Annotated in this window: 65 protein-coding genes and 1 tRNA gene (1 of these 66 running past the window's edge); 24 read left to right on the forward strand and 42 right to left on the reverse strand. The window is 43.7% G+C overall.

Annotated elements, in window-relative coordinates; genetic code table 11:
• Positions 1-229: 229 nt before the first annotated feature.
• From SFC25_RS07105 to SFC25_RS07135, 7 genes are all read right to left on the reverse strand, one after another.
• Positions 230-1,102 (reverse strand): nucleotidyltransferase-like protein, encoded by an 873-nt coding sequence (locus SFC25_RS07105; protein ID WP_411214599.1) that lies wholly within the window; start codon positions 1,100-1,102, stop codon positions 230-232.
• 142 nt (positions 1,103-1,244) lie between these two features.
• Positions 1,245-1,688, reverse strand: a complete 444-nt coding sequence (perR, locus tag SFC25_RS07110) for a peroxide-responsive transcriptional repressor PerR (protein ID WP_095223594.1) — start codon at positions 1,686-1,688, stop codon at positions 1,245-1,247.
• A gap of 120 nt (positions 1,689-1,808) precedes the next feature.
• Positions 1,809-2,354 (reverse strand): cob(I)yrinic acid a,c-diamide adenosyltransferase, encoded by a 546-nt coding sequence (locus SFC25_RS07115; RefSeq protein WP_411214600.1) that lies wholly within the window; start codon positions 2,352-2,354, stop codon positions 1,809-1,811.
• A complete protein-coding gene (locus SFC25_RS07120; RefSeq protein WP_411214601.1) occupies positions 2,354-3,310 on the reverse strand; it encodes a D-2-hydroxyacid dehydrogenase in 957 nt (318 codons plus the stop codon). Before SFC25_RS07120 ends, SFC25_RS07115 begins: the two co-directional genes overlap by 1 nt.
• A gap of 180 nt (positions 3,311-3,490) precedes the next feature.
• Positions 3,491-4,588 (reverse strand): aminopeptidase, encoded by a 1,098-nt coding sequence (locus tag SFC25_RS07125; RefSeq protein WP_411214602.1) that lies wholly within the window; start codon positions 4,586-4,588, stop codon positions 3,491-3,493.
• 71 nt (positions 4,589-4,659) lie between these two features.
• Positions 4,660-5,127, reverse strand: coding sequence for a thioredoxin-dependent thiol peroxidase (gene bcp / locus SFC25_RS07130; protein WP_411214603.1), 468 nt, complete (start codon positions 5,125-5,127; stop codon positions 4,660-4,662).
• Positions 5,128-5,189: 62 nt separating this feature from the next.
• A complete protein-coding gene (locus SFC25_RS07135) occupies positions 5,190-5,615 on the reverse strand; it encodes an ion channel (protein ID WP_411214604.1) in 426 nt (141 codons plus the stop codon).
• Between the two features lie 249 nt (positions 5,616-5,864).
• On the opposite strand from SFC25_RS07135, the gene SFC25_RS07140 reads away from it, so the two are divergent.
• Both SFC25_RS07140 and SFC25_RS07145 read left to right on the forward strand, forming a co-directional pair.
• A complete protein-coding gene (locus tag SFC25_RS07140) occupies positions 5,865-7,154 on the forward strand; it encodes a glutamate-1-semialdehyde 2,1-aminomutase (RefSeq protein ID WP_411214605.1) in 1,290 nt (429 codons plus the stop codon).
• A gap of 144 nt (positions 7,155-7,298) precedes the next feature.
• A complete protein-coding gene (locus SFC25_RS07145; RefSeq protein ID WP_411214606.1) occupies positions 7,299-8,366 on the forward strand; it encodes an FUSC family protein in 1,068 nt (355 codons plus the stop codon).
• Between the two features lie 164 nt (positions 8,367-8,530).
• On the opposite strand, the gene SFC25_RS07150 is transcribed toward SFC25_RS07145, so the two are convergent.
• The 5 genes from SFC25_RS07150 to mutY form a co-directional block, all read right to left on the reverse strand.
• Positions 8,531-9,046: a GrpB family protein gene (locus tag SFC25_RS07150; protein ID WP_411214607.1), complete on the reverse strand. Its 516-nt coding sequence runs from the start codon at positions 9,044-9,046 to the stop codon at positions 8,531-8,533.
• A gap of 89 nt (positions 9,047-9,135) precedes the next feature.
• A complete protein-coding gene (locus tag SFC25_RS07155) occupies positions 9,136-10,914 on the reverse strand; it encodes an ABC transporter ATP-binding protein (RefSeq protein ID WP_411214608.1) in 1,779 nt (592 codons plus the stop codon).
• Positions 10,915-10,987: 73 nt separating this feature from the next.
• Positions 10,988-11,515 carry a nucleoside tri-diphosphate phosphatase gene (gene ntdP / locus SFC25_RS07160; protein ID WP_038558812.1) on the reverse strand — a complete coding sequence of 176 codons (528 nt, stop codon included), beginning with the start codon at positions 11,513-11,515 and terminating at the stop codon, positions 10,988-10,990.
• Between the two features lie 183 nt (positions 11,516-11,698).
• Entirely contained in the window at positions 11,699-11,962 is a 264-nt protein-coding gene (locus SFC25_RS07165; protein ID WP_411214975.1) for a gamma-type small acid-soluble spore protein, read from the reverse strand.
• Between the two features lie 56 nt (positions 11,963-12,018).
• A complete protein-coding gene (mutY, locus tag SFC25_RS07170; protein ID WP_411214609.1) occupies positions 12,019-13,104 on the reverse strand; it encodes an A/G-specific adenine glycosylase in 1,086 nt (361 codons plus the stop codon).
• Positions 13,105-13,176: 72 nt separating this feature from the next.
• Here mutY and SFC25_RS07175 point away from each other — a divergent pair, with 72 nt between their 5' ends.
• Complete coding sequence (locus SFC25_RS07175; protein WP_411214610.1) at positions 13,177-14,172, forward strand: metal-dependent hydrolase; 996 nt, start codon at positions 13,177-13,179, stop codon at positions 14,170-14,172.
• 28 nt (positions 14,173-14,200) lie between these two features.
• Here SFC25_RS07175 and SFC25_RS07180 read toward each other — a convergent pair whose 3' ends face one another.
• Positions 14,201-14,464 carry a YfhJ family protein gene (locus tag SFC25_RS07180; protein WP_411214611.1) on the reverse strand — a complete coding sequence of 88 codons (264 nt, stop codon included), beginning with the start codon at positions 14,462-14,464 and terminating at the stop codon, positions 14,201-14,203.
• A gap of 104 nt (positions 14,465-14,568) precedes the next feature.
• On the opposite strand from SFC25_RS07180, the gene SFC25_RS07185 reads away from it, so the two are divergent.
• Positions 14,569-14,733, forward strand: a complete 165-nt coding sequence (locus tag SFC25_RS07185) for a YpzG family protein (RefSeq protein WP_411214612.1) — start codon at positions 14,569-14,571, stop codon at positions 14,731-14,733.
• Between the two features lie 29 nt (positions 14,734-14,762).
• Here SFC25_RS07185 and SFC25_RS07190 read toward each other — a convergent pair whose 3' ends face one another.
• Together SFC25_RS07190 and recX are read right to left on the reverse strand one after the other, a co-directional pair.
• Complete coding sequence (locus SFC25_RS07190; protein WP_411214613.1) at positions 14,763-15,092, reverse strand: YfhH family protein; 330 nt, start codon at positions 15,090-15,092, stop codon at positions 14,763-14,765.
• An 18-nt stretch (positions 15,093-15,110) separates the two neighbouring features.
• Positions 15,111-15,938, reverse strand: a complete 828-nt coding sequence (gene recX / locus SFC25_RS07195; protein WP_411214614.1) for a recombination regulator RecX — start codon at positions 15,936-15,938, stop codon at positions 15,111-15,113.
• An 86-nt stretch (positions 15,939-16,024) separates the two neighbouring features.
• Here recX and SFC25_RS07200 point away from each other — a divergent pair, with 86 nt between their 5' ends.
• Complete coding sequence (locus tag SFC25_RS07200; RefSeq protein WP_411214615.1) at positions 16,025-16,921, forward strand: TIGR01777 family oxidoreductase; 897 nt, start codon at positions 16,025-16,027, stop codon at positions 16,919-16,921.
• 314 nt (positions 16,922-17,235) lie between these two features.
• Positions 17,236-18,387 carry an AI-2E family transporter gene (locus SFC25_RS07205; protein ID WP_411214616.1) on the forward strand — a complete coding sequence of 384 codons (1,152 nt, stop codon included), beginning with the start codon at positions 17,236-17,238 and terminating at the stop codon, positions 18,385-18,387.
• A 32-nt stretch (positions 18,388-18,419) separates the two neighbouring features.
• On the opposite strand, the gene SFC25_RS07210 is transcribed toward SFC25_RS07205, so the two are convergent.
• The gene (locus SFC25_RS07210) at positions 18,420-19,559 is read right to left on the reverse strand and encodes an alcohol dehydrogenase catalytic domain-containing protein (protein WP_411214617.1); all 1,140 of its coding nucleotides are present in this window, start codon (positions 19,557-19,559) and stop codon (positions 18,420-18,422) included.
• Between the two features lie 427 nt (positions 19,560-19,986).
• Between SFC25_RS07210 and SFC25_RS07215 the strand changes: the two genes are divergently transcribed.
• The 4 genes from SFC25_RS07215 (at position 19,987) to SFC25_RS07230 (ending at position 23,924) form a co-directional block, all read left to right on the forward strand.
• Positions 19,987-20,160 carry a hypothetical protein gene (locus SFC25_RS07215; protein WP_411214618.1) on the forward strand — a complete coding sequence of 58 codons (174 nt, stop codon included), beginning with the start codon at positions 19,987-19,989 and terminating at the stop codon, positions 20,158-20,160.
• 71 nt (positions 20,161-20,231) lie between these two features.
• Positions 20,232-20,654, forward strand: a complete 423-nt coding sequence (locus tag SFC25_RS07220) for a YkvA family protein (RefSeq protein ID WP_411214619.1) — start codon at positions 20,232-20,234, stop codon at positions 20,652-20,654.
• A 199-nt stretch (positions 20,655-20,853) separates the two neighbouring features.
• A complete protein-coding gene (gene ltaS / locus SFC25_RS07225) occupies positions 20,854-22,785 on the forward strand; it encodes a lipoteichoic acid synthase (RefSeq protein ID WP_411214620.1) in 1,932 nt (643 codons plus the stop codon).
• A 71-nt stretch (positions 22,786-22,856) separates the two neighbouring features.
• Positions 22,857-23,924: an AEC family transporter gene (locus SFC25_RS07230; protein ID WP_411214621.1), complete on the forward strand. Its 1,068-nt coding sequence runs from the start codon at positions 22,857-22,859 to the stop codon at positions 23,922-23,924.
• A gap of 38 nt (positions 23,925-23,962) precedes the next feature.
• Here SFC25_RS07230 and SFC25_RS07235 read toward each other — a convergent pair whose 3' ends face one another.
• The 3 genes from SFC25_RS07235 to SFC25_RS07245 all read right to left on the reverse strand — a co-directional run bounded on the left by SFC25_RS07235 (position 23,963) and on the right by SFC25_RS07245 (position 26,949).
• Complete coding sequence (locus SFC25_RS07235; protein WP_411214622.1) at positions 23,963-24,112, reverse strand: hypothetical protein; 150 nt, start codon at positions 24,110-24,112, stop codon at positions 23,963-23,965.
• A 43-nt stretch (positions 24,113-24,155) separates the two neighbouring features.
• Positions 24,156-25,913 carry an ABC transporter ATP-binding protein gene (locus SFC25_RS07240; RefSeq protein ID WP_411214623.1) on the reverse strand — a complete coding sequence of 586 codons (1,758 nt, stop codon included), beginning with the start codon at positions 25,911-25,913 and terminating at the stop codon, positions 24,156-24,158.
• A 148-nt stretch (positions 25,914-26,061) separates the two neighbouring features.
• Positions 26,062-26,949 carry an exonuclease domain-containing protein gene (locus SFC25_RS07245; protein ID WP_411214624.1) on the reverse strand — a complete coding sequence of 296 codons (888 nt, stop codon included), beginning with the start codon at positions 26,947-26,949 and terminating at the stop codon, positions 26,062-26,064.
• A 137-nt stretch (positions 26,950-27,086) separates the two neighbouring features.
• Between SFC25_RS07245 and SFC25_RS07250 the strand changes: the two genes are divergently transcribed.
• Positions 27,087-27,159, forward strand: a tRNA-Ala gene (locus SFC25_RS07250).
• Positions 27,160-27,253: 94 nt separating this feature from the next.
• Here the strand turns inward: SFC25_RS07250 and nadD are convergent.
• The 5 genes from nadD to SFC25_RS07275 all read right to left on the reverse strand — a co-directional run bounded on the left by nadD (position 27,254) and on the right by SFC25_RS07275 (position 31,036).
• On the reverse strand, positions 27,254-27,868 hold the full coding sequence (nadD, locus tag SFC25_RS07255) for a nicotinate (nicotinamide) nucleotide adenylyltransferase (RefSeq protein ID WP_411214625.1): 615 nt from the start codon (positions 27,866-27,868) through the stop codon (positions 27,254-27,256).
• Position 27,869: 1 nt separating this feature from the next.
• Complete coding sequence (locus tag SFC25_RS07260; protein WP_411214626.1) at positions 27,870-29,330, reverse strand: nicotinate phosphoribosyltransferase; 1,461 nt, start codon at positions 29,328-29,330, stop codon at positions 27,870-27,872.
• Entirely contained in the window at positions 29,327-29,890 is a 564-nt protein-coding gene (locus SFC25_RS07265; protein WP_411214627.1) for a cysteine hydrolase family protein, read from the reverse strand. Before SFC25_RS07265 ends, SFC25_RS07260 begins: the two co-directional genes overlap by 4 nt.
• Positions 29,891-29,908: 18 nt before the next feature.
• Positions 29,909-30,685 (reverse strand): NUDIX domain-containing protein, encoded by a 777-nt coding sequence (locus SFC25_RS07270; RefSeq protein WP_411214628.1) that lies wholly within the window; start codon positions 30,683-30,685, stop codon positions 29,909-29,911.
• A gap of 114 nt (positions 30,686-30,799) precedes the next feature.
• Positions 30,800-31,036, reverse strand: coding sequence for a hypothetical protein (locus SFC25_RS07275; RefSeq protein WP_411214629.1), 237 nt, complete (start codon positions 31,034-31,036; stop codon positions 30,800-30,802).
• 86 nt (positions 31,037-31,122) lie between these two features.
• Between SFC25_RS07275 and SFC25_RS07280 the strand changes: the two genes are divergently transcribed.
• Positions 31,123-31,383 carry a hypothetical protein gene (locus SFC25_RS07280; protein WP_411214630.1) on the forward strand — a complete coding sequence of 87 codons (261 nt, stop codon included), beginning with the start codon at positions 31,123-31,125 and terminating at the stop codon, positions 31,381-31,383.
• Here the strand turns inward: SFC25_RS07280 and SFC25_RS07285 are convergent.
• From SFC25_RS07285 to SFC25_RS07295, 3 genes are all read right to left on the reverse strand, one after another.
• The gene (locus SFC25_RS07285) at positions 31,376-31,960 is read right to left on the reverse strand and encodes an NAD(P)H-dependent oxidoreductase (RefSeq protein WP_411214631.1); all 585 of its coding nucleotides are present in this window, start codon (positions 31,958-31,960) and stop codon (positions 31,376-31,378) included. The two genes, SFC25_RS07280 and SFC25_RS07285, sit on opposite strands and share 8 nt — an antisense overlap.
• Positions 31,961-32,064: 104 nt before the next feature.
• Positions 32,065-32,295, reverse strand: a complete 231-nt coding sequence (locus SFC25_RS07290; protein WP_411214632.1) for a DUF4190 domain-containing protein — start codon at positions 32,293-32,295, stop codon at positions 32,065-32,067.
• Positions 32,296-32,406: 111 nt separating this feature from the next.
• Positions 32,407-33,834 carry an alanine/glycine:cation symporter family protein gene (locus tag SFC25_RS07295; protein WP_411214633.1) on the reverse strand — a complete coding sequence of 476 codons (1,428 nt, stop codon included), beginning with the start codon at positions 33,832-33,834 and terminating at the stop codon, positions 32,407-32,409.
• 135 nt (positions 33,835-33,969) lie between these two features.
• Between SFC25_RS07295 and SFC25_RS07300 the strand changes: the two genes are divergently transcribed.
• The 3 genes from SFC25_RS07300 (at position 33,970) to SFC25_RS07310 (ending at position 34,949) form a co-directional block, all read left to right on the forward strand.
• A complete protein-coding gene (locus SFC25_RS07300; protein ID WP_411214634.1) occupies positions 33,970-34,149 on the forward strand; it encodes a hypothetical protein in 180 nt (59 codons plus the stop codon).
• On the forward strand, positions 34,149-34,538 hold the full coding sequence (locus SFC25_RS07305) for a GNAT family N-acetyltransferase (RefSeq protein ID WP_411214635.1): 390 nt from the start codon (positions 34,149-34,151) through the stop codon (positions 34,536-34,538). The genes SFC25_RS07300 and SFC25_RS07305 overlap by 1 nt, the downstream gene beginning before the upstream one ends.
• 102 nt (positions 34,539-34,640) lie before the next feature.
• A complete protein-coding gene (locus SFC25_RS07310; RefSeq protein WP_411214636.1) occupies positions 34,641-34,949 on the forward strand; it encodes a DUF3243 domain-containing protein in 309 nt (102 codons plus the stop codon).
• Positions 34,950-34,985: 36 nt separating this feature from the next.
• On the opposite strand, the gene SFC25_RS07315 is transcribed toward SFC25_RS07310, so the two are convergent.
• The gene (locus SFC25_RS07315) at positions 34,986-35,882 is read right to left on the reverse strand and encodes a ComEC/Rec2 family competence protein (RefSeq protein ID WP_411214637.1); all 897 of its coding nucleotides are present in this window, start codon (positions 35,880-35,882) and stop codon (positions 34,986-34,988) included.
• Positions 35,883-36,008: 126 nt separating this feature from the next.
• Between SFC25_RS07315 and SFC25_RS07320 the strand changes: the two genes are divergently transcribed.
• From SFC25_RS07320 to SFC25_RS07345, 6 genes are all read left to right on the forward strand, one after another.
• The gene (locus tag SFC25_RS07320) at positions 36,009-36,590 is read left to right on the forward strand and encodes a GNAT family N-acetyltransferase (RefSeq protein WP_411214638.1); all 582 of its coding nucleotides are present in this window, start codon (positions 36,009-36,011) and stop codon (positions 36,588-36,590) included.
• 91 nt (positions 36,591-36,681) lie between these two features.
• Complete coding sequence (locus SFC25_RS07325) at positions 36,682-37,527, forward strand: glycosyltransferase family 8 protein (RefSeq protein WP_411214639.1); 846 nt, start codon at positions 36,682-36,684, stop codon at positions 37,525-37,527.
• 84 nt (positions 37,528-37,611) lie between these two features.
• The gene (lepB, locus tag SFC25_RS07330; RefSeq protein ID WP_411214640.1) at positions 37,612-38,163 is read left to right on the forward strand and encodes a signal peptidase I; all 552 of its coding nucleotides are present in this window, start codon (positions 37,612-37,614) and stop codon (positions 38,161-38,163) included.
• A 144-nt stretch (positions 38,164-38,307) separates the two neighbouring features.
• Positions 38,308-38,661: a GntR family transcriptional regulator gene (locus SFC25_RS07335; RefSeq protein WP_411214641.1), complete on the forward strand. Its 354-nt coding sequence runs from the start codon at positions 38,308-38,310 to the stop codon at positions 38,659-38,661.
• Between the two features lie 2 nt (positions 38,662-38,663).
• Entirely contained in the window at positions 38,664-39,524 is an 861-nt protein-coding gene (locus SFC25_RS07340) for an ABC transporter ATP-binding protein (protein WP_411214642.1), read from the forward strand.
• A complete protein-coding gene (locus SFC25_RS07345; protein WP_411214643.1) occupies positions 39,521-40,219 on the forward strand; it encodes a hypothetical protein in 699 nt (232 codons plus the stop codon). The genes SFC25_RS07340 and SFC25_RS07345 overlap by 4 nt, the downstream gene beginning before the upstream one ends.
• Here the strand turns inward: SFC25_RS07345 and SFC25_RS07350 are convergent.
• From SFC25_RS07350 to SFC25_RS07365, 4 genes are all read right to left on the reverse strand, one after another.
• Positions 40,185-42,401, reverse strand: coding sequence for an ATP-dependent Clp protease ATP-binding subunit (locus SFC25_RS07350; RefSeq protein ID WP_411214644.1), 2,217 nt, complete (start codon positions 42,399-42,401; stop codon positions 40,185-40,187). The genes SFC25_RS07345 and SFC25_RS07350 overlap by 35 nt on opposite strands.
• 219 nt (positions 42,402-42,620) lie before the next feature.
• Positions 42,621-44,201 carry an acyl-CoA synthetase MbcS gene (gene mbcS, locus SFC25_RS07355; RefSeq protein WP_411214645.1) on the reverse strand — a complete coding sequence of 527 codons (1,581 nt, stop codon included), beginning with the start codon at positions 44,199-44,201 and terminating at the stop codon, positions 42,621-42,623.
• A gap of 111 nt (positions 44,202-44,312) precedes the next feature.
• Positions 44,313-45,185, reverse strand: coding sequence for a DNA-3-methyladenine glycosylase family protein (locus SFC25_RS07360; RefSeq protein ID WP_411214646.1), 873 nt, complete (start codon positions 45,183-45,185; stop codon positions 44,313-44,315).
• A gap of 12 nt (positions 45,186-45,197) precedes the next feature.
• Positions 45,198-46,085 carry a LysR family transcriptional regulator gene (locus tag SFC25_RS07365; protein WP_411214647.1) on the reverse strand — a complete coding sequence of 296 codons (888 nt, stop codon included), beginning with the start codon at positions 46,083-46,085 and terminating at the stop codon, positions 45,198-45,200.
• Between the two features lie 111 nt (positions 46,086-46,196).
• Here SFC25_RS07365 and SFC25_RS07370 point away from each other — a divergent pair, with 111 nt between their 5' ends.
• The gene (locus SFC25_RS07370; protein ID WP_411214648.1) at positions 46,197-46,748 is read left to right on the forward strand and encodes a flavodoxin family protein; all 552 of its coding nucleotides are present in this window, start codon (positions 46,197-46,199) and stop codon (positions 46,746-46,748) included.
• 82 nt (positions 46,749-46,830) lie between these two features.
• Here SFC25_RS07370 and pdaA read toward each other — a convergent pair whose 3' ends face one another.
• From pdaA to SFC25_RS07390, 4 genes are all read right to left on the reverse strand, one after another.
• The gene (gene pdaA, locus SFC25_RS07375; RefSeq protein WP_411214649.1) at positions 46,831-47,622 is read right to left on the reverse strand and encodes a delta-lactam-biosynthetic de-N-acetylase; all 792 of its coding nucleotides are present in this window, start codon (positions 47,620-47,622) and stop codon (positions 46,831-46,833) included.
• A gap of 89 nt (positions 47,623-47,711) precedes the next feature.
• Entirely contained in the window at positions 47,712-47,858 is a 147-nt protein-coding gene (locus tag SFC25_RS07380) for an SE1561 family protein (RefSeq protein ID WP_164072015.1), read from the reverse strand.
• A gap of 53 nt (positions 47,859-47,911) precedes the next feature.
• Positions 47,912-48,706 (reverse strand): YfkD famly protein, encoded by a 795-nt coding sequence (locus SFC25_RS07385; protein WP_411214650.1) that lies wholly within the window; start codon positions 48,704-48,706, stop codon positions 47,912-47,914.
• A 63-nt stretch (positions 48,707-48,769) separates the two neighbouring features.
• Positions 48,770-49,165 (reverse strand): OsmC family protein, encoded by a 396-nt coding sequence (locus SFC25_RS07390; protein ID WP_411214651.1) that lies wholly within the window; start codon positions 49,163-49,165, stop codon positions 48,770-48,772.
• Between the two features lie 142 nt (positions 49,166-49,307).
• On the opposite strand from SFC25_RS07390, the gene SFC25_RS07395 reads away from it, so the two are divergent.
• Complete coding sequence (locus tag SFC25_RS07395) at positions 49,308-50,483, forward strand: MFS transporter (RefSeq protein ID WP_411214652.1); 1,176 nt, start codon at positions 49,308-49,310, stop codon at positions 50,481-50,483.
• A gap of 30 nt (positions 50,484-50,513) precedes the next feature.
• Here the strand turns inward: SFC25_RS07395 and SFC25_RS07400 are convergent, their stop codons facing one another.
• Genes SFC25_RS07400 through SFC25_RS07410 form a run of 3 tightly spaced genes read right to left on the reverse strand, consistent with a single transcriptional unit; the run spans position 50,514 to position 52,989 of the window.
• Positions 50,514-51,203, reverse strand: coding sequence for an amino acid ABC transporter permease (locus SFC25_RS07400; protein ID WP_411214653.1), 690 nt, complete (start codon positions 51,201-51,203; stop codon positions 50,514-50,516).
• The gene (locus SFC25_RS07405) at positions 51,200-52,084 is read right to left on the reverse strand and encodes a transporter substrate-binding domain-containing protein (RefSeq protein WP_411214976.1); all 885 of its coding nucleotides are present in this window, start codon (positions 52,082-52,084) and stop codon (positions 51,200-51,202) included. Before SFC25_RS07405 ends, SFC25_RS07400 begins: the two co-directional genes overlap by 4 nt.
• A gap of 23 nt (positions 52,085-52,107) precedes the next feature.
• Positions 52,108-52,989, reverse strand: a complete 882-nt coding sequence (locus SFC25_RS07410) for a transporter substrate-binding domain-containing protein (protein WP_411214654.1) — start codon at positions 52,987-52,989, stop codon at positions 52,108-52,110.
• A gap of 241 nt (positions 52,990-53,230) precedes the next feature.
• Here SFC25_RS07410 and SFC25_RS07415 point away from each other — a divergent pair, with 241 nt between their 5' ends.
• Positions 53,231-55,066, forward strand: a complete 1,836-nt coding sequence (locus SFC25_RS07415) for a heavy metal translocating P-type ATPase (protein ID WP_411214655.1) — start codon at positions 53,231-53,233, stop codon at positions 55,064-55,066.
• 18 nt (positions 55,067-55,084) lie between these two features.
• Here the strand turns inward: SFC25_RS07415 and SFC25_RS07420 are convergent, their stop codons facing one another.
• The 3 genes in view from SFC25_RS07420 to SFC25_RS07430 are tightly spaced (at most 37 nt apart) and all read right to left on the reverse strand, a layout consistent with a single transcriptional unit that may run on beyond the window.
• Positions 55,085-55,906 carry a YihY/virulence factor BrkB family protein gene (locus tag SFC25_RS07420; protein WP_411214656.1) on the reverse strand — a complete coding sequence of 274 codons (822 nt, stop codon included), beginning with the start codon at positions 55,904-55,906 and terminating at the stop codon, positions 55,085-55,087.
• A 37-nt stretch (positions 55,907-55,943) separates the two neighbouring features.
• Positions 55,944-56,291 (reverse strand): hypothetical protein, encoded by a 348-nt coding sequence (locus SFC25_RS07425; RefSeq protein ID WP_411214657.1) that lies wholly within the window; start codon positions 56,289-56,291, stop codon positions 55,944-55,946.
• Positions 56,291-56,666, reverse strand: partial view of a low molecular weight protein-tyrosine-phosphatase gene (locus SFC25_RS07430; protein WP_411214658.1) — the 3' portion only. 104 nt of this gene lie beyond the right edge of the window; only the last 376 of its 480 coding nucleotides appear in the window; its start codon lies off the right edge, out of view; the stop codon is at positions 56,291-56,293. The genes SFC25_RS07425 and SFC25_RS07430 overlap by 1 nt, the downstream gene beginning before the upstream one ends.

The following is a 56,666-nucleotide window of genomic DNA, read 5'->3' on the forward strand; positions in this document are numbered from 1 at the left end:
TTGTTTTCTTGTTTGTCAGCCGTTGTTGCTCCCTGGCGACGCATATAAATATAACACGCATCTCAATACATGGTCAATAGTTTTTTAATAAAAATATCAAATTCATTCCCAATATGCTAAACACAGCCAAAACAGCTTACCATAGCAGCCATCCTAATACCACAACAACATCGGTTTTTTCGAGAGGACAGAATGTATTATATCAACTACTGCCCTCTCCCTTCTTTTATCATAATTCTTTGATTTGATACTCTCGATGATACAGAGCCTTGCCTTTTGTTTCTGTCAGCACAGCTTCTATTATCTCTTTCTCCTCCAAATAATTGAGAAGTGCACTTAAATCAGCTGAATATGCTTCCACTTCCGGTCTGTTCTTTAATTCCCCAAAGGTCCAAGCACTATCTTTCATTCGCATGACACGAAGAAGATGCTCAGCAGCAGAATGCGATCTGGCATTGATGGCAACATTGACAGCAAGAAGCATCAGCTGCACACGCTGGTCTGTTTCTTCCTTACTCTGAATGAATTCTTCACAAAGCTTATATACTTCCGAATCTATTCTACGCACCTGATTCCAGACGGTGACTTCCGGATGATGTCCTTTTTCAATAATAGATAATCGAGCCAAATAATGCAGACACCGTACCATTCGTGCATAAGCATCAAGATATTGCCCGCTGTCATGGAGATCCTTCGTCTCTGCATAAGAACGAATAAGCTTGGCAAATTCGATTGTCATTTTCAGCTTGCGCTTTTCATAAGGAAAACTGGCCAGTTCGTTTTTTAGATTATCAATATACTCATTCCGATCAAAGACGACTTTCCCCTCGAAGATCCATTCGACTGCCCGCCGATATGTACTAGTATCAATCCAATATTGAAGAAGTGTCTCTTCGACAATATGCATGGCTGCGATTTTTCCTTCATAACTGTAATGCTTTGTAAACCATGGTTCTTCTGAATGTTTGACAATCACCAGCAGAATCATATCGAAGTTATCTGTTGTCGGACTCACCGGCCTTGTCTTTTCTACTAAGATGATACCCAATGTATTCGGCATGCTTGCACGTTCCTGATAAATCGGACGAAGAATGTTCTCCAAGACGATCCCTCCGCAATGTAATTCTATATATTTTAGTAGTAATTCAACATATTTCTTCAAAATCCTTTTTTACCTGACAAAAGAAAAACCTTCATCACAACGTGATAAAGGCTTTTCTATCTATAGAAGAATTCCGCTGAGGTTAATGCTTGGTTGTTTGCTGACAATCCGGGCACGTCCCGTATAATTCCAAACGATGATGGGTTACATCGAAGTTTGTCACCTGAGCAGCGAGTTTCTCTACTTCATAAAGGCTTGGATAATGGAAATCGACAATCTTGCCACATGAATCGCATATCAGGTGGTAGTGTTCATCTGTATCACAATCGAATCGGCTGGAGGAATCTCCATATGTCAACTCCCGCACTAAACCGTTCTCACGGAATACACGAAGGTTGTTATAGACCGTTGCTACGCTCATATTCGGAAACTTATCCTCTAGCGCTCGATATATATCATCAGCGGTAGGATGGATCTTGGAATTCAGCAAGAACTCAAGCACCGCATGACGCTGTGGTGTAATTCTGACTCCGGATTCTTTTAATCGCTCCACTGCTGCTTGTAATCTCTGTTCAGACACCGTCATGCACCTCGCTTTCACTTGTAAATAAAACTTTTGTCTAAACGATGACTATTATTACATTATACTTCTTCTAAATTGTAAAGGGGTCTCCCTTATCTTGTCAATAAAAAACCATCGTTTCCTTCAAATATCAGGTACGAGCAGTACTTCTTCTGTTTCATGAAGAAGATTTGCGTATCTGGCTGCAACAAATAGATAGTCTGATAAACGATTGATGAAGCGTAATACCTCATCATTCCGAGTCTCTTCTGTCATGGAGACAATCATTCTTTCAGACCGACGTACGATTGTGCGCGCCTGATGCAGGACAGCCGCACTTGGGCAGCCTCCCGGCAGTATGAATTGCTTCAGCGGCGGAAGCTCTGCTGTCCATTGGTCGATTTCAGCCTCGATATCATTTGTGTGCTCGGGCCTCAATTTCCAATGCACTTCCTTTTCAGCTGGTGTCGCAAGTTCAGCTCCTGCATGGAAAAGCAGCGTCTGGACACGTTGTAATGATTTCCTGAAGTTATCGTTATCAGCAGTTAAAAGACTGACTGCAGTTCCAATCGCTGCATTTGCTTCATCCAGGGTGCCATAAGCTTCGACACGGGGATGATCTTTCGGGACTCGCATTCCATAGATAAGCGAAGTTTCTCCCTTATCTCCGGTTTTCGTGTAGATCTTCATTAGTATCCTCTGTCTAAATCGATTTTATTTATATATTGTCCTTCAGTTTCTTCATCTGTATATACCGCTAAATTCTTTTCAAACACATCCATTGCTCGTTCTGTATAATATGGTGTTTTACCGGCCATATGCGGAGTTAGAATAACTCGCTCATGATCCCAAAATGGGTGATCCTCCGGCAGGGGCTCTTCTTCAAAAACGTCTAGCACTGCTGCTTTTATTTTCTCTTTATTCAGTGCCTCCAGTAATACATCCGTCGCTACGGCATCTCCGCGCCCCATATTTAGGAACACTGCGTGCTTCGGCATAAGATCAAAGTGGTGCTCTTTATAGAAATGCTTCGTTTCTTTCGTACTTGGTAGGATGGAAATCAAATAATCTGCATGAGGCAGAACTGTCTCGATATCTGTCTGTTTATACACTTCATCAAAATGCTCTTTCGGTGATCCACTGCGACTCACGCCGATTGTATGCATGCGGAACGCTTTCCCCAAGCGCGCCACTTCTTGGCCAATCGCTCCTGCTCCTACGACAACTAGTTTTTTCGCAGTGATTTCATCAATCATTATATCCTTATCCCATACATGCTCTTCCTGCTTTTTCAGAAAAGCGCGTTCATTGCGGGCAACAGCAAGGATGGACGAAATTGCATATTCCGCCATTTGGATACGATGGATACCATTCGTGTTTGTCAGCATGATGCCTTTCTCAGCAATAATATCCAGTGGGAGGTAATCGACACCCGCTGATACCACCATGATCCACTTCAACTTATCCGCTGTACGAAGTGATGCTTCATCTGCTCCATTTCCGCCAGTAACCAAAACCTCTGCATTCTTCACCTGCTTCTCTGTTTCTTCCTTTGAGGAACTGAAGTGGAATGTCACATCTGGATAAGAGCTTTCAAAATGCTGTTTCAATTTCTGATCTAATTTCACCGCTACGAGAATTTGCATATGTATCTCCTCCAAGAAAGTTTGTTTACCTTCTTCTACTATAACCCTTTTCCATTCCGCACGAAAAGCGACACCCTCCATAAAAAAAGCTCAGACGGTAAACGCCTGAGCCAATTTTCATGTAGGGGAGGTTTCATACTGTACTATATGCACATACGCAGCACCCAGTATAAGCACTTGTCATGGATTGAGCCCTTTCAATTCTTCCAGCACGAATAATCCGTCCTTTCGAATAAGCACATCATCGAAATAAATCTCTCCGCCGCCGTATTCCGGACGCTGAATAAGTACCATATCCCAATGAACAGATGAGCTGTTGCCATTCTCGGTCTCATCATAAGAATCCCCCGGCGTGAAATGCAAACTTCCAGATATCTTTTCATCGAAGAGGATATTTCCCATCGGCTCTTTGATTAGGGGATTCACACCTAGCGCAAACTCACCTATGTAACGCGCCCCTTCGTCCGTATCCAGCACTTCATTCAGTTTATTCGTGTGATCGGAAACAGCCTCGACAATTTTCCCGTTTTTGAATGTCAGAGCTACATTTTGGTGGACAACACCCTGGTAAGGGCTTGGTGTATTATATGTAATCGTACCATTCACACTATCTTTTACAGGTGCTGTGTATACTTCTCCATCCGGCACATTATGCGTACCTGCACAAATAACCGCAGGAATATCCTTTATGGAAAATGAAATATCCGTTCCAGGACCAACGATCCGAACCTGATCTGTCCGCTCCATCAAATCCTTCAATGGCTGCTGTGCTTGTCGCATTGCATCATAATCTACCGTGCTTACATCGAGTACATAATCGTAATATTGATCAAAATTCATTTTGGCCTTCTGCGCTGCTGCTGGTGTCGGATAATCAAACAGCACCCATTGAAGGTTTTCATACAGATAATCATCAGAAGGCTTCAACAGTTTACCGCGCTTGACGAACTGTTCACTTGGGACACTGCTTAACTCTGCATCATTATCTTCTCCGCGAATTACCAGCAAAGCATCCGTATCCTTGAACTGCTCCAAAAACCATTTATCATGTAACCGGAACTGTTCTTCCGGAGCATGCTCCAACATTATCCTGTCGGTTTCCTCATCTTGCCAGAGTATAAATGGAATCACGCCCAGTGCATATGCTTCCTTCTGAATTTCCTTTACAAGAGGTTTACTGGATGGAACAGCACTGATGATTACCTTCTCTTTCTCACCAAGCTTTAAACTATGGGACAAAAACAGCTTGGCCAGTTTATTCAGACGTGGATCTTTCATCGTATCATCTCCCTTTATTTTCCATAGTAACAAAAAACGGCCCAATGTATGTACATTGGGTCGCAGATAAGTTATAGATTTTCCCGGATGAACTCCAGTGCTTCTTCTGTATGTCCATCCACCTTCACTTTGCGGAATTCCTTTTGGAGATTACCTTCCTTATCGATAATGAAAGTAGAGCGTTCAATCCCGTAATACTCTTTGCCGAAATTCTTTTTCAGCTTCCAGCATTCGTAGTCTTCTGCTACAGCATGATCTACGTCTGCAAGCAAAAGGAATGGAAGGTCGAATTTGTTCATGAATTTCTCATGGCTTTCAACAGGGTCCGGGCTGACCCCGATGATGACTGCATCCAAGTCGGTGAATTTATCGTGGTTATCACGGAAGCTGCACGCCTCAGTCGTACAGCCTGGTGTATTATCTTTTGGATAGAAATAAAGTACGATGTTTTTTCCTTTGAAGTCCTGCAGTGAGACGATTTCACCGTTCGTTGCCGGTAAGGTGAAGCTAGGTGCTGCTTTGCCAATTTCAGTTGTCATGAATAGGCCTCCTCTGGTTTCTGATATAACACAAGCGTATCCGATTTAGCCTGGGAGCACAACTAATCTCCTTCTCCTTTCATTTTCTGCCTTACAACAGTGTGCTGCCATACTTTCAATACCAGTCCGGATGGCAGCAGGTATCCAATCAATGCCTCAATCAGTGCAAGGAAACGTCCGATTCCTACAGGCAGAATATCCCCATAGCCAACAGTGAGTAACGTAACGCCGCTGAAATAGATGGAGTGCATCAAGGAACCCGCAAGAGACGAATCAATCAAGTCGCCTCCCTCGGCAAGTACGATGCCTTCGATTGACAGGATAAAATAAATCAAACCAAAAGCGAGCATGACACTTATATATAGGAATAATAAAGATAAAAACAAATCGACAGAAAATATTGAGGAGGCTCTTACCTCATGTTTGAAAAAGGAATACATACAGCCAATCAGAGCAAAGAATATTATTATCACTAGTACAAACACCATGTCCATCCCTCCGGTCAAGCTGCAAAAGCCAGGAACTAGAGGATAAGCAATGAATCCCTAAACGGGAAGGACACCCGCTCGGAGCTTCCTTTCTTATCCGTACGTCCCTAAACGACTTTCTCCACTTTCCTAATTAGTTATTAGTTTACGAGCGGCATGTCCGGACTATGTGCAGCAAGTCGCTTTTTTCGATGGTCCGGAGGGCATATGCTATACTGATTAAGAGAAATTTACGGAGGTTTACCAATTATGAATAAGACCAAATCAGAACAATTACATAAAGAGGCACAGGAACATATCGTTGGCGGCGTAAACTCCCCCTCCCGTTCCTTTAAAGCAGTAGGCGGCGGTTCTCCTGTTTATATGGAGAAAGCGGAAGGAGCTTATTTCTGGGACGTGGATGGCAACAAGTACATCGACTTCTTGGCAGCATACGGCCCTATCATCACTGGACATGCTCATCCGCATATTACAGAAGCCATCACGAAGGCCGCTCAAAACGGCGTATTGTACGGCACACCGACGCGCCTTGAGAATCAATTTGCCCAAATGCTGAAGGAAGCTATCCCATCCCTGCATAAAGTCCGTTTCACTAACTCTGGTACAGAGGCAGTGATGACAACGATCCGAGTAGCTCGTGCCTACACCGGCCGCAATAAGCTGATAAAGTTTGCAGGCTGTTATCACGGTCACTCCGATCCAGTGTTAGTAGAAGCAGGCTCCGGTCCATCCACATTGGGTACACCTGATTCCGCTGGTGTTCCAGCATCAATCGCAGCAGATATGATCACTGTTCCCTTCAATGATCCGGAAGCATTGCGCGACGCTTTGGAAAAATGGGGCGATCAAATTGCAGGTATCCTCGTGGAACCGATTGTCGGCAACTTCGGGATCGTGACACCAGAACCCGGCTTCCTTGAAAAAGTAAATGAATATGCGCACGCAAAAGGTGCACTTGTCATTTACGATGAAGTCATCACAGCATTCCGCTTCACATACGGCAGCGCACAGCAGCTACTTGGTGTTGAGCCGGATTTGACAGCAATGGGTAAAATCATCGGCGGCGGTCTGCCGATTGGCGCTTATGGCGGTAAGAAAGAAATCATGGATCAAGTAGCTCCGCTCGGCCCTGCTTATCAAGCGGGAACTATGGCCGGAAACCCTGCTTCTATGGCAGCAGGTATCGCTTGTTTGGAAGTACTGCAGCAGCCAGGTGTCTATGATCGTTTCGAGGAGTTGGGTGCAAAATTGGAAGCTGGTATCAAGCAGCACGCGGAAGAAGCAGGCGTAACAATTACAGTCAATCGTTTGAAAGGTGCGCTTGCCGTGTACTTCACCGACGAGAAAGTAACCAATTATGCACAAGCATCTGCTTCTGACGGCGAGAAATTCGCACAATTCTTCCAGCTTATGCTCGAGCAAGGTATCAACTTGGCTCCTTCCAAATATGAAGCATGGTTCATCACAACAGCACATACAGACGAAGATATCGATCGTACATTGGAAGCTGTAAAAACAAGCTTCGAACAAATGAAATAAGGGTATGCTAAAAGGCATCAGCACTTTCGCTGATGCCTTTTTTTGGTCTTAAACATTTCTTCAGTAAATACTTTATTATCTCAGGGCATTCGTGTAACATCATAAGGTATAGTTTTTCAAGGAAAGAACGGAGGATCCAAGACTATGAAACTTGGTGCCAGAATGCTTAAAACTGGCGTGGCAATCACACTTGCCTTATATGCAGCCACATTACTTGGTTTGACGCCGGTGTTTGCTGCAATCGGAGCTGCCTTTTCAATGCGGCAGTCCGTTTATCAATCCTATATCGGACTCATGGATCAGGTGAAAGGGAATGTAGTTGGTCTGGTTGTAGCCGTTGCAATGTTCTATACATTCGGGACCGAACCGATCATCATTGGCGTTTCCGCCATCCTGACAATTGGACTATGTGTAAGCCTGAAAATACGGGAAAGCGTCATCGCAATCGTCTCACTTGTTTCGGTAATGGAGAATACGAGCGATATGGACTTCCTTCCTTTCGCATTGCTGCGGTTCTCGACACTGACATTAGGAATCCTGTCCGCTTTCTTCGTGAATTTGGTCTTTCTGCCGCCTAAGTATGAAGTCGTTCTCCTGCAGAAAATCGATCAATTCAGCACCGAAATTCTGCAATGGCTCCGTGTTGCGACCCGCAGTTGGTCCGATCAGCCGGCATTGAAGGACGAAATAGCCAGGATAGAATCAGAAATCCAAAAAATAGACGATATCTATACCCGCTACTCCGAAGAACGAACGTATACGAAAAAACAAAAACTCGTAAAGGCTCGGAAACTAGTCGTCTTCCGTCAGCTTATAACGACCTTGAAGCAGTCTCACGGTATTCTGAAGGAAGTCTATGATCTTGGGGATAAGATGACAGAGCTTCCGACACGTTCCAGTGACACATTCGTCGAAGAGCTCGATAAAGCGATCATGTCACATGAAAAGCTGATCCTTAGCGCGATGGGACGAATCAAGCACCAGCAAGAAGACAGCAATTTTCGCGAAACACTTGATCCGGATATCCCAGCACTTGTCGATTTGCTTATCCATGTATTCGAGAACAAGGAAAATGAAGAGAAGATGCTCTTCCTTCCGCTTGCTTCTCGTCTGATGGAATATCACAGAGAGCTTGACAGACTGAAACGACTTTTAAACAGTTACCTGAAATACCATAACGAAGATTCCACGGTAGTCATGCCGAAGGAATAAAGCACATCACTCAAGTGAGTGATGTGCTTTTTTAATGCATGATAGTACAGAAATGCAGAGCTTAAGGTAGGGGGGGGTTCAAGCTGAGAACACAAAGAAAAATGATGGAACTATTAATGCAGCTGCGTTTTCCCCCATTATTCAAAATCCCACTTAGCCATCTATTACATATCCTTTAACCATACTAATGCTTTTGCTTCTATTTCTTTCACTAGCTGTTCCTTTCCACGAATATACGCCTCAATATCATACTGAAATCTCTCTGCCAACTCTGCCTTCAGCAACCCATACCTTTTCTTCATCTCAGGATGAACCAGTAAATAATCTCGAAAAGCTACATGCCGTTTTATTTCATAACTTCCATTCTGATAAATATGTACATGATGCGTGCGAAAGTCCCCGCCTTTTTCAAAATACCTTCGTCCAGGTATTCCATTCTCCCCTTTGGGCTCGTATCCAATCTCCCGCATTTCATCGTTAAAATCATCCACAATATGAATATCTCTGACAACGGGCAATATATCAATGATTGGCTTTGCTTTTAACTCCGGGACGGATGTACTGCCGATATGGTGTATGTCCGCGATTTCATCTTCGAAAATAGTTCTCAGTTTGAATGCTTCTCTCTTGAACATATGCCTCCAGTTTTCATTATCAGAAAACACCTCAACCTTTCTCAAATACATCCTCCTCTCTTTTCTTCGATTATAATCCAATGCCTATATGTAAATTATAAAAAAAAGATAGATGAACAGGTCTCCCTGTCCATCTATCTTTTTTCGGTTGTACTTAAAGTCCCAGAATCCTCATCCAGATGCTGGATCTGATAAAGGTTAAAGTAATTGCCCTGCAATGCCATCAAGTCGACATGCGATCCTTGCTCCACAATCTGTCCGTCCTGTACAACGACGATCCGGTCTGCATGTGTAATTGTCGCAAGACGATGTGCAACGATGAAAGTGGTTCGATCTGATGCAAGCTTCTCCAGTGCTTCCTGGATGAGATGCTCGCTCTCCAGATCAAGTGCAGATGTTGCTTCATCAAGGATTAATATAGGCGGATTCTTCAGGAAGATACGCGCAATAGCGATACGTTGTTTTTGCCCGCCTGATAGCTTCACACCACGCTCTCCTACAAGTGTTTCGTATCCTTCAGCAAGATGCTCGATGAAGTCATGGGCGTTGGCTGCTTTTGCAGCGGCAACAACTTCCTCATGTGTTGCTTCAGGTCTTCCGAGTTTGATATTCATCTCGACCGACTCACTGAACAGGATATTATCCTGGAGCACCATCCCTATTTTATCCCGTAAGGAACGCGACTGAACATCCCGGATATCTGTTCCATCAATTGTTATCCGCCCGCCCGTCACATCATAGAACCGCGGAATAAGACTGACGATTGTAGATTTACCGCCTCCGCTCATTCCAACGAAGGCAATTGTCTCCCCTTGCTTTACATCGAGCGAGATGTCCTTGAGTACAAGATCCTCATCCTCACTATAACGGAAAGAAACATTTTCAAAAGAAACATGGCCATCTACTTTCGTCAGCTGCGCTGCTGCGGGCTTATCTTCAATATCATATTTCTCATCAATGAATTCAAAAACCCTATCCATTGACGCAACTGCTTGTGTCAATGTTGTAGAAGAGTTCACCAAACGGCGAAGCGGGCTGTAAACACGGTCCATGAAGCCTGCAAAGGCAACCATCGTACCCAAAGTCAGATTACCTTGGATAACTTCATATGCAGCGTATCCAATCACGAGCAGTGGCGCCAAATCTGTAATCGTATTTGTCACCGCGAATGTCTTGGCATTCCAGGTCGTATGCTGGATGGCGCTATCAAGGAAGTTCCGGTTTTGTACATCAAACTGCTTTTGTTCATAATCCTCAAGTGCAAAGCTTCGTGTAACAGGGATTCCCTGTACCCGCTCATACAGATGCCCCTGCACTTCAGCCAAGGCTTGCGAACGTTTCCTTGTCAGACTGCGAAGACGTTCATAGAAATACTTGATTGCCACACCATATACCGGGAATAAGATAATTGCCACCAGCGTGAGCGACACATCCATCGTGAACATAATGCCAACCGCAATAACAATCGTAGCCAAATCAAGCCATACATTCATCAGACCTGTCATGATGAAGTTTTTTGTCTGCTCCACGTCATTGATGACACGAGAAATAATTTCTCCGGTTTTTGTTTGGGAATAATAGCGAAGACTCAAACGCTGTATGTGATCGAACAGCTGGTTACGGATATCATAGAGCACCCGGTTCCCTGTCCATTGCGCTAAGTATTGCCGGTAGTACTCAATCGGCGGACGCACGATGAGAAAGACAATCAAGGAACCGCCAAGCAGCCAGAACAGCCGCTGCACCTTGTCAGCTGCGGACATATCCGCATTGACAACATGGTCGACCACATACCCTAAAATCAGCGGAATCAGCAACGGTATCGCGAATTTTACGATACCAATTATAATTGTAAAGATAATCTTCCATTTATACGGCTTTACAAATTGTAAATACCGTTTCGTACTGCTCAACACATATCACCTCTCTGTTGTGCACAATGATAAATCCCTGCCGCTTCCGGCAAGGATTCATAGCTTATGTTATTTATCTGTAGGTTAGGAACAGCTCATACCATGTATCGATGAAATCGGGTGAAAACGGTCCTTTTCCTTGCCTGATCCAGCTAATCAGTATATCGACCTGGTTCCACAGAATTCGTTCGATTTCGGGCGGATAATTCATTTGACGCTTGTGTACATTGAATTCATCTTCATCCAGCAGCGTAAATGTCATATCAGGATATATCTTGATATCGAGATCATAATCGATATACTTTAGCGCTTCCCCGTCATAAACATATGGGGAGCTGATATTGCAATAATAATAAATGCCGTCTGTACGCAGCATACCGATAATATTGAACCAGTACTTCGCATGAAAATAAACAATGGCTGGTTCGCGCGTGATCCAGGTCCGTCCATCGCTTTCCGTGACCATCGTCCGATCATTGGCACCAATCAGGATCTCTGCCGTACTCTTCAATACTGTGCTGCTTTCCCATACCCGATGGAGCTGGCCGTTATGCTTATAGCTGTGTATCTGAATTTTCGTTCCTGCCTCTGGGCCAGCCATGCGAATCTTCCTTCCTTTGTTATTGTCCTATGTAAGATGGTTTCTTTATATTATAAAGATATTTCAGACACAATGGAAATGAAAAACGCTGATTGTTGCCCAAGCATAGATAAAAGAGCCCTTCAGCGAGGGCTGAAGGGCTCCGTTCATACGAAAGTAACAATTCAGACGATGTCCGTCTTTTTACTTACGGGACTGTTGATTTTGCTGCTGAACTTGCTGTACATCTGTTTCAGAAGCAAATTCAGTACCGAATTGTTGGCTGGAACCGCCAGTTGCTTTCTGACGAGACTGCTGGTTCTGTTGCTGAACCTGCTGTACGTCTGTTTCAGAAGCAAATTCAGTGCCGAATTGTTGGCTGGAACCGCCTTGACGAGACTGCTGGTTTTGTTGTTTAACGTGGTTTACATCAGTACCAGATTGTGTCTTTCTGTTCATCGTTATCACCTCCGCCACATTACTTTCTCCTGAATGCGGCGGACTTATCCAAAAAAGAAACTGGTTTATTCTGGTATGTTGATTTGCTGCAGGATTTTCTGATGCGGAACCGGAAATGGATAATCCTCTATATCCGTCAAAGCAACAAATCTGCCCTTCTCCGCTTCCTTATTGTTGGTTTTTGCGCGCAGGACAATCATCTCCCAAATGATATGGGAAAATATGTGCCGAACAGGCTGCAGCGTTTCTTCAAGCTCTATATCGATTCCATATTCAAGTCTGAACCAATACGCAAGCTGTTCTACGGAAACCTCCGTTGCATCTGCCATCGGAAACTGCCACAAATTTGCAAGCAGTCCTTCCTCCGGCCTTTTTTCAATAAGCACTTCCCCATGTTCGTTTTCCACTGCAATAGAAAGGTATGGCATCGTTTTCTGCTTTTTGCCCTTTGATTTAATGGGCAGCTCCTCCTGCAACCCTTGCTTGAAAGCTGCACAATGCGACTGCACCGGACATAGCAAACACGCGGGCTTTTTCGGTGTACAGATCAGCGCACCTAGTTCCATCAATCCTTGGTTGAATGAAGATGGATCCTTTTGTGAAATCATTTCCTCGACTGCCGCTTCGAAAATCTTTCTTGCTTTCGGTTTGGCTATATCCTCGGTTATCAACAGGATTCTGGATAAGACACGCATCACATTCCCATCGACTGCCGGCTGCGGTATACCATAAGCAATACTAAGTATCGCACCCTTTGTATACGGTCCAACACCTTTTAGCTTACCAAGCTCTTCCACATTGTCAGGCACCTTGCCGCCGTATGCCTCTGCTACCTCACGTACAGCGGTTTGAAGATTCCGAGCCCGGGAATAGTACCCTAAGCCTTCCCACGCTTTTAAAACGTCCTGCTCATCTGCTTCGGCTAATGACTGGATTGTTGGAAAACGTTCCATAAAACGGTGAAAGTAAGGTATAACCGTATCTACCTTGGTCTGCTGAAGCATGATTTCCGACACCCAAACCCGATACGGATCCTGATTTTCACGCCAAGGCAGTGTACGTTTTTCCTGCTGGAACCAATTAATTAAATCATCTTGAAATAAATCTATCGAAAAATGCTGAAACTTAACATGTAGATCGTCTAATTGCAAATTCACTCACGCTCCGTGTTACAATATTAAATGTATTAGGTGGTTTGGTTTCATCAGAAGGAGGACATTAAGATGGACACTGGTACCCATATCGTCATGGGGATAGCCCTAGGCGGGCTTGCCACACTCGATCCTGCTGTTCACCAAGATCCCGTATTGTTCAATGCAGTACTTGCTGGCACGATTCTTGGTTCACAGGCACCCGACTTTGATACAGTACTGAAATTACGCAACAATGCTTCTTATTTACGAAACCACCGGGGAATAACGCATAGCATCCCCGCAGTCATATTATGGGGACTAGCGATTTCCCTTCTTCTGTACGTGTTAGTACCAGAGATTAATTTCCTGCATCTATGGCTTTGGACATTCGGGGCCGTCGTGCTGCACGTATTTGTCGATGTATTCAACGCTTACGGCACACAAGCGTACCGGCCGTTCACCCGACGCTGGGTCGCTTACGGTTTTATTAACACATTCGACCCTTTCATCTTCACGATGCATGCGATCGGTATCGTCCTTTGGGTGATCGGCTTGGAGCCGGGTCCAACCTTTGCCGTCATTTACGGCATCCTTATCCTTTACTACGTAAAGCGTTACTTGGATAAGCGGCGAATCATCAAACAAGTGAAAGAAAAAATACCCGATGCTCAAATCATCGCTACTTCACCGACAATGAAACAAGCATTTTGGCGTGTTGCCGTTACGGCTCCAGATCGTTTTTATGTCGGAAAAGTAGAGAATTGGCAGCTCCGCATGATTGATGAATTCGAACGGAAGCCATTACCTGATAATGAATTAATAGAAGTTGCCAGAGAAGACAAGAATATTGCAGCTTTTCTCAGCTTCTCCCCCGTCTTTACGTGGGAAGTGAACATGTATGATGATTTCACCGAATTGCGTCTGATTGACCTGCGCTACCATAATAGCGCACAGCATTACCCATTCAAAGCCGTCGTTCAGATCGATGATAATCATCAAGTGATGAGCTCCTATACCGGCTGGATTTTTTCCGAACAGAAACTGCAGCGAAAACTGGTCACAGATGATAATCCGTCTGCATTATAAAACCTGGAGATATTTTCTCCAGGTTTTTTTATTGTTGTCTTCGTTCCATGAATAGATGATGGTACTTCGGATTACTGTCGAGGAACTCATCCAGCCGCGGACCATAGTGCTGGATCCACTGACGCACAATTGCTTCTGTCATTTCCTGTCCTTGATATTTACGGCCGGCCTTTGCACGAGTTGCTTCGAAATCCTCCCAAAGAATCTCTACCCATGTCCGAGCCTCATCTATTGTCAATCTGTCGTTCTGCTCCTGCAAAAGCGCAGCAAGCTCACGGAATTTATTTTCCATCCTTCTTTCTTCCCTTCCATTAAAATCCCAACATATTCATGCTGAAGAAGCACAAACTATTTGTACTGCGGGGCATCCAATCCTTGCTCGAGGAGGCAGATAAAATGTCCAGGTTTGATCGTTTTTCTAAAACAGGCACCATCAATTCCATTATTCAATCGCCTCGCACTACAGCGAAGCACGCGAATAACCAAGTGAATGGAGAAACACAGCAAACACAGACTGATATCATCATCCGAACTCAAGCAGTTAAGAAAAACCGCAGATAAAATATACCTCGGCTTCTCAGCCGAGGCAATTACATAGTCTCCCTGCCGAGCACACTGATCGGCAAAGCTTTCAGTTCTTGTCCTTTTTCACTGCCCTGGCGCCGATAGCCCCAGGCAAAGACACCGTTTAGGTAATCAATCGTAAAGACATGCGACCGATCGCCCTTGATTTGATACGTCGCACCGGGTTTGAATTCATCTGGATTCATCGTATAGGCTTTGGCCATTTGCCGTTTACGCTCCAAGATCTGATATTCACTGAAGTTTCCCATTTGTTCTGCCTTTTGCTGCTGAATCTTCAGCTGTTTCATTTCTTCCTTCAATTGCTCCACAGTCAAGTCACTATAACGTAATTGCATTTTCGCACCTGCTTTCCGCTAGTAAAGGTCTTTTTCTTTCGCTTCCTCTATATATTTCTGGATAAGTTCCATAGGGAAGCCCTTTCGATAAAGCGCAGTCTTGATTTTCTGATCAAGCTCGTAGCCTTCCGCTTTTTGCGCGTATTTACGCATAAGCTTGTCTCCCTGATATCGAACAGCCTCGAGTTCAGCATCTGTATCCTGATCGGAATCCGAGAGCGCCAGGGACACAGCTTCCTTGGCAGCAGCACTTGAGAAGCCTTTCGAGAGCAGCTGCTGCTGTGCAAGCTGGATTTTCTCCTGATGCGATTTCTTTGCTTTTGTCTGCAGCTTCGTACCGGCAAGCTTGACCGCTTTCTCCAGCTCTTTTTCGAAGGAGTAATATGTCATCGCCTGATCCGCCACAGCTCCGGTGATACCTTTTTCCTGCAATTCCTTCCGAATGACGAGCGGACCTTTACTTGTTGTGTTCACCTTCGTCCGAACAAAAGCACCGGCAAAAGCTGCATCATCGGTATAACCCTGCTCTTCAAGCCTCATTAGTGTCTCTTCGATATGTGACGGATCCTGCTCCTTCTTCAGGAGGTATGTTTTTATTTCTTTTTTGGACCGCATCCGGTAGCTTAGATATTGTAAAGCTAGGGTAAAACACTTATGTGCAGCATCTTTTTCGATAATGGACTGCAACGCTTCCTCGGATAGTTCCTGACCTTTGGTGATACCGCTTGTAATCAGGACATCTTCATCGAGACCAAAGCCGAATTTTTCGCCTTTACCATCATCGAGAAAGACATTATAGCGCCCGATGTTATTTTTTTGGGTCGTGATTTTCGTGATTTTCACCATATTCGACACCTCTGTGTCTTTATTCTAACACGAAATGACAGCATACAAAATTGTAAGCTTACCTAATATAAAAGGAGGAATCCATCATGAATATCGTTATCAGTGGCGGAACAGGTTTCGTCGGAAAACAGCTGGCAGAGACATTGATTGAGAAGGGGCATCATGTGTATATCCTTACTCGGACACCAGAGAAGAAGCTGGACACAAAACAAGTTACGTATATCGGCTGGATGAAAAAAGGATTCAATCCCCTTTCCCAGCTCCCCGAGATTGATGCAATCGTCAATCTCGCCGGAACAAGCCTATTCGGCAAATGGACCACGGAAAAAAAGGAAGACATCAGAAGCAGCCGTTTGGAAGCTACCGAAACACTTGTTGATATGATAGGCAAAATGCCGAAAAAGCCAAAAGTCTTCATCAGCGGATCCGCTGTAGGATATTACGGCACAAGCGAACATGACGCTTTTACCGAGGAAACAACGAAACGCGGACAGGATTTTCTGGCAGACGTGACATATGAGTGGGAAGAAACCGCCAAGCAAGCAAAAGGCCTTGGTGTCCGGACTGTACTTGCACGTTTTGGTATTGTACTCGGTGACAAAGGCGCACTTCCGCTCATGCAGCTGCCTTTCCGTTATTTTGCAGGCGGAAAGATAGGCAGCGGCGAGCAATGGCTTTCCTGGATTCATGTCCAGGATGCAGCAGGGTTGATCGCTTATGCAATCGAACAGGAATCCATCAAAGGACCACTTAATGTCACAGCTCCTTATCCGAGACGGAACAAGGATTTTAGTAAAACACTAGCAAAGACACTGCATCGCCCATATTGGACTGCAGCGCCTGCACCGGTACTACAGAAAGCTTTGGGTGAGATGAGTACTTTAGTTCTTGATGGACAATGTGTCTATCCGAAAAAAGCGCTCGACAGCGGGTACCAATTCCGCTTCCCTAACCTATCCAAAGCGCTGGAACAAGCTTTGTAATCGTGGAGGTGTTCAGCGTAATCTGAATGCCAGTACCAAATGACTTGTGCACAATTACCATCCCTGAGGTTGTGGATAATGTGCATAAGTCTATTTTTAGTTTATTTCTCAACGATGATACTGTTGATAATATTGTTGATAATACATCTAATAAAATTATCAATCCAGAATCTTATTTTTATATCGAGTACTTGAGTAGATTAATTCAATACATAAGATTAAAATAAACATAACGGTTATACGCCATTATATTAGGCTATAATGATAGAACGATAGAATTACGGATAGAGCGGGCCAAAGAGGAGAGGATTGCCATGCCAGACCTACAACGCAGCAAGCAGGGGAAATTCAGCAAGTTTTTCCTGAACAATAAATTTGTCATTGCGATGCTGATTCTTTTCATCATCGGGCTGAATATACTTGTCTATTCAAGTGTGTCATTTATTTTTACGCCGATCGTCGTGATTGTTAAGACAATCATATTGCCAATCATTTTGACCGGGGTTGTCTACTATTTGACAGTGCCAATCGTAAATTATTTAGAGAAAAAGCGTGTGAAACGCGTTTATTCCATTATCGTCCTCTACCTTGTTATCATTGGATTATTAACAATACTCATCAGCTCAGTCATTCCCGTCCTGAAGGAGCAGACATTGAGCCTGATCGAAAATAGCACCGAATACTTTGAGCAAGGTGTCGATATGGTCCAATCCATCACAGGCAGCAATGTGGTCAATCAGATTCAAGCATCAGGAAATTTTGATTTCAACCAAATCCTGAATGAGCTGCAGACTCGCGGTACCAGCATGCTGAACAATCTGTTCGCAAATTTGACCAGCTTTGTTGGGGCAGTAACAGAGGTAATCATCGCAATTGTCACAGTACCTTTCATCCTTTTCTATTTGCTGAAGGATGGAAAGAAACTTCCAGTCTATATATTAAAGCTGCTTCCGGTACGCTTCCGCAGTCAAACATATGAAGTGATGTCCGAGATGAACCATCAAATCAGTTCCTACATACGGGGACAGATTATCGTCAGCTTTGTCATAGGCGTTCTGCTGTATATCGGCTACTTGATCATTGGTCTTGACTACGCACCAGTACTGGCAGTCATTGCAGCATTCACTAGTGTTGTTCCATATCTTGGACCGGCGATTGCGATTACACCTGCAATCATCATCGCGATTGTTACATCGCCGTTCATGCTCCTGAAGCTGATTATTGTCTGGACGGTTGTCCAGTTAGTCGAAGGAAAACTGATTACTCCCCAGATCATGGGCCGGAATATTCGTGTACATCCAATAACAATCATATTCGTAATCCTTACCGCCGGAAATCTATTCGGTGTTATCGGTGTTATTCTCGCAGTACCGGGTTATGCGATATTGAAGGTCATTGTAACCCATACCTTCCATTGGTTTAAAAAGAGATCGCATCTATATGAAGAAACAACCAAAACAAACTAAAACAGGAGCTGCACGATGCAGCTCCTGTTTTTTTATGGCTTCAATAGTACTTTGATGTTATTATCCGATTTTTCATCGAATATCTTGTATGCTTCTTTTGCTTCACTGATTTTCATTGTATGAGTGATGATATCCGTTGGATCGAATACTCCTTCTTCTACCATCTGATAAAGCTTTGGCATCAAATGGATAACAGGAGCTTGTCCCATTGTAAGCGTCACGTTCCGAGTGAAGAAGTCACCAATCGGGAAACCATTTGCTTCTGTTCCATATACACCAGTAAGCTGAACGGTACCGAATTTAGCTACTGCTTCACTAGCCGTGATGATTGGCTGAATTGTTCCAAATTGATTGTCATGCTCAGACCCGAATGTCACACCTTCCGGTACTGTTCCATCCATACCGACACAATCAATCACAACATCGGCCCCACCGTTCGTATCACTGTGAAGTAAAGAACCGATCTCACGATTATTGGTAAAGTCATAGGTTTCTACATTGTTCATCTTTTTAGCATGTGCCAAACGATGCGGTACATTATCTACTGCAATAACACGCTCTGCCCCTTTCAGCCAAGCAAACTTCTGCGCCATCTGGCCGATGGGACCTGCCCCCAAGATGATGACAGTGTCCCCCTTTTTGACCCCGCTGTTCTCCACACTCCAATAAGCTGTTGGAATTACATCAGATAGAAAGACAACACTTTCATCCTTCAATTCACTCGATTCCGGCACTTTAAAGGAAGTGAAATCAGCAAATGGCACACGCAAATACTCTGCTTGCCCACCAGGATAGTCACCAAACTGATCTGCAAAACCGAATAGCCCGCCGGCATCAGTATGCGGATTGCCATTTGAATTATCACATTGGCTCTCCATTTGATGGTTACAATAGTAGCATTCACCGCATCCAATGTTGAATGGGATGACAACGCGGTCGCCTTTTTTAAGGTTTTTCACATCCGGACCGACTTCTTCTACAATACCCATTGGTTCATGACCAATGATATAATCCTTCTCCGGTGTAATTCCTCCATGATACAAATGCAGATCAGAACCACAGATACCGGTGGCCGTAATTCGTACGATCATATCAGTGGATTTCTCGATCGAGGGAGCTTCCACTGACTTAACTTCGATATTTTCCTTGCCTTGGAACGTGACTGCTTGCATGGTACCAATCTCCTTTATCCAGTTAGTTGAAGAACTATTCCTTTTGCCAATTGAACTTAAACCTTTCAAAACTTTTGCTGAAAAATGAAACCAATTGCGAGTGCCACACGTCTATATAACTGAGGACGATAAAATATGTTTTCTAACAACAATACCTCCCTCATATTTCATATTCGTCCCACCACACTTATTTCTAACAACAACAGAAAAGCAGGCAGCCCCCGCTGCCTGCTTTTCCCCGTTTATGGAGTTCTCGCTTTCTCTCTATGCTAACTTTCTTTATAATAGATAAGTGAACTAATCATTTATTCAATTTTTTCCTAGTGAATTTAGATCATGATGAGACATCTGAGCTGGAAATCCTGCGTAACCTCAGCTCTTTCTGCCAGCGCCCTATGGTGCTGTCAGCATATGAAAGGAGAGCACTATGTTCAAAGTCATCGCAATCGACTCAAACCAAGTGAAGCTTGAATTCGTCGGAGAGGACGGAGAAGTTTACACTTTTGACACATATGAAGAAGCTGAAGCCTTCATGCAGCATGTGAAGGCAAAAGATACATTGCCGGAGCGATACCGGGTGCTCGTTAAAAAAATCGACTAAAGCCCCTTCCTTGCATGACAGGGAATTGTTCCTCATAATAGAAACCAGAAGGAAACAAGGAGGCACACCTTATGAAATGGAACCTATCACAGCTCCTGGAGAAACGGCATGCTTATACTCCAAAGGCAAAAGCATTGCTGCAGGATAAGGAAAAATCGAAGGAGCTCCTTGCTAATGTATCAACAAAAGCAACGGATAATAAAGGAAAACTCGCAGAAATCTGGTCAGATTTGCAGCTGATGGTGGACATGCTCCGTGATTGGCGCAAAGGTGCGTACAGCCAGCTGCCGAAGAAGTCACTGCTTATGATTGCAGCAACCTTCCTTTATTTCTTAAGCCCAATCGATTTTGTTCCGGATTTCATTCCCGGCGGATTGCTTGATGACGTTGCGCTTATTGCTTTCACCTTTAAGCAGATACAGCAGGATGTAGCGGCATACAAGCAATGGAAACACAAGCAGCCGATTGAAACCCAAACAACAGGTGCTTTGTAAAAAAAGAGTGCAAAATGCACTCTTTTTTTACGGGCTAAATTTCCCATTTTGCTTTTTCAGCAGAATCTGTTATATTTATAGATTATGAGCCCAAATTTTGTTTTGGGTCTTAGTTGTTTTTTAGATTGCAAATTGATAGAATCTATGTCGTTGTTCAACTCAATAGACGCCTGATAAGAAAATGAAGAGGTGAAAGATAATGAAGAAGCTTTTGGCTTCAAAGAAAGGATTTTTTGCGCTGGCCGTTATTTTCTTATGGGCCAAGACGTATTTTTCTTATAAACAGGAATTCAACCTGGATATAACAAACGCCATGCAGGAATTCCTGCTTGTAATCAACCCATTTAGCGCGAGCATCGTATTCCTGGGGCTTGCATTCCTGGCAAAGGGCAAACGGATGGGAATCTGGCTATTAGTCATTGATTTCATCATGAGCTTCCTGCTTTATGCGAATGTCCTATACTATCGATTCTTTAATGATTTCATTACCCTGCCAACATTAAAGCAAACCGATAATCTTAGTTCCGGCATGGGCGGCAGCATCTTCGGATTAATGGAAGGCTATGATTTCATCTACTTCCTAGATATCATCCTGCTGATCGTCTTGTATATTTACACAAGAAAGAACTGGAGTATCGACCGCCTTGCTTTCCGGAAGACAGCAATGGTCATCATCTCCGGTGTGGCTTTATTCGCAATCAACCTTGGACTGGCTGAAGTCGATCGCCCGCAGCTGCTACAGCGCACATTCGACCGCACGTACTTGGTTAAATATCTTGGACCATACAACTATACGATTTATGATGCGGTTCAAAATGCGAAGACTTCCACCCAGCGAGTGATGGCAAGTCCGAGTGACTTATCTGAAGTAACGGAATTCACGAAGGAAAACTATGCTGAACCGAATGAGAAGTACTTTGGGAACGCAGAGGGCATGAACGTCATCAAAATCCATTTGGAAAGCTTCCAGAGCTTCCTGATCAATTACAAATTGGACGGCGAAGAAGTTACACCGTTCTTGAATTCACTTGTGAATGATAAGCAAATAACGTACTTTGATAACTTCTTCCACCAAACAGAACAAGGTAAAACCGCAGACGCAGAGCTGTTAATGGATAACTCCCTATACGGCCTGCCGCAAGGATCTGCCTTCTCTGTAAAAGGTACGAACACATATCAAGCAGCGCCTGCCATCCTGAATCAGGAGCAAGGCTATACAAGTGCTGTATTCCACGGTGACGAGAAAACATTCTGGAATCGTGATGAAATTTACAAGCAATTCGGAGTCGATCATTTCTTCGATTCCACTTATTACAACATGGAAAACTCGGTTAACTACGGTTTGAAAGATAAACCTTTCTTCGAAGAATCCATGCCATTGCTTGAATCACTTGATCAGCCATTTTATGCGCATCTGATCACACTGACGAACCATTATCCGTTCACACTCGATCCAGAAGACGCAACGATCGATAAAGCAACAACTGGAGATGCTACAGTAGATAACTACTTCCAGACAGCACGCTACCTGGATGAAGCATTGGAACAGTTCTTCAAAGACCTGAAAGAATCAGGCATGTATGATAACTCTGTCATCCTGCTTTACGGAGACCACTATGGTATCTCTACAAACCATAACCGTGCTATGGAAGAGATTACAGGCAAAGAAATGACGGACTATCAAAATGCACAAATGCAGCGTGTACCGCTTATGATCAAGGCTCCAGGTCTTGAAGGCGGCGTGAACCACACGTACGGCGGTGAGCTGGATGTCCTTCCGACACTTGAACACTTGCTTGGTATTGATTCATCTAAGTATATCCAATTCGGTACAGATCTATTGTCCGAGGAGCACAACGGTGTAGTCGGATTACGAAATGGTGATTTCATCAGTAAAGATTACACAGTGCTAGGAGATACGTATTATGACACTAACACTGGCGAAGTAATCGAAGATGAAGCCAAAATAGAAGAAATCAAAAAAGAAAAAGAGGAATTAGCCAAGAAGCTAAGCCTCAACGATAAAATCCTTTATGGTGACCTGCTCCGCTTCTATGATCCGGAAGGCTGGACACCGGTAAAAGCGAGCGATTATGACTATAATAACCGTTCAGAATCAGAGGAAGAATAATCTCGGAACACCTGCCAAATATGGCAGGTGTTTTTTTTTGTGCAAGCCCAGTTTATTAATTTTTTTAGACAATGACCTGCAATATCGTTACAATTAAGAATGCTGTATATAATATAAAACAGGGAATACATCATGTAACTTCAGCTGAAAGGAGGATCACGCTTATCGCAAGCTTTATTTATGCTATATCCATTATACTGATCGGACTTATCATCGGCAGAGTCATCCGGATTGTCGCTGAGAAATATCGGCTCCCGGAATGGTTCTCCCTCAATTATTTCATGAATGCATTGATTCGGGTTGTATTGCTTGTACTAAATCCAATTATTCTTATCAGTGCCTTTTGGTCAGCTAACTTGACCAATGTCAGGCTCATTTATCTACCCGTCTTCGGAATTGTAACGATTTTCCTTGGAGCAATTCTGGCTTTGCTGTATTCCAAATGGCAGAGGCTGCCGAAGGATCAGATTGGTTCTATGTTCGTTTCAGGTGCCTTTCTCAACCTCGGAAGCTTTGGACTGCTCTTTTGTGTGCTATTCATTGGCGAGCAAGCAGTGGCATATGCTGCTATGTTCCGCTTGCTTGAGGAATTCACGTATTATACGATCATCTATCCAATCGCAAAATCATATGGGACAATCGAAGAAAATGCTCCTGCATCACGCGTGATGCGTATTATCAAAGATCCATTTATCATGATTACTTTCTGTTCTATTGTCATTGGTGCGGTGCTGAACTTATCGCCAATAGACAGATTCGAATGGCTTGGAGCAAGCAATTCAACACTTGTTGCACTTGCATCCATCCTGCTTTTAATCCCAATCGGCTTCAGCATGCGGATAGCTTCGGTGAAAAAGTATTGGAAGCTTAGTATCTGGCTGATTCCGATCAAGTTCCTTGCTGTACCGCTAGTCATTACTGGCAGTGCTTATTTACTTGGTCTGGGCAGCTTGTATGACGGTATATTACTACAGGTGCTGCTCATCATGTCCGCCATGCCGCCGGCCGTTGCTTCCCTTGTACCGCCGCGGCTGTACAATCTCGACATGGAGCTTGCCAACTCCAATTGGATCGTTGCGACATCTTCGCTTATTGTTGTCTTACCAATCTTGTTTGTACTAGTCAATTGGATGAATTGAAAGAAGCTGCTGCCTCATATTAGAGGCGGCAGCTTTTTTTAGTCTTCCTTTGCGGAAATATATTCGTTTTCCGTTTGTCCTGGTCCATTTACGTTGTTCTTGAACTGGCTCAATCGGCCGTTCCGTTTTTCGCCGTGATTTTTGTTTTCCTTGAATTGATGGTCATTATTGGGCTTTTTCTTTGGCATGATAGAACCCCCTTTTCGCCTAGTATGCGAAGAAGGGCTCTATTTATTCCATTTTACCCGCAAGCAGCTGCTGCTGGGATGCGAATTCACGATATAGATCGTGAAGCTTGAATAACTCCTCATGTGTTCCGATACCAGTAATTCGTCCTTTTTCAATGAATACAATCTGATCTGCATCCACAATTGTCGACAGCCGGTGAGCTATCACGAAGGTAGTACGATTCTGCATCAAATTCTGCAATGCCTGCTGCACGTATATCTCTGAGCTGCTATCAAGACTCGATGTCGCCTCATCCAGCATCAGGATCTGAGGGTCACGCAAAAGCGCCCTTGCAATCGCAATACGCTGCCGCTGTCCGCCAGAGAGCTTCACTCCCCGCTCGCCGACCTTTGTTTCATAAGCATCCGGCAAGTCTTCAATGAACTGTTTGGCATACGCCATTTCCGATACACGTTCCAGTTCTTCCTGGGATATTTCCCTTTCCAAACCATAGCAGATATTTTCACGAATCGTACCGGATAATAAAGCTGTTTCTTGAGCCACATAGCCAATTTGGCGTCGCCAGTCATGCAGTTTAAAATCTTGAATAGGAGTCTTATCTAACCGGATGACACCACTGGTTGGCTCATAATACCGCTCAAGCAAACCAAATAGAGTCGATTTACCACCACCGCTCGGTCCGGCGATGGCAGTCACCTTGCCAGCAGGCGCGGTAAAACTAAGCTCATGCAATACTTGTTCTGATTGATAAGCAAAACTCACATGCTCAATATGCAAATCTCCATCCACAGAATGTATCGGTCGGCCCTTTTCGGCATCTTCTGTATCTTCTCCAAGTACATCATAGATACGCTCCGTTGCTCCCATCGCCTTTTGAAGATGGGTGAAGAACATGGACAGCTGCGTCATCGGCATGATGATCTGGAATAAATACAGGATGAACGCGACCATGTCACCTGCTGATAGTGCTCCTGAAGCAACGCGCACACCGCCATAGCCGATGATCGTCACTAACAAAAGCATCATGATGAAGAGCATGAGCGGCGAAAGCAACGCTTGAATCTTAGCTTCTTTCAAGCCGTATGTAAACAAGGTGCGAATACCTTTGTTGCCGCGTTCCAGCTCTACATGTTCTGCATTCGAAGCTTTCACAAGCTTCATCTCAGGCAGTACCTGATTCAGGACTGAGGTAAACTTTGCTGTTTCCTCCTGCATGATTTTCGATACCCGGTACATCCGGCGCCCGAGTATCATGATGATTCCAATTGCAATTGGTACAGCCAGCAGCATGACTATCGTCATTTTCCAGTCAAGAACAAGCAGAATGATAATCGATCCGACAATGGAAATAATACCTGTAACAAAACTGGTCAGATGGTCCGTAATCAGCTCTTTTACTACAGCAGTGTCATTTGTCACTCGGCTGAGCGTCTCCCCGGTTTCATTATCATGATGAAATCTGATTGGCAAATGCAACAGCTTCTCCCATAGACGCTCGCGCAGTTTCACAACAACATGATGACCGATCTTCGCCAGCAAGTAGATGGATAACCCGCTAGCTAATGCCTGCAGGACAAAAGCAATAACCAAGATTGCGATTTGCCCGCCAGAAATGGAGGCCCCCGAAAAACCATCCACCAAATTCTTCGTAAATAAAGGCACCGTGAATCCTACGCCTGTCGTCAATAGACTCATCACCAACGCAACAATGACCATCGCCTTAGGTGGTTTTGTGCCTTTGACCAGCGCTAGAAATAATCGCCAATCAAATTTTTTCGTTTCTATTTGATTCTGTTCCATTTTGTTCCCCCAAGTTCTATTGTTAATCTCCTCCAAGGAGTATGGCATATCCTTTGTGTGTATACGCCTCTTTCGTCAAATCGGTTTCCTTTAATTCATACATCGTATACCCTCCATAGAAAAAAGGAGTTCTCCTACCGAGAACCCCTTACACCAATGACAGGAATTTTTCTTCTGAGATGATCCGCAGCGGACGTCCGTTCTCGATCATCCGTTCCGCCTGAACGAGCTTACTCGTTTTCTTGCCTGCTGCAAATTTCTCATAATCTCTTGCCCCTACAACGAGATAGCGGGTAGACGTGTCCATTTTATCTGTATGCACGCCGCCTACATTGACCAGTTTTTGAATGGCATCCTTCCGCTTCAAACTTTTCATAGTCCCAGTAAACATCACCTGTTTCCGATAAAACGGGTGTGCCGGATCAAATTGATCTGTCTGCGGCTTGATATCGCCGTAGCGTGATCGGCTGCCAGAAGAGCTTGTATCATGAATGCTTTTCTTTTGCACCTTTAATGTCTTGGTTAGTTCCTCTATTCTCTGTACGCCGGAATCCGCCATCGCATGCAGGAAGATGTTCGCTGCAACTCGTGCATCCTCCATAGCATTATGGTGCTCAAAAGTAATTTCCTTACTGGCAGCTAACGTGTTCAGCCGATGGTTCTCCATATCCGGCCACACTTTTTTGCCGATGATCCGCGTACAAAGATAATCAAAATCGGGCATTTCCAAACCATATCGGGCCACCGCTTTCCGAATGACACCCATATCAAAACTCGCGTTATGCGCAATGACAACATTACCCGCCAGATAACTGCTTAATTTCGGCCATATTTCCCTGAACGTCGGTGCATCCTCCACATCCCGTGGAAGGATCCCATGCACGTGGATATTCTGTTCTTCGAATTCCATCAATGGATTGATCAAGGTATACCATTCATCAATCACACCCGTCTCATCCGCAACAGCAACACCTACCGAACAAGCACTTGACCAATACCGATTCGCCGTCTCGAAATCTATACTCACAAACCGCACTGCATCGTCCTCCAAATCGACTTTTATTAAGTAGATTATATCACAGCAGCCGATAGAGTCCGATTATCGTGCCTGCGAAAATATATTGCCATTAATAGAAAGAAGCGCTATAATATTTCTGTGACGTAATTCTATACGGGGCATTAGCTCAGCTGGGAGAGCGCTTCGCTGGCAGCGAAGAGGTCAGCGGTTCGAGCCCGCTATGCTCCACTAAAAAAGACGCCTATCGATGGGCGTCTTTTCTTCTGTCTCTTTATATTTCAGCAGTTGCCATTTTACAAGTTTTTTCAGCCTATTACTCAAACTATTTATATATCTGCTGTTCCTTAATATACCGATAACAGCTCTCCGGCAGCAAATACCGTGGCTCCCCGCCTACTGCAAATTCCTCCCGGATATAAGTAGAGCTGATCTCCATTGCCAGTCCCTTATCTATCAGATGGAAAGTATGACCATCATCATGATTCCGTAGCAGCGGAGAATGGCTGATCACTTTCAGCATATCGATATCGTTCCGGGCCATGACTATGAAGCGGTTATCGCGGACTAGAGCTTCACTATTCCCCCATTTTCCTGCACCAATATCTTCGAGAAGATCTGCCCCCATAATGAAATAAACTTCGTCATTAGGATAGACCTCTTTGAAATGGGTCAATGTCTGTTCCGTATAGACATTCCATGCTTCTTGTTTCATCTCATAGTCATCAGCAATATACAATTCATTATCCTCTATTGCCATTTGAACCATCTTCCAGCGGTGCTCATCCGTCGTATTTAGTTTCTTGTCCTTTCGCTTGCTGGAACAAGGAAGAAAAATGACCTTATCCAGCTTGCAGCGGTGCGCAACTGTGCTTGCCGTCCATAAATGGACATTTGTGACTGGATCAAACGATGAACCGTAGATTCCGATTTTCCCCATACTACTTCTCCTCCAGCTGTGATTTGATGCGCTCGATCAATTCCATTTTATTGTTCCAGCAAGCTGTGCTGAGATCGACAGGATAGGCCTCTGGATTATGTGTCCGTTTATATTCATCCCATAGGTAGGTAAGGCTGTGTGTCACATAATTCCGTGTTTCCTCCAGGGATGGCAGCGTATATACGAGTTCTCCCTGTTGAAAAACTGGCTGCTGCAGCTCCTTCGCTTCAAAATCCGTCACAAACTTACTGATGTACGGATAGGTTGGATGGAACATCTTTAGTCGTTCTTCTTCCTCAGGATTCTCATGGGCTAGCGCAATATAATCTCCTTCTGATTTCTGGCTCGCTCGGTTGATGATCCGATAAACGCGTTTTAGTCCTGGAGTAGATACTTTTTCAGGATTGGCGCTGATTTTGATTGTATCGGCCATCTCTCCATTGTCATCTTCAATGGAAACTATTTTATATACTGCCCCCAATGCTGGCTGATCGTATGCAGTAATCAGTTTTGTGCCGATACCCCAATTGTCGATTTTCGCTCCCTGAGCTTTCAGAGCACCGATAGTTTCTTCATCCAAATCATTGGATGCGGTAATCTTCGTTTCAGTAAAGCCTGCTTCATCCAGCATCTTCCGTGCTTGCTTGGACAAGTAAGCTAGATCTCCGCTGTCCAGGCGAATGGCATTGAAACGGATTTTGCCGCCCATTTCTTTTGCCACTCTAATCGCATTTGGCACACCGGACTTCAACGTATCATACGTATCCACAAGAAACGTACAATCCACATGCGTTTCTGCATATTTACGGAATGCTTCATACTCATCGCGATAAGCTTGCACCAGCGCGTGTGCATGTGTTCCGGCTACCGGTATACCGAACTTTTTGCCTGCCCGCACATTGGAAGTAGCATGGAACCCGCCGATGAATGCCGCTCTTGTTCCCCATATAGCCGCATCCATTTCCTGTGCCCGTCTGGAGCCGAATTCCATTGCTGTATCCCCAGCATCTAAAACATGCATGATACGAGCAGCCTTGGTAGCAATAAGCGTCTGGTAGTTCACGATATTCAGCAAAGCTGTTTCGATCAGCTGCGCTTGGGCAAGCGGCGCTTCCACCCTGATGATCGGCTCAGTTCCAAAAACCAGCTCACCTTCCTGCATGCTGTACAAATCTCCAGTAAAGCGCAGGTCGCGTAAGTAAGCTATGAAATCTTTCTCATATCCCAGCTCCTGCTCGAGATAGTCCAGATCAGAATCCGAGAAACGGAACTCTTTCAAATAATCGATGACTCGCTCCAAGCCAGCGAAAACAGCAAATCCATTCCCAAAGGGCTGCTTGCGGAAAAACAGCTCGAATACCGCTTTGCGGTTGTGCTTTCCATCCTTCCAATATGTCTGGGCCATATTGATTTGATAAAGATCCGTGTGCAATGCCGTGCTATCATCCTTGTAATGTGTCATCGTTTCGTACCTCCTTCGGTAATCTCTGCTCCTAATGCGCTTTTAAAGTGATGCAGTGCATATGCATGACCCTCTTGATTGAAACTGGCCACAGCATCTGCGTGAACTACGATTTTGAAGCCATAATTATAGGCATCGACCAGTGTATGGAATACGCAGATATCCGTCGCCACACCAATAGCATGAATCTCCTTGATACCCCGTTCGTTCAGCCGCTGCAGCAGATCAGTCCCTGCAAAGGCGCTGTATCTTGTTTTATCCATATAGTAGACATTCCATTCATCCTTGGCAGACTCATATATTTCCGAGAGCTTGCCGTAAAGCGCACGCCCTTGTGTCCCATCAATATTATGCGGTGGATACAGCTTCGTTTCTGGATGATATGCATCCTTCTCATCATGCTTATCGATTGCAAGAACAACATAGTCACCGTTCTCGATGAATTCGCTGGTAATAGCTGAAAGCCGTTCCTCGATTTCCCGTCCTGGCACCCCGCAACTCAGTGCTCCATCTTCCGCTACAAAATCATTTGTATAATCGATATTCAGTAATGCTTTCATCTTTCATCCTCCTCTGGATTAATGACGAGCTGTATAAATCGACTGCTTCACTTCTGCATCAACGAAACGATAAAGCTGTGTCGGCAGCTTGGATGTACGCTGCGTCTTCTGCCCTTCAACCGCTTCAATGAAAGGCAATGTCTTAACTTTTCGTGCAAAAGCTTGTTCATTTTGAATTGCTTTGTCATCCGTTACGGTCAGCAAGACTGCCTGCAGTTCCGAGTAGGTGAATAGCTCTGGCAAGAATTGCTTTGCAACTGTAGTTTGCAGTAAATCTCGTGATATATGAGTAATAGCATCGCGGATGATAGTGGCATGATCAAACGCTAATAGATGCTGCTCTAGTTCTTGTACAGGGAACAGTTCCACTTCTGCGGCATCATCATTCGCTTTTCTTTCAAATAATCTGTGTTCCGGGACAATTGCATAATGCGCATTTGAGATGATCCACCCGCGCGGATCACGACCAGGAGCATCGTATACACCAAAATGCTTCAGATGTATCCGGGCTATCCCTGTCTCCTCTTCCAATTCCCGGCTGGCTGCCTCAGTGGCTGTTTCTTCCGGTGTTACAAAGCCTCCCGGCAGAGCCCATTTACTTGCTTCGATGTTCGGATTTCCTTCGGTATCCTGCTCCGCACGTTTGATGAGCATCAACTTGAGCTCCATTTCTGGCGGAGCATACGCTTTGACCTTTTCGGAGGTGATGGTGAATACAGCTATGTCGGATGTATAACCTTCCGGTGTACGATATCGGCTTACATCATAAGGTATCTCCTTTTTATTCGACTTCACTATGTTAATCTCCTTTTAATTAACAATATGTTAAATGTTAATTGTATTATATGCAAGATACCCTTACTCTGTCAATGATAAACAAAAAAGCCTCCCCCTATAAGGAGAAGACTTTTAAGTCTGTGTAAAGATCATGACAGTTGCGCTTGCTGCAATGACGAAGACAATCAAATAAACTCCAGTCATCAGCTTTTTCTTATTCAAGATTGATTCAAATGCGAATAACAGAAACATAACGGACAAAAGCGGCAGCATCAGCTGGGGATTCACTTCATAATCCCGGTCGATATATCGATAGACGCCGATTGCAATGACAATAATAGCTAGCAGAGCGTTTATTTTACGTAACATTTGCTTTCTTCCCTTCCAAGTCGCATGATACCATAGACAGTATAACAGGACATAGCTCCTTGTTGAATAGAAAGGTTGTATGTATTATGCCAACTTATGAGGAATGGCAAGTATCTTATAAAGAAACTGCCATCCGGGAAATACAAAAGTACTTCCGCATATATGAGATAGGAAACATTTCCGAAGCGGTTTTGGAAGCCGGTTCTGCCCGTATAGCGCAGCAAGCTGATCGTATTGATGATGACACATTCGCTTCCTTACTGAAACAAATCAGCCAGAGTCTAGCTGTCAATGACATACAGGATGTGAGAAACAAATATTACGAATTGGAACAGCTGCCTATTTAACTCGATTGCGAAAGTATGCTTCAACACGGTTCAGGAACTTTTTCTGTTTTCCGTTCATTTTTTCCATGCCGCCGAACTCGAAGATTTTCACTTTCCGGATACCAACAAATCGAAACAGTGCCCGCTTCATCAAGATCTTATGCGCATTTCCTAAATAGAAACGACTATAAAAGCCTGGACCTTTCATAGTCGATACACAAACTGCTTGCTTGCCTTTCAGCAATCCCTCTGGCAGCAAACCTTCGTGCCGATAAGCAAAATTGGCTGAAAAGTTCTGATCGATGAATCCGAGCAGCATAGCTGGCGGCCTTCCCCAAAAGATGGGATAAATGAATACAAGCAGATCGGCTCGTTTGATTTTTTCACGATACATTTCAAAATCCGGATCGGTATGCATATCACGGCGGCGCTTTTTATCGTGGAAAACCAAAGCTGGATCAAACTCTTCAGCATACAGATCGACTATATCTACTTCACTGATAGTCGGATTGTGCTTGATTCCTTCCTGCACTGCCTGAAAAAAAGCATGGTTTAGTGATGTATGATTTGGATGAGCATATACCAACAATGCGTTCATTGATTTCCCCCTGAAAGTAAGATATCTATGATACGCCACGGAATTGAATAAAGTTACAAAAAAAAGAATGCAGAAATTGATCCTGCATTCTTTTTTGCTTTTATTCATGCTGTCAGGACGAGAATAAGGATTGCTACTATCTGATAACCGGCTCCTATGATACTTGTGGCCAAACCTCCAATAGCCATACCTTTACCTGACCGTTCTGTATTCTCCACTTTCCTTATCGTATGTAAAGCAAGTACAAACCCGATAATACCAAAGAAGATTCCATATAAAGAAAGAAACAAACTGATGACCCCGAATACGAGCGATAGTAGTGCTGTTTTCTGCATGGATCAAAACTCCTTCTTCCAAGTTCTGACTCCATTGTATCTCTACATATGCCCGCTGTCCTGTTTCTTAACTTTTCTAAATTATTTTATCCCTAAAGAAAAAGTATCCTCTTATGAAGAGGATACTTTTTTGTCATCAGCTTGCTTTGCCCAAACGTCTTCATCGACATTCGGGATACCCGCCACACTATCTGAATAGAATTGCGGATTCTTGCCTGCTCGTTTTTGCTCCATATAGTCTTTCAGAGCGCGGAAGGCTATTCTTCCAAGCAGCACGATCGCAATCAAGTTGATGAATGCCATGATCGCCATGAATAAATCAGCTATTCCCCAAACGAAATCAAGACTAGCCATTGAACCTACTGCAACCATAGCAACTACTGCAACACGATAAATGAATAACCATGTTTTGCTGTGTTTAATGAAATTGATATTAGATTCGCCATAGAAATAGTTACCGACTACAGATGAGAAGGCAAACAAAAAGACGATTAAGGCAATGAAAATACCTGCCCAAGATCCAACTAAAGAACTTAACGCATTTTGTGTAAGAACAATCCCATCAGATTCAGTACTCGTATAAAGACCAGAGAGGATGACGATGAATGCTGTAGCTGTACAAACTCCAAAAGTATCAACATATACACCAAGTGATTGGATGAAACCTTGTTTCACCGGGTGGGATACATTTGCAGTGGCTGCGGCTTGGGGTGCACTACCCATACCTGCTTCGTTCGAGAACATACCACGTTTAATACCTTGCATCATCGCAACACCAACGGCACCACCGGCAATCTCTCTAATGCCGAAAGCATCTTGGAAGATGATAGCGAAGGCATGTGGAATCTCCGTAATATGGAACAAGATAATTCCGATAGCTAAAAGGATATATCCCCCTGCCATTACTGGCACGATGATTTCGGATACTTTGACGATTACCTTTGTACCGCCAAAGATGATAAGCGCACTGATCACTGTCATGATTATTGCCATAAGCCCTTTGCTGATTCCAAAGGAACTATGAAATGCGCTAACAATTGTATTCGCTTGTACGGAGTTAAACGCCAAGCCGAATGTCAAGGTAATGATAACTGCAAAAGTAATTCCCAGCCAGCGCTGTCCTAGTGCTTTTTCCATATAATAAGCTGGACCGCCGCGAAAAGAAGATTCTCCATCCCGCGTTTTATAAATCTGCGCAAGTGTTGCTTCGACGAATCCGGAAGCAGCACCAAGGAAAGCCATGAGCCACATCCAGAATACCGCTCCTGGGCCCCCGACAGAAATAGCCAGTGCCACACCAGCCAAGTTACCAGTACCTACACGTGCCGCGGCACTGATACAGAAAGCCTGAAATGAGCTGACGCCTTTTCCATCAGTGGTCTTTTCACCAATTAATTTAAACATGTGTGGTATTTGCGTGAATGTAGTTAGTTTAAGTTTCAGTGTAAAATAAAGACCGACAAGGAGTAATAATCCCATCATAATGTAAGTCCACATAAAATCACTTGTGGACTGAATTATTTTTAATAATATATCCATCTCTTTCTCTCCTCATAAAAAATACACGATGTTAACTAATGTAACAAAATCTAACATGATACGCAATGTTTTTTCCTTCCATAACAACCCATTATCCATGCTATACTGGGACTACAAAGACAAGGTGGGATAGATATGAATCAATCGAAAGATAAGAAACCTTTCCGTTATCCATTAGCGTTCACAGCTGGCATCATCTCTGCCATTCTTTTTGGAATCGCTTTTCAGAGCCCTACTGTTGGACTGGCTGCAGGATGTATGTTAGGCATCATTTTCGGTACAATGCCAAAGGGAACTAAAAAGGGGAAAGAATAATGATTGCGATACGTCCTTATAAGGCAGAAGATCTCTCGGCAATTACCGAATTACTGAAAGATGAAGGCTGGACAACACTCGCGGCTGATCCGGATCGTTTCGATCTAGCTATGAAAGGATCGAATCCTGCTCTCGTTGCACTGTGTGACGGAGAAATATGCGGCTATACTCGTTGTATCACAGACCAAGTCATCACCCTTCTTGTGGCTGAGCTGCTCGTTGACGGACAACTGCGCGGACAAGGAGTTGGCGGCAAGCTGCTTCAAGCTGCGCATGACCTCTTCCCATCAACACGGATGGAAATGCTGGCGACAAGTACATCCAAGTCATATTACGAACAGAAAAGATTCCGGCCTTTTTATGGTTTCCGAAAGACTTATGCGGAATAATGGATTCTGAAACTAGTACATATGATATATTTTTTCGATAAGTTGTTTGGTCAAGTGTATATTGGGAATACATTACTAACTCAACAAGAGGAGGTAATGAAAATGGCACATGAAGATCGCGCACAGAACGCTGTGGAAAATCTATCCCAAGAAGATAAGAACGAGATTCTGAACAATTTCCAGAACTTCCAAGATTATTTAGGCAACAAAGTAAAACAAGGTGAGCGCCTAGGATTGAGTGAAGAAGCTTTGACTAAAGCTGCTAAGCGTGTCGCTGACTATCTGGCTGATAAAGAGGAGCCTCGCAACCGCGAGGAGTATCTGCTCAAACAGCTGTGGCTTGTTGCTGATGAAGAAAACAAGAAGCCGCTTGCGAACACACTTGTGAAGCTAGCAGATCAGACAAATTAAAACGAAAAAAGCGGATCCGTATGGGATTCGCTTTTTTTATTTACTGCGGTAGATTGGTTCTGGTCTCTCACTGCTGACCTGGCAGGAAAGACCATTCGTTTCAATACTGATTGTACCTCCCTTGGCTGTTGCATAAAGAACAGCTCCTGCTTTTTTAAGATTGCGAACGACTTCCTTGGTTGGATGCCCTAGCTGATTATCCCGCCCGTAGGAAACGACTGCATATTCCGGCTTTACTTTTTTAAGGAAAGAAAGCGTATTACTCGTCCGCGATCCATGATGTGCAACCTTATAGATCTCAGACTCCACTTCATAGTTATGTTTCATTTTATACTCCTGCTGTGCTTCAGCGTCACTCATAAGCAAAAAATCAACCGTCCGATACGTGAGCCTTAGAACGATAGAGGCTTGGTTGTTCGTTGCTTTCGGATGATTGGCATTTAAAACTTGAATAGATAGAAGCGGATCAACAGTTATATAGGAACCTTCTTTCGCGATCGTCACTGGAATTTGTTTTTCTGCCAGAATCTCAGTGTAACGCTGATACGTCCTTGTCGTATATAACTTACCGCTATCCAGAACCTGCTTCACTTTGAATTTCTCAAGTACCGGAAGGAGCCCGCCAATATGATCGATATCCGGGTGGGTGGCAACTAACAGATCCAATTTCTTTACCCCTCTGGCAGAAAGCTCCGATATCACCTTCTCACCCGACTCTCCGTCCCCTCCGTCTACGAGAATATTATAATGGGATGGTGTTTGTATCAGTATGCTGTCACCTTGGCCGACATCAAGAAAATGCACCTGCAGCTTCCCTGCTTCGTCGGTTTGTGAAAAAATATAGTCCCATATGCCGCTTCCGCTTTCCGCTGCTATATTCATCGGGAAACTGAGCATCAAGAAAAGACATATTAAAAGCACCCGCTTCTTCATTACGTTCCGCCCCCTTTTCCATAGGATGCAGTCCGCTTACCATTCATATGCACCAAGATGCTTCTCCTAATTTTAACAATCGATTGGACATGCTATACTAATAGCAATGGAAAGGAGCGACGAATCATGTTTACACATCGTATTGACTCAGCAACTTATATGAAGCTTTTGGAACCTCAGGACAGTGATAAGCTATTTCAGCTGATTGACAGTTCCCGTGATCATCTGCGTCAATGGCTGCCTTGGGTGGATCAGAATACGACCGTCGAGCATAGCAGACAATTCATCCAGCATACATTGAAGCAGTTTGCGGACAATGATGGATTTACTGCCGGCATATGGTATCAAGGAGCTTTAGCTGGTGTAATCGGCTTCCATAAAATCGACTGGCAGAATCGTTCTACTAGCTTGGGTTATTGGCTGGGAGAAGAATATACCGGTCTTGGTTTGATGCAGAAAGCTGTCAGCAAATCGTTGGATTATGCCTTTCTAGAGCTTCGATTGAACAGAGTCGAAATCCGTTCGGCAATCGGAAATGTACGCAGCAGAAGAATCCCGGAGAAGCTTAACTTCACCCACGAAGGAACAATCCGACAGGCAGAAAAACTTGTCTATGGCTACGTGAATCACAATGTCTACGGTATGCTTTTAGAAGAATGGGAAGCAAAAGAAAACAGTAAGGCAAATGATGATGAGGCAAATGGATAAGCTTTTCTTTTCAAATTAATTACAATTCCATTACATGTGTTTAGTCTCTTCTCCAACCGGCTATATAAGCACTAAGGAGATGAGAAGAACAATGAAGAAGAAAATGCATATTGTATCATCGACAGATGACAACTACGCGCAGCACTTGGGTATGACATTGAGTTCTCTACTTGAAAACACTTCAAACCCTGAGGATTTTGTCATTTCAATCATTGATGGAGGAATCAGTCAGCAGAAGAAACAGCTATTGAAAGAAACAGCAGCCGCCTACAATACACCACTGGACTTTTTAAATGTAGATTTGGATGCATACGGAGGCGCAATCGCCAGCCGCCACATTTCAAAAGCGGCCTACTATCGTATTTCCATCCCTGAAATGATGAATCCAGCAATTGAACGGACGCTGTATGTTGATTGCGATATGCTGGTACTGGATGATGTCAAAAAACTTTTCGAGATTGATATGGAAGGCAATATCGTCGCAGCCGTAGGAGACTATGGAGAACATCGTCGTCTTGAGAAAATGGGAATCACGAAAGAAGATCGTTATTTCAACTCCGGCCTGATTCTGATTGATATGGAGGCTTGGCGCGACAATGATATCACGAATAAGGTTTTGACATTCATCAATGAAAACCCGGATAAGCTGGCTTGGCATGACCAAGATGCCCTAAACGCCATCCTGTGGAATGATTGGCTCATGCTTCATCCGAAATGGAATGCTCAAACGCACGTTATCTTGAAAGAGTATAAAGCGAAATCACTCAAAGAAGAACGCGTACTCCGGACAGTAAGGGAAACTCCATCCATTGTCCACTTCTGCGGAGAAGAGAAACCTTGGCAGGAAGGATCCATTCACCCTTATACGGATGGATACTACGAGTACTTAGCGAAGACAGCATTTGCTGCTAAATCTAAAAATTCCTTATCTGTCTAAAACTGTTTGTAAAACCGGAGTTAAGATGACTCCGGTTTTTTCTATGCACCCTTCTCATATGTTACACTAGCAGTATAAAAGGAGGTGCTTTCCCTGAATGTTAGACGCACACTGTATGCTGTGCTGCTCCCTATTTGTATTGCCATAATCGCCCTTTTCATTTTCCGTTCTTATTTTTATTTCCCTAGTACTGTCTATGGTGAATCAATGGCTCCGACACTGGAAGACCAAAACAAAATACTCATCAGCCGAGTCGGTAACATTGATCGTTTCGATGAAGTCGTTTTCCAAGCACCAGATCAGGATGCAAGCTATGTAAAGCGCGTGATTGGGATTCCCGGAGACAAGATTGAATACAAAAATGATGTGCTTTATGTAAATGGCAAAAAGCATGCAGAACCTTACCTGAAAGAAATGAAGGAAACGATGCAAGAGGATGCGTTATTTACAAATAACTTCAAGCTTCGTGATGTCATTGGGGAGGATACTATTCCTGATGGTTACCTGTTCGTCATGGGAGATAATCGCAGAAACAGCAAAGACAGCAGGATGTTCGGCTTAATCCCGCAAAGCTCAGTCATCGGTGAAGTGAAGTTCCGCTATTATCCTTTTCCTCAAATGGGATTGACCAATTAAATAAATTGAGTTGACGAACAGTGCAGGCAATTGCACTGTTTTTTTATTTTCTCCAAATTCTGGTTGACTTACCTTCACCTTAGTTGTATGGTTAGTTACATAAGTAATTAACCAACTATCTGAGTTTTTAAAGGAGCATACGTAATGCTTGATGATTCGAAGCCGATCTTTATCCAGATTAAGGAGCAACTAGAAGACGCCATCCTCAATGGCTCCATACAAATTGGAGAAAGAGTGCCCTCCACCAACGAATTTGCTCAACACCACAAGATAAATCCAGCCACTGCAGGAAAAGGAATCAATCAGTTAGTAGACGAAGGTATATTATTCAAGAAAAGAGGCGTAGGTATGTTCGTAACAGAAAGAGCTCCGGATATTCTATTGGAAAAGCGGAAACAGCAATTTTTTGATGCATATATCGTTCCGATGAAACAAGAAGCGGGTAAACTGCACATCTCCAAGGAAGAAATCATCCGAATGCTCAAGGAGGAAGAATGAAAATGACCATTGTAGCGGATAACCTGATAAAAAAATATAAAACTGCGACTGCCCTGAAAGGAATTGACCTTTACATCAAAGAACCAAAAATCTATGGTCTGCTAGGCAGAAACGGCGCTGGAAAAACGACTTTCATGCAGCTGCTGGCTGGCTATGACAAACCGTCAAGCGGAAAATTACACATCAATGGCATGAAACCTTTCGATAATCGAGCAGTTACTGAGAACGTCTGCTTGATCAAGGAAGCCGATAATTTCAAGAGAGATCTTACTGTGCATCAAGTACTGAAAATATCCTCCATGCTTTACTCTAACTGGGATAAGGAGCTTGCTGCTGACCTTCTGGAAGGATTCGACTTAGACAAAAAACGGCGAGTAAAAAACCTATCCAAAGGCATGGAGTCTGCTCTTGGCATCATTGTCGGCCTGGCAAGCAATGCCCCTATTACAATGTTGGATGAACCTTATATTGGACTGGACGCCGCATCTCGCGCTTATTTCTACGAAGTTCTGCTGGAAGAATACCAACGCAATCCCCGAATCATTATCTTGTCCACTCACTTAATAGATGAAGTCAGCAGTTTGTTTGAAGAAGTAATTATCTTTAATAAAGGTAATATCCTCCTGCATAAAAGTGCAGACGAACTCCGAGCTCAAAGCTTTTGCATCTCGGGACCAGCCGCACAGGTCAAAGCTTTTACGGATGGTAAAGAAGTCATTAAAGAAAAAAGCTTCGCAGGGTCGTCACAAGCATTTCTCCTATCCTCGGAAGCTCCTGCCTTGACAGGTGATCTCTCAGTCTCAGGTGTTCCGCTGCAAGATATGATGGTTCATTTAACAGAAAAAAGAGGTGCCCGTACATGATGAAACAAATACAAGCTTTACTCTACTTTTTTGCAGTCGATAGCAGACGTACCGTTACTATTTTCTGTTCCATCCTGCTGTTAAGCATCACAATTTTATCTGTTCTTGCTGTTTCCGTAGTAGATTTTATGTACATTACGATTACACTGCCAGCGTATATCTTCATGGTAATCTTCGGTTTCAGGACTATACAGGAGAGCCTTCCATTCGCTATTAAAAGAGGCATCACGAGAAAAAGTTATCATACAGCAGTTGGTGTTTTCATTTTGCTTATCAGTTTGGTAATGATCACTTTCCTTTTGGCGCTGCAATTGTTATTCCATGCTGTATATCAAGCTGCCAATATAACTAATATCCAAATCCTCCGCCCAATTAGTGCGAGCACCGAAATGAAAAGTATCCTGTATAGCTTGCCGCTTGATTTTGCTTTCCTATTATCCTTCTTTGCTGTCGGTCTTTTACTGGGGATCGTTATATATAAATTTGGTTTCCTCGGCGGAGCGATACTAGGTGGCATTGTCTTAATCGGAATAACTATCACACTAGCCAGCCGCGAACGTCTTGTCGACTTGTTCACTTGGATGCAGGACTTAGCTCTGCTTCCAGCATTCGGATTGATATGCGCAATCGCTATCGTTTCCTTTATGATAAGCTGGGTTTTCATCCGTACCAGCAGTTCCCAGCATACTGCATAAAAAAAAGAGGATTCATGCCTCCGGGCATGAATCCTCTTTTTTTTTTACTATCTACAGTAATTCGGTCATCAACCAAATCCACTACCATACTGCTTACATTATCTTGTTCAAGAATATAATCAGTTATCTTATCCTCTACTTGATCCTGGATGACACGACGCAATGGACGTGCACCGAATCGAGGATCATAGCCTTTTTTCGCAAGGAAGTGTTTCGCTGCTTCTGTCACTTCAAGCTGATAGCCTTCTTCTTGCAGGTTCTTCGTCAAATCGGTAAGCATAAGCTCAACGATTTGTACCAAATCTTCTTCTTTCAATGACTCAAAACTGATGATAGAATCAAAACGGTTCAAGAACTCTGGTTTGAAGTAAGCACCTAGTTTTTCAATGACGGATACAGCCTCATTGCTTGAGTTCGTAAAGCCGACGGAAATCTGTTTATCACCTGTACCAGCGTTGCTAGTCATGATGATCACAGTATCTTTGAAGCTCACTTTACGGCCTTGACTGTCAGTCAAATGACCATCTTCCATGATTTGCAGGAACATATGCTGTACATCAGGGTGTGCTTTCTCAATCTCATCCAAAAGGACGATAGTATATGGATTACGACGCACACGCTCTGTAAGCTGACCTGCTTCTTCATGTCCAACGTATCCTGGAGGAGAACCAATCAATTTCGCAACAGAATGACGTTCCATGTATTCGCTCATATCCAGACGGATGAAGGATTCGCGTGTGCCGAACATTTCTTCAGCCAACGCACGGGTTAGCTCTGTCTTACCAACACCAGTCGGTCCGACGAATAGGAAGGAACCAATTGGGCGCTGTTTGGATTTCAATCCAGCTCGGCTGCGGCGGATTGCTTTGGCAACTCGATCAACAGCCTGCTGCTGTCCGATGACTTTGCTGGATAGGTTAGCAGCCAAGTTTTTCATTTTATTTTGTTCTTCCGATTGGATCTTCGTCACAGGAATTCCAGTTTTCTCTTCCACAATCTGCTGAATAACTTCAACTGTTACTTCAGCTTTTTCTTCATTCTTTGGTTCTTCAAGCTTCTGTTCAAGCTGAATTTCTTCCTGGCGAAGATACGCCGCACGTTCATAATCCTCGCGTCCTGCAGCCTCTTCTTTCTCTTTCGCAATTTGAGCAAGACGAGTTTGAATGGCGTCTTCATCAGTTGTTACCGTTAGCAGGTTGATACGGGATCCAGCTTCGTCAAGCAAATCGATCGCTTTATCTGGCAAGAAGCGGTCTTGAATGTAACGCTGTGACAAGCTTACGCTCGCTTTAATCGCTTCTTCTGTGTAGGATACTTGATGGTATGTTTCATACTTCTCCTGCAGTCCTTGCAGAATCTCAACTGCCTGCTCTGCAGTCGGTTCTTTTACGATGACTGGCTGGAAACGGCGTTCAAGCGCTGCGTCTTTTTCGATTTGACGGTACTCTTTCAATGTTGTAGCACCAATCAGCTGCAGTTCTCCTCGAGCAAGTGCTGGTTTCAGGATGTTACCCGCGTCCATTTGGGAACCTTCAGCAGTACCAGCACCGACTAATAGATGAATCTCATCCACAAATAGAATGACATTCTTGCGCTGCTGCAATTCAGAAATAAGCTGTTTCATCTTTTCCTCGAATTGACCGCGCACACCAGTATTTGCAACCAGTGAAGCAACATCAAGCAAGTAAATTTCTTTATTTTGAAGCTTCACAGGTACATTGCCTTCAACGATCTGTAAAGCCAGTCCTTCTGCGATTGCTGTTTTACCTACCCCTGGTTCCCCAATTAGGACTGGATTGTTTTTATTGCGTCGGTTCAATGTCTCAATGACACGTCTGACTTCTTGCTCACGGCCGATGACTGGATCGATTAGACCAGCACGTGCTCCGTCAGTAAGGTTCTTACCGAGTGAATCAAGCAATCCTCCGCGACCGCGACCATTGCCGCCAGCTTGCGCTTGGCTGTTCGCACCGTTTTGGAAGCCGGATTGTGCTCCGCCAAAGATATTTTTAAAGAAATCATCCATTGTTCCGCCATTGGAAGCGAAACCTGCAGGATTTTTAGATTTATTTTTCATTTCATTATAGCAAGTATGGCAGAGCTGTAATTGCTGTTTTTGATTATTGAATTGCATTAACAAGTTCACGTTAGCTTCTCGTTCACCACAATGTTGGCATTTCATAATACAATTACCTCCCCAATAGGTTAAATTAGTTTATTGGTCAAGTGTCCGTTTTTGACTTTGACTATCTTTGACCTTGTGACTTTATTATAGTCTGACCTTCTTTGACTTTCAAGTGTTATGCTTTTATTTTTTTATATTTTTTTAGAAAAGTCATTTAGCCCGCTAAGTAAGGAAGAAATACAAAAAGCACCGCCTTTAGTAGGCGATGCTTCTGTTTTATTTTGCATTTTGTTTTTCTTGATTACGCAATTCAACGCGTCTGATTTTACCAGAAGAAGTCTTCGGCAGTTCTTTGACGAACTCAATCTTACGCGGATACTTGTAAGGTGCAGTCGTGTTCTTTACATGCGTCTGCAATTCCTTCACAAGATTCGGATCGTTCTCATCTACACCTTCACGCAGGATGACGAATGCTTTCACAACATTACCGCGGATTTCATCAGGGCTTGCAACGACAGCACATTCTGCAACAGCTGGATGTTTAACCAAAGCATCCTCTACCTCAAACGGCCCTATTGTATAGCCAGAGCTGATGATGATATCATCGCTGCGGCCTTCGAACCAGAAGTAGCCGTCTTCATCAACAGAAGCTTGGTCACCAGTGACAAAGTAGCCGTTGCGTTCCGCTTGCTTACGGCGTTCAGGTTCACGGAAATATGTTTTAAACAATGCAGGACTGTCGAGTTTCAAAGCGATGTCACCAACTTCACCTGTTTTAACACGATTACCGTCCTCATCGATTACAACAACTTCATTTCCTGGGGTCGGTTTACCCATAGAACCTGGTCTTGGTTCCATACCTTTCAAGATACCAAGCAGCAATGTGCTCTCTGTTTGTCCATAGCCATCACGTACAATGATGTTGAAGTGTTTCTGGAAGACATCAATTACTTCCCTATTCAATGGTTCACCTGCTGATACCGCACTATGCAGTGCACTCAAATTGTAGCTGCCAAGATCCGTTACTTTTGCCATCAGACGATATTCCGTCGGTGTACAGCAAAGTACGTTGATTTTGTAATCCTCCAATAGAGAAAGATACGTTTTTGCATCGAATCGTCCCATATATACGAAGCCTGTTGCACCTGTTCCTAAAACAGAAAGGAATGGGCTCCATACCCATTTCTGCCAGCCTGGCGCAGCTGTTGCCCATACGATATCTCCTTTGGAAGCAGACAGCCAGTTTTCTGCAGCTGTCCGTAAGTGAGCATATCCCCAGCCGTGTGTGTGGACCACACCTTTAGGGTTACCTGTCGTGCCACTTGTGTAGGACATCAATGCAACATCTTCTCTAGAAGTCTGTACTGTTTCCAGTTCCGCTGAAGCTGTCGCTTTGAGCTCCCCGAGATCCTCCCAGCCATCGACAGCTCCACCGACTGCAAGTTTGATTAAGCTATCTTGATTCTCAATGTCTGCAAATTGCGCTGTAAAGGCATGATAACTGATGATGCTCTTCACTTTTCCGTGATCGATACGATATTGCAAATCCTTCGTCTTCAGCATTTCGGAGCCAGGGATGATCACAAGTCCGAGCTTCAAGGCTGCTGCATAAATATGATACGCCTCAACGACACGCGGTACCATTACCAGTATCGCATCTCCTTTTTTCAAGCCCAGTTCTTTCAGAACATTACCTGTGCGGTTTACATCCTGGAATAACGTTTTATACGTTACTTCCTTCTTATTACCCGCCTCGTCCATCCAGATGAGCGCCTTACGATCTTCCTCTGTAACGAATCGCTCCATCTCATTAACGATGTTGTACTGCTCTGGTGCAATCAAATCTTTTCTTTCCATACTTACGCCTCCTAAATGGCTGCCTGTTTTAACTAATGCACTTATTATAGCAGACGGAAGCACGAGTTCCCAGTAATAATTGTTACCAAATTATAAAACTTGATATTAGTATCAGGTCTCAATACTTCTCCAAAGCGTCATAGTCGCATAACTGCGGTAAGGAGCCCATCTTTTTCCTCGCTCATGTATTACTGCTGGAGCAGGCTTTTCCGTGAGATTTTCATAGGATTTCAACGCATTTTGTACCCCGATATCAGCAGCTGGTAACAAGTCGGCACGCCCTAAACCAAACAGCATCCAGTTTTGCGCAGACCAGCTGCCAAGCCCCCGAATCTTCGTTAGCTCTGCAGCTATTCCCTCATTAGGTAAAGCAGCAAGCTGTGCAAGATCTAGCTTTCCTTCTATTATAAGACGGCTTGTATCAATGACATATTCAGCTTTTCTCTGTGAAAACTGCATCTTTCTTAGGTCTCCATACTCGAGGGAAGCAATTCTCCCCGGTGTGGGATAAAACCAGATATCATCCTCTATAGTTCCGAATCCTTCTACGAAGCGATTCGTTAGTGTGTAAGCAAACTTTAAATTCAACTGCTGATGGATGATTGTTTTCATCAGACAGTAGTATAGCTCAGTATCTTTTACGATAGGCGTTCCTGCATGTGCATAAAAAAGCTGCTCTAAATCAGATCCAACAAAATGAGCTGCAACTTCCGCAAGATCAATATCCCATTGAAGCCAGTTTTCTACCCAAGAAAGTATGGCTTCCTGTTTCGAGGAATTTGCAGAAGATACGTTGACAGTCGGCGAGGCAATTGTTCCGCTGAACTGGAGCACGACAATATGCCGCGATCCATCTTCCAATACAACTGGAAGCTTCACCACTTGCTCTTTGGTATCAACTATATTCAGCTGATCCATACTCCACCTTTTCATTAAGTAATGATAATCGTATGTATGCGTTCCGGTAAGCTGCTCTTCCCACATTAATAGCCTCTCCTATCCCACATGTCTTATCGTAAAATCAATGACATCCTTCATAACCTTCTTTAGTCGCTTATTCTTATGCCAAAGCAGTCTCGTTGTTGGCTGTTGAATTTGTACGTCTAATCGAACAGTACTCATTTCACCTGTTCGCAGCTCTTTTTCAACTGTCATGAGTGGCAGATATGATAAACCCAAACCGGCCATAACGCATTGTTTGATTGCTTCTATACTGCCAAATTCAATGATATTTTCTGGATGCAGATTCTGTCTTTGTAATGCTTGCTCCAATTCAGTTCGGTAGGCACAGCCCAACTCCGTTAAAATCAAAGGATGCTGCATTACCTCAGCTAAACTTGCTGATGGCTGCATTGTCAAAGGGTGGCTGGAAGCTCCAACCAAGACAATACTTTCTTTCAGAAGTGAGACAGATTCCATTAAATTGTGTGACTGTTCCTGATCCATGATAAATGCCAAATCCAATGTACCATCCTGGAGCATCTTCTCCGCAGTTTTACTTGAAGGTATAGGTTTCAAAATAACTTGTACTTGTGGATAATGCTCACGGATAAAGTGCAGCAGTGCAGGCAGGCGGTAGACACATTGACTTTCACAGGCACCGATTAGAAGTGTACCTCGCTCCTCCATTCCTTCTCCTAATTCCTCACGCATTTCATCATGCATGGCCAGCATTTTTTTCGCATAGGACTGCATTATCAGACCAGCTTCGGTTAAATATATCCGTTTACCGAGTCTTTGGAACAGATCAACTCCGTATTCCTTTTCTAGTGCTTTTATTTGTGCGGTAACGCTCGACTGAGCGTAATCCAGCAGTTGGGCTGTCTTGGTAAAGTTAAGTGTATCCGCCGCTACAGCAAAAGTCTTCAAGTGATTAATGTGCATATAATCCTCCTAAATCGCTTTTTCCGATCGTAATAATCAAATTATTCAGCTTTTCCTATATATGAGTGCAGTATACACTTTTAATATAAATATTGGAAAGGGCGTGATTGTTTGGCTATCGGATTAATCCTTGGCACCAGCCGTACTAAAAGCAATAGCAGAATACTGGCTGACGCACTTTTAAAAGGGACAGAACACCAAATACTCGACATCAATGAGATATCTCTGCTGGACTTTGAGGATTCTCGTCATGAGTCAGTACCCGTGTCACTTGATGAGAGCTCACAAACCTTAATGAACTTCTTACTGGAGCATAATGTCATCGTTATTGCTACACCTATTTATTGGTACGGCATACCCGGAAAATTAAAAGTGCTTCTCGATCGGCTTAGTCATGTTTTCAGACAGCCTGATTTCAAAAAGCAAAAACCAAGAGAGGTAATTATATTAGCAGTTGGTGGTGATCAGCCACGCATCAAAGGCTTACCCTTGATTTTACAGTTTCAGCATATATTCGATTTTGTCGATATTCCTTTTCAACATTATGTTTTGGCAGAAGGCAACAAACCTGGAGATGTAAGTTATGACCAAAGAGCGTTAGCGGAAGTAGCATGGCTGCGCGAATATATGATGAAAAGAGAAAACTATGAAGGACAAATCTAAGAAAACCTGGCAGGACTACTTCATGGAAATTGTTCATGCAATCATCCAAACAAAATAAAAAGCTGATCCAAATTGGATCAGCTTAAAATTGCGTAATTGCTTTCGGCAGAATATCTTGTTTAACCAAGTCGTCCAGCGTACGGAAGGAATATCCTTGTTTCTTCAGTTCAATAATCATTTTTTCCAATGCAACGGCATTATCCTCGGATACTGAATGCAGCAAAACGACTGCTCCCGGATGTATTTGGGCCATTACTTGATCATACGCATACTGCCAGCCTTTTTGTTCACCGGTTTTCCAATCTGCATAAGCGAGAGACCAGAATACGTTCGTATAGCCAAGATCTTCAGACCATTTCAGAGAACGGGCACTAAAGGTACCGCGGGGCGCCCGCAAATAGTGCATGTCTTCCTGATCCGTCAGCTCAGCAACAGCAGCTTCCAGCATCTCAAGCTCCTTCTGCATCTTTTCTTTGGACACCTTCGTCAAATCTGGGTGATGGTACGAGTGATTACCGACGATATGCCCCTCGTTGACCATCCGTTTTACCAGATCAGGTGCTGATGATACATAGTGACCTGTAATAAAGAAGGCGGCTGGTACATCGTGCTTTTTCAAAACATCAAGGATATCTCCTGTATACCCTTGTTCATAACCGTTATCAAAAGTGATATATACTGTTTTCTCACCTGAATCATCCAAATAATAGCTGTGATATTCATCTAAGAGCTGCTGGTATTTTCCGATTTCCGGTATACTGCCGTTCTTGCTCTTAACAAATCCCCAGCCATAGCTGACCGGACTTTCTGCAGAAACAAATGACGGTGTGACCAGCAGCAGACACAACAGCAGCATAAGTGATTTCCATCGCATTTGACACACTCTCCTTACGGATAGATTGTGCCAATTCCACTTCTCCTATGCGGTGTAAAAAATAGAAAAGACCGTGCATCTGCACGGTCTTACTTTAGTTTATTTTCCATTTCATCAAGCATCCGGAGCATTTCATCGATTTCCTCCAAGGAAGTCTCCTCCGGTTCGATGCTATCCAAATAATCCATGAATGCAGACAGACGCTGCTTCAAATCATCCACTTTACTCGTTGCCAAAATAAAACCCCTTTACCGCATTATCTGGCTCCAGTATACCACAGCGCTGTTCGTTATTGTACGTTGAAGGTGAAAGACAGATGATCTTGAATCGGAATCCAAGCTCCAATCCCCTGCTTTGTAACATTCTTAACAACAATCTGCTTTCTTGACCCTTTTAACTCCAGGTAAACTTCCCCGAAAGTGATCGTACCCTTTTCATTCACTGCAGGTGTATATGCAGTAAGAATCCCTGACTTATTCAAAGGCACTCCATAAGCATTTTCTTTATTCGTGCCTTTTCCTATTACCGTCTGGAAAGAAAGCGGAAGCTTTGTATTCTTTTGGGCCTGCTGCAGCATCATCAGTTTGATATCTCTGGGATTATCGATTTCAGCTGTCAATCCGCCCTTCACATAGCGCTCTTCCTGCTGTTCATAATTCATTTGCTTTGCTGATTCTCCACCTGCATTGCTCAGCTGATTTGTGTTCACTTTCTGATATTGCCAGTTTATATTTGTTTCTGCAGACTGGTATTCGAGCGGCCAATGTCCCATATAAATCATCCCTCGATATCCAATCGCGAGCGGAGATGGTTTCAACGTTGATTCATTGAGGATACGAATCAGTTCTGGATTCTGGATGACAATATCACTATCTTCCGTTAGTTCTCTGACAAGCTCACTTGGTTCAAGTACGATTTGATCCTTGTTGGAGTTCGGATAAGTATTTTCCTTTGAAATATTCAATACGTGGTTTGGTATTTCTGTATCTTTCTTCTGTACTTTCTCAGCTTTCCCGGCTAAGGAGAAAGGAAGAGTCAGCAACGTCAATGCCATGATTGCTATAAGGATTCTAGCGTATTTCATAAGAAAAGCCCCTGCCTTTCAGATTTTTTCCTAGTATCTGAAGCCAGGGGCTATCTTATACATTTAATAATGGTTCAAATGGATTACTTCCAATCTTTCTTCGATTTCGATACTATCCTTGACCGTTTGCACCATGGAACAGTTATTATGCGCAAGCTGGAGGTTCTTCTCCAACTGGCCTTTGTCCAGATGAAAACCGCGTACAACATAAGTCAGCGTTATCTTAGAAATACGATTAGCTGCCAGTTCATCCCGTTCCACCTCTGCTGACACTTCCATATCATCGATCTCCAGCCGCTGTTTCTCCATGATTTTACGAAAAACTGATGCACTGCAGCCTGCTATTGAGGAAACCATTAGCTGATAAGGCCGGATACCGAATTGCTCATTTCCGTCTATATCCAAAGTTTGATGTGGTAGTTCGATACGGAATCCATGCTGTTTCATTGTCAGCTTCAATTTCCTCATCCCCTTGCGAATTCTTTATGTGTTATATTCCCGCTTGGACGATTTTCTAACCTTCCTACGTACGATTGACCAATTCCAGGAAAAACTATACAGTAGGAGTGGGAAATCATCTTACATACAGGGGTATAGACATATGAGAAATGCATACAGCTTTTGGATTTTAGTCAGTATCGTCGCAGTCTCCGGTTTCAGTCAAGGGCTGCTGCTTCCGCTGATCGCCATCATATTCGAACAAGACGGTCTTTCTTCCTCCATGAATGGTTTAAATGCAGTTGCCATCTACATCGGGATTTTGCTCGTATCTCCTTTTATGGAAGCTCCGCTGCGGAAATTCGGTTATCGTCCAGTCATTATGGCAGGTGGGCTAATTGTCGTCGTGGCACTTCTCGCTTTTCCATTGTGGAAGTCATTTTGGTTTTGGTTTGTTCTGCGCCTTTTAATTGGGATTGGGGACAATGCCCTTCATTTTGGGACACAAACATGGATTACATCTTCGTCACCTGAGAAGGTGCGCGGTCGTAACATTTCTATCTATGGACTTTTCTTTGGGGTTGGATTTGCTGTCGGTCCGCTTATGACTTCACTTGTAAAAGTTTCAGAATCTTTGCCATTCATTTTATCTGGTGCGCTTTGCTTGATCGCTTGGTTCACTCTTTTCCAGCTGCGTAATGAGTTTCCAACAGAAGAAAACATGCAATCCGCACAGCAGCAAGGACTTCTGCAGCGGTTCGGTTCTACCTTGAAATATGCTTGGGTTGCTTTTTTGCCGCCGCTTGGCTATGGCTTTTTGGAATCTTCCTTGAACGGAAGTTTTCCGATTTATGGCTTGCGTCAGGATATCGGCGTATCAGAGGTTTCCATATTGCTTACCGGATTTGCCATCGGAGGAATCGTCTTTCAGATACCGCTTGGAATGCTCAGCGACAAGTTCGGCCGTAAGTACACATTGTTGACTGTTATATTGCTTGGGACAGTCTTTTTCGGAACAGCTGCTTTTACAGAACAGCATTACATTGCTCTGTTCATCTGTTTATTTGCAGCCGGTATGGTCTTAGGTTCCACCTTCTCACTTGGCATAAGCTATATGACTGATCTGACTCCCAGACATTTGCTGCCTACAGGTAATTTGCTTTGCAGTATTACTTTTAGTATCGGCAGTCTTGGTGGTCCTTATATTAGTGGTGTATTTATCGAAAAGATGCCAGACCTCAGTTTCTTCGTAATCATGACGGTCATCTTCGCCGGTATTTTTACAACACTGCTCGTCCATGCGATTTTTACCAAGCAAGCTGTAACCGCTGAACAGTAAAAGGGATGTGCCATATGGGCACATCCCTTTTTAATTGATATATCGGGAGAATCGCTTCTCCAGTCGTTCCTGGAAATAAGAAATGATGATACAAAGCGGCCAATACACAAGCGCCACCGTAATGTACATTGTCATGGAATCAAAGGTACGGCCAGCTACAATCTGGGCCTTCTGGAACATTTCCGGAACCGTAATAACTGCTGCCAAACTCGTCGCTTTCACCAAATCAAGGAACACATTAGTAAGTGGCGGCATCGCAACTCTTGCTGCTTGGGGCACGATAACCCGCGTCAATGTCTGCCAATAGTTAAGACCAAGCGCATAGGAGGACTCCCATTGGCCATAAGGAATACTGTTCAACGCCCCTCTATTCACTTCAGCAATATAAGCCGCACTATTTAACCCGAAAGCAAGTACGGCACAGGTGAAAGCATCCAGCCTGATCTGTACGACAGGCAATCCTTGATACAAGATGAACAAAAATACGAGTATCGGTGTCCCGCGCATAAAGGAAATATAAAACCTTGCAGGCCATCGAAGGAAAAAGAATCGGGAACTGCGGCCAACCGCCAGGAAGAAACCAAGGAGCAAACCCATTCCCATACCTGCGAAAGCAACCGCTATCGTCATCGGCAATCCTTCAAGTATGAAGGGAAGGTTCTCCCATGCTAATTCTGCATCAAAGAATTTACCTATATCCACCAATTCGAATGGTATCATTTCTCTTCTTCCTGCTGTTGCTCCAATACTTCATCTATAGTTGGAATATCTTCATCCGGCTGCTTCGAAACATCGGCACCACCAAAGAATTCCTCTGATAGCTTCGTTAATGTACCGTCTTCTCTCATTTCACTGAGAACCTTGTCCACTTGTTTCTTTAATTCTGTAGCATCCTTCGGCATGATTGCAGCATTAGCTGTTTCATCAAATTTAAAATCAGGATGAATGGTAATGTTAAAGTCCGGGAAGGCTTGCAGCGCCAATGACTGCAAATAAAAATCATTAATGATCAAATCCGTCCTTCCATTATCAACATCACGCAAATACACATCGTTTGTAGTATTACCGTACGCTACTACTTCAGCACCTAATTCCTCAGCAATTTCACTATAGCCAGTTGTTGCCTCACCGCCTGCTTTCTTGCCTTTCAAATCTTCCAGGGAATTGATGCCGGAAAGGTCATCTTTACGCACAATCATGGTTGTGTAGGAATATTTGTACGGCTCACTATATGCGAATTTTTCTTTCCGCTCATCCGTCACACCAATATCATTTGCCGCAAGATCAACTCGTCCATTCTGAACCGAAGCGAGCATGTTATTGAAATCAGATGTCTTGAATTCCACTTCCAAATCAAGGCGTTTCGCGATTTCCTTGATGACCTCTACATCATATCCAGTAATATCATCTGAACCTTCCGGATAGTAGCTTGCCGGGTACAAAGTGCCGGAAGTTCCAACCGTGATTTTCCCGGAGTCCTGAATAGCTTCCCATACTTTATCTTCTGAAGCCTGCTCTGCATTATCATTATCAGAAGAACCGCAAGCACTTAAAACAAGGATCACCAGCAAGCTGCAAAATACAAGTAATTGTTTTTTCATCATGATGTTTCTCCTTTACCGAATCACTTATTAGCTTCTTGTTCCAACAGTTCATCCACTGTCGGCAACTCTTCGTCTGGCTTTTCGGAAACATCCGCTCCGCCATAATATTCCTCTGACAGCTTAGTCAGCGTACCATCTTCCCGCATTTCGTTGAGAGCCTTGTCCATTTGTTTTTTCAGCTCTGGGGCATCCTTTGAAAGAATCGCACCTTGTTCAATTTGGTCAAACTTGAAATCAGGATGAATCATGATGTTGAAATCAGGAAAAGCCTGCAAAGCCAAAGATTGTAAGTAATAGTCATTGATGATTAAATCTGTCCGGCCATTATCCACATCGCGCAAGTACACATCATTTGTTGCATTGCTATATGTCACAACCTCTGCTCCAAGCTGCTCTGCAACCTTGCTGTGATTTGTTGATGCTTCTCCACCAGCACGTTTTCCTTTTAAATCAGCCAAGCTGTGGATACCAGATAAATCATCTTTTCGTACGATCATGGACGTATAGGAATATTTATACGGCTCTGTGAAAGCAAATTGTTCTTTTCTTTCGTCGGTGATCTCAATATCATTTGCCGCAACGTCTATTCTGCCGTTTTGTACAGAAGCAAGCATGTTGTTAAAATCGGATGTTTTGAATTCCACTTCCAAGTCAAGACGCTTTGCGATCTCCTTCATCACTTCCACGTCATATCCTGTAAGTTCATCAGATCCATCAGGATAATAAGAAGCTGCAAATAAAGTACCGGATGTACCAACGACGAGTTTACCGGACTCTTGAATCTTCTCCCATGTCTTATCATTGCCAGCGCTTTCAGAGTTGCCATCACCATTGGTTCCACAAGCCCCTAAAAGAAGCACAATTACAAATAAGCTACATATAATACCTAATCTTTTCCCCACGAAGTAACACACTCTCCCCTTGTTTTATTTTCATATATCCTAAAAGATAACAGGTAACCGTTATTATTTCAATATTTTTCTGAACTGTTTCAGTTTAAAAATCAAACTGTTATATACATATGCAAAATTTATTATTTATTTATATTGATTTTAATCTAGCTATAGAATATAGTGTAATTAATATTAAATTGTAATTATTATAAACAAGCTACATATACATTAATAAGGAGGTCATACAAATTTGAGAAAACACTTAGAACTAATCGCTGCTTTATTTAGTGGTGCCCTAATACTCATCACCTATTTCAGTTTTCACGGAACAGAAGCTGCGCCTTTCCTTTATGTTGCAGCTTACCTCATTGGCGGGTTCTTCAAAGCGAAGGAAGGTATAACAGAAACGATTACGGAACGAAAGCTTAACGTGGAAATGCTGATGATTTTAGCCGCCATAGGGGCTGCTATAATTGGCCATTGGCTGGAAGGTGCATTGCTCATTTTCATTTTCGCCCTTTCCGGGGCTCTGGAAACGTACACGGAGAATAAAAGCAGTCAGGAATTGCGCGCCTTGCTATCCCTTCGGCCAAATGAAGCGGCCAGATTGACGGCCGCTGGGAAGGAGAGCGTTCCTGTTAATGAACTGCAAGTAGACGATCGTATCATCGTGCTGCCAGGAGAACGTATTCCGGTTGATGGAATCATCCTCAAAGGAACAACCAGCATTGATGAAAGTGCTATTACCGGAGAAGGTATACCGGTAACAAAGACGGAAGGACAAGAAGTTTTCGCCAGCACCGTCAATAGCAGCGCAGTTTTGGAAATCCGTGTCACTAAGCCTGCGGATGAGACATTGTTTCAGCGAATCATCACGATGGTGCAAACAGCTCAGGAACAAAAATCACCCGCCCAGCATTTCATTGAGCGATTCGAAGGTCCATATGTCAAAACAGTCCTGCTGCTAGTCCTGCTCGTCATCCTGGTGCCGCCTTTTATAACGAATTGGTCATTTACCGAGTCCTTCTATCGCGCCATGATCCTGCTTGTCGTTGCTTCTCCTTGTGCACTGGTAGCTTCGGTCATGCCAGCGACCTTATCGGCTATTTCGAAAGGTGCGAGAAACGGGATTTTAGTCAAAGGTGGTTCACATCTGGAAACACTCGGACAAGTAAAAGCTGTAGCTTTCGATAAAACAGGCAGCTTAACAGTCGGAAAACCATCTGTTACCGATTTCCTTGTCAGTGATACTGCTGAAGCATCCTATGTGCTGCAAGCAGCTTATGCTATACAGTCCCAGTCTTCACACCCTTTGGCTAAAGCTATTGCCGCATATGCACATACTGATAGCATAAAACCAGCAGAACAAGTAATGGATAGAGCTGGTCAGGGGATGGATGGGATATGGCAAGGACAGAAATGGCGGATCGGAAAAGCTACTTATATGAAAAAACCAGCGGACCAAGGATTAATGGACAAAGCTCAAGTATTGGCAACTGAAGGGAAATCAATTGTTTATATCGAAAACGAACAAGGAGTAGCCGGTGTATTTGCTCTTCAGGACACGATCAGACCAGAAACCAAAGCTGCTATCCGTTCTTTATCCAAACTGGGCATTTCCACTATCATGCTCACTGGCGATAACGATCAGACTGCAAAGGCCATCGCCAAAGAAGCGGGTATCACGACGTACCGTGCCAACTGTCTGCCTGATGAGAAGGTTTCGGAAATAAAAGCATTGGAAAGAAGCTATGGAACAATTGCCATGGTAGGAGACGGAATCAATGACGCCCCCGCCCTTGCTACTGCGCATGTTGGAATCGCAATGGGACATGGGTCTGATGCAGCACTGGAGACTGCTGATATGGTTCTCATTAAAAACGATTTAGGTAAACTAACTGACGCCATCAAGCTGTCGAAGCGCATGCGCAGGATCATTATACAAAACGTCATCTTTTCCGTCTCTGTCATTCTGTTGCTCATACTGGCGAATATCAGTCAATATCTTGGGTTGCCCCTTGGCGTCGTCGGACATGAGGGCAGCACCATTTTAGTCATATTGAATGGTCTGCGGCTGTTAAGGTAAAAAAAAGCGGCGCCCTTATCAGGCAGCCGCTTTATTTTTTTTCCGCTCATCCAGCATGGCATTGATCTCTCCGCCGGTGATGATGATGATGCCGGAGAGATAGAACCAAATCATCAGGACAATGACTGCCCCAAGAGATCCATAGGTTGCGGAATAATTACCGAAGTTATCAACATAAAAGGAGAATAACAGGGATGCAATCATCCAGCCGATTGCCGCAAAGGCCGCACCGACCATGGATTCTTTGATTGAGATTTTTTTACTTGGTGCCAGTATATACAGTGCAAGCAGTACAATAAAGAATATTACAAACGAAATCACCCATCGTAATGCTCCCCACACAGTCAGGAATCCTTCATCCAATCCGAAAATGGAGAAAATGTAAAGGCCGATAGATTTTCCAAATATCGGCAATAGAAATGCAACTGCGATGACTAGCACCATAGCGATGGTCAGCACTACGGCTACTCCTCTTGCTACGATGAAGGATCGCTCCTCATTGACATCGTATGCCTTATTCAATGCTCGGATGATAGCATTGACACCATTTGATGCGGACCAGAGTGTTGCTAAAATACCAATGGACAATAGTCCACCGTTGCGCTCATTTACCAGTCCTGTAATATTTTCTTCCAATAAATCCATGGTTGATTCAGGTGCGAACGTTGATAATGTATCCATGATATCTTGCTGGCTGACCGGCAAGAATGCAATCAAGGACACAAGAAAGATAATAAATGGAAATAGTGATAGCAGTAAAAAATAAGCCAGCTGGGCAGCCAAGCCAGTCACCTCATCATTACTGACCCGCTGCCCAAGCTGTTTCAGAAAGCTCCCCATGGTTTCTCCTCCTTCTCTCTCTAAAGCTGCCTTTTGTTTATCTGGCTGCTACTGTAGTACCGCTGCTTGCCAATTGTTTTGGACGCTGTCCGGCTGGCAGTTCAATTTGATCATCCAACTTGCTCACCTTTTGCAAGGCATGCTGGACTTCCTCAAGCCCTCTCAAGCCCTTGTCGGCTGATGTGGATAAACTCGTTGCCACACGGGCATAGGAAGTTTTGACATCATCCATTAAAACGCCAGGATTTCGGAGGTAGAACATTGCTTCAGAACCGGCACGCATCAAATTGCCTCGTACATGCGTCCTTGTCTGTGCATCACATAAAGAAATCAAGCCGCCGACTGTAGCACCAATAGTTAAACCTAACGTGAATTTACTTTTCATCAAACCGGCTCCTTCCATTGTGTATGTTGTTTTATTGTCTCGCACAATTCCGCACACCCAGCCTCGAGCATCTCATAAACAGCTTCAAATTCATCAGTAAAGAATGGATCCTCGATATCCTCTCCAGCACGCTCTGGGATAAAATCTGAGAACAGCTGATAACGGGAGCTATAAGCAGGAGCTATAGCTGATAAATCCTGCATATTAAGATGATCCATCACAATGATATAATCATATGCTTCCAAGCATTCTTTCTGGACTTGCTTCGCCAGATGATTATCCATCGCAATGCCCTTTTGTCCGAGAAGCTCACGAGCAGAAGGATGCATTTCCTTGCCTTCATGCCAGCGGCCGATACCAGCTGAATCGACAGTA

Origin of the sequence: Terribacillus saccharophilus (assembly GCF_046592595.1) — a bacterium.
Lineage (GTDB): Bacteria > Bacillota > Bacilli > Bacillales > Amphibacillaceae > Terribacillus > Terribacillus saccharophilus_C.

Coding starts and splice junctions, on each gene's coding strand:
- SFC25_RS07335 (WP_411214641.1), top strand. CDS start 38,308: ATGCTTGATGATTCGAAGCCGATCTTTATCCAGATTAAGGAGCAACTA.
- SFC25_RS07420 (WP_411214656.1), bottom strand. CDS start 55,906: ATGGGGAGCTTTCTGAAACAGCTTGGGCAGCGGGTCAGTAATGATGAG.
- SFC25_RS07175 (WP_411214610.1), top strand. CDS start 13,177: ATGGACACTGGTACCCATATCGTCATGGGGATAGCCCTAGGCGGGCTT.
- SFC25_RS07385 (WP_411214650.1), bottom strand. CDS start 48,706: ATGAAATACGCTAGAATCCTTATAGCAATCATGGCATTGACGTTGCTG.
- SFC25_RS07400 (WP_411214653.1), bottom strand. CDS start 51,203: ATGATACCATTCGAATTGGTGGATATAGGTAAATTCTTTGATGCAGAA.
- SFC25_RS07140 (WP_411214605.1), top strand. CDS start 5,865: ATGAATAAGACCAAATCAGAACAATTACATAAAGAGGCACAGGAACAT.
- SFC25_RS07180 (WP_411214611.1), bottom strand. CDS start 14,464: ATGGAAAATAAATTCCGTGAGCTTGCTGCGCTTTTGCAGGAGCAGAAC.
- mbcS (WP_411214645.1), bottom strand. CDS start 44,201: ATGGAAAGAAAAGATTTGATTGCACCAGAGCAGTACAACATCGTTAAT.
- ntdP (WP_038558812.1), bottom strand. CDS start 11,515: ATGGCTGGCCCAGAGGCAGGAACGAAAATTCAGATACACAGCTATAAG.
- SFC25_RS07145 (WP_411214606.1), top strand. CDS start 7,299: ATGAAACTTGGTGCCAGAATGCTTAAAACTGGCGTGGCAATCACACTT.
- SFC25_RS07230 (WP_411214621.1), top strand. CDS start 22,857: ATGACCTGCAATATCGTTACAATTAAGAATGCTGTATATAATATAAAA.
- ltaS (WP_411214620.1), top strand. CDS start 20,854: ATGAAGAAGCTTTTGGCTTCAAAGAAAGGATTTTTTGCGCTGGCCGTT.
- SFC25_RS07425 (WP_411214657.1), bottom strand. CDS start 56,291: ATGAAAAGTAAATTCACGTTAGGTTTAACTATTGGTGCTACAGTCGGC.
- pdaA (WP_411214649.1), bottom strand. CDS start 47,622: ATGCGATGGAAATCACTTATGCTGCTGTTGTGTCTGCTGCTGGTCACA.
- perR (WP_095223594.1), bottom strand. CDS start 1,688: ATGACGGTGTCTGAACAGAGATTACAAGCAGCAGTGGAGCGATTAAAA.
- SFC25_RS07120 (WP_411214601.1), bottom strand. CDS start 3,310: ATGCAAATTCTCGTAGCGGTGAAATTAGATCAGAAATTGAAACAGCAT.
- SFC25_RS07295 (WP_411214633.1), bottom strand. CDS start 33,834: ATGGATATATTATTAAAAATAATTCAGTCCACAAGTGATTTTATGTGG.
- SFC25_RS07205 (WP_411214616.1), top strand. CDS start 17,236: ATGCCAGACCTACAACGCAGCAAGCAGGGGAAATTCAGCAAGTTTTTC.
- SFC25_RS07215 (WP_411214618.1), top strand. CDS start 19,987: ATGTTCAAAGTCATCGCAATCGACTCAAACCAAGTGAAGCTTGAATTC.
- SFC25_RS07285 (WP_411214631.1), bottom strand. CDS start 31,960: ATGAACGCATTGTTGGTATATGCTCATCCAAATCATACATCACTAAAC.
- SFC25_RS07235 (WP_411214622.1), bottom strand. CDS start 24,112: ATGCCAAAGAAAAAGCCCAATAATGACCATCAATTCAAGGAAAACAAA.
- SFC25_RS07200 (WP_411214615.1), top strand. CDS start 16,025: ATGAATATCGTTATCAGTGGCGGAACAGGTTTCGTCGGAAAACAGCTG.
- SFC25_RS07220 (WP_411214619.1), top strand. CDS start 20,232: ATGAAATGGAACCTATCACAGCTCCTGGAGAAACGGCATGCTTATACT.
- SFC25_RS07305 (WP_411214635.1), top strand. CDS start 34,149: ATGATTGCGATACGTCCTTATAAGGCAGAAGATCTCTCGGCAATTACC.
- SFC25_RS07300 (WP_411214634.1), top strand. CDS start 33,970: ATGAATCAATCGAAAGATAAGAAACCTTTCCGTTATCCATTAGCGTTC.
- SFC25_RS07365 (WP_411214647.1), bottom strand. CDS start 46,085: ATGCACATTAATCACTTGAAGACTTTTGCTGTAGCGGCGGATACACTT.
- SFC25_RS07405 (WP_411214976.1), bottom strand. CDS start 52,084: ATGAAAAAACAATTACTTGTATTTTGCAGCTTGCTGGTGATCCTTGTT.
- SFC25_RS07240 (WP_411214623.1), bottom strand. CDS start 25,913: ATGGAACAGAATCAAATAGAAACGAAAAAATTTGATTGGCGATTATTT.
- SFC25_RS07325 (WP_411214639.1), top strand. CDS start 36,682: ATGAAGAAGAAAATGCATATTGTATCATCGACAGATGACAACTACGCG.
- SFC25_RS07185 (WP_411214612.1), top strand. CDS start 14,569: ATGTCCAGGTTTGATCGTTTTTCTAAAACAGGCACCATCAATTCCATT.
- SFC25_RS07190 (WP_411214613.1), bottom strand. CDS start 15,092: ATGCAATTACGTTATAGTGACTTGACTGTGGAGCAATTGAAGGAAGAA.
- SFC25_RS07395 (WP_411214652.1), top strand. CDS start 49,308: ATGAGAAATGCATACAGCTTTTGGATTTTAGTCAGTATCGTCGCAGTC.
- nadD (WP_411214625.1), bottom strand. CDS start 27,868: ATGGGGAAAATCGGAATCTACGGTTCATCGTTTGATCCAGTCACAAAT.
- SFC25_RS07310 (WP_411214636.1), top strand. CDS start 34,641: ATGGCACATGAAGATCGCGCACAGAACGCTGTGGAAAATCTATCCCAA.
- SFC25_RS07115 (WP_411214600.1), bottom strand. CDS start 2,354: ATGAAGATCTACACGAAAACCGGAGATAAGGGAGAAACTTCGCTTATC.
- SFC25_RS07350 (WP_411214644.1), bottom strand. CDS start 42,401: ATGAAATGCCAACATTGTGGTGAACGAGAAGCTAACGTGAACTTGTTA.
- SFC25_RS07265 (WP_411214627.1), bottom strand. CDS start 29,890: ATGAAAGCATTACTGAATATCGATTATACAAATGATTTTGTAGCGGAA.
- SFC25_RS07135 (WP_411214604.1), bottom strand. CDS start 5,615: ATGGTGTTTGTACTAGTGATAATAATATTCTTTGCTCTGATTGGCTGT.
- SFC25_RS07345 (WP_411214643.1), top strand. CDS start 39,521: ATGATGAAACAAATACAAGCTTTACTCTACTTTTTTGCAGTCGATAGC.
- SFC25_RS07360 (WP_411214646.1), bottom strand. CDS start 45,185: ATGTGGGAAGAGCAGCTTACCGGAACGCATACATACGATTATCATTAC.
- SFC25_RS07125 (WP_411214602.1), bottom strand. CDS start 4,588: ATGAAAGATCCACGTCTGAATAAACTGGCCAAGCTGTTTTTGTCCCAT.
- recX (WP_411214614.1), bottom strand. CDS start 15,938: ATGGTGAAAATCACGAAAATCACGACCCAAAAAAATAACATCGGGCGC.
- SFC25_RS07280 (WP_411214630.1), top strand. CDS start 31,123: ATGCCAACTTATGAGGAATGGCAAGTATCTTATAAAGAAACTGCCATC.
- SFC25_RS07315 (WP_411214637.1), bottom strand. CDS start 35,882: ATGAAGAAGCGGGTGCTTTTAATATGTCTTTTCTTGATGCTCAGTTTC.
- SFC25_RS07340 (WP_411214642.1), top strand. CDS start 38,664: ATGACCATTGTAGCGGATAACCTGATAAAAAAATATAAAACTGCGACT.
- SFC25_RS07320 (WP_411214638.1), top strand. CDS start 36,009: ATGTTTACACATCGTATTGACTCAGCAACTTATATGAAGCTTTTGGAA.
- SFC25_RS07275 (WP_411214629.1), bottom strand. CDS start 31,036: ATGTTACGTAAAATAAACGCTCTGCTAGCTATTATTGTCATTGCAATC.
- SFC25_RS07260 (WP_411214626.1), bottom strand. CDS start 29,330: ATGACACATTACAAGGATGATAGCACGGCATTGCACACGGATCTTTAT.
- bcp (WP_411214603.1), bottom strand. CDS start 5,127: ATGACAACTGAAATTGGCAAAGCAGCACCTAGCTTCACCTTACCGGCA.
- SFC25_RS07210 (WP_411214617.1), bottom strand. CDS start 19,559: ATGCAAGCAGTCACGTTCCAAGGCAAGGAAAATATCGAAGTTAAGTCA.
- SFC25_RS07290 (WP_411214632.1), bottom strand. CDS start 32,295: ATGCAGAAAACAGCACTACTATCGCTCGTATTCGGGGTCATCAGTTTG.